The sequence below is a fragment of the Alteromonas sp. G4i35 genome (genome assembly GCF_054960375.1).
The window spans coordinates 1-57,671 of sequence record NZ_JBHNZD010000005.1; the positions used below are offsets into that span (position 1 = coordinate 1).

At 44.3% G+C, this 57,671-nt stretch carries 45 protein-coding genes (1 of these 45 running past the window's edge); 21 read left to right on the forward strand and 24 right to left on the reverse strand.

Annotated elements, in window-relative coordinates; translation table 11 throughout:
• Both ACFI6L_RS03895 and ACFI6L_RS03900 read right to left on the reverse strand, forming a co-directional pair.
• A partial coding sequence (locus ACFI6L_RS03895; RefSeq protein WP_462573447.1) for an acyltransferase family protein occupies nt 1-1,708 on the reverse strand: 1,708 nt, incomplete at its 3' end.
• A 289-nt stretch (nt 1,709-1,997) separates the two neighbouring features.
• Entirely contained in the window at nt 1,998-2,831 is an 834-nt protein-coding gene (locus tag ACFI6L_RS03900; protein WP_014979039.1) for a class I SAM-dependent methyltransferase, read from the reverse strand.
• A 337-nt stretch (nt 2,832-3,168) separates the two neighbouring features.
• Here ACFI6L_RS03900 and pheS point away from each other — a divergent pair, with 337 nt between their 5' ends.
• The 4 genes from pheS (at nt 3,169) to ACFI6L_RS03920 (ending at nt 7,514) form a co-directional block, all read left to right on the forward strand.
• The gene (pheS, locus tag ACFI6L_RS03905) at nt 3,169-4,149 is read left to right on the forward strand and encodes a phenylalanine--tRNA ligase subunit alpha (RefSeq protein ID WP_012518127.1); all 981 of its coding nucleotides are present in this window, start codon (nt 3,169-3,171) and stop codon (nt 4,147-4,149) included.
• 14 nt (nt 4,150-4,163) lie between these two features.
• Nucleotides 4,164-6,551 carry a phenylalanine--tRNA ligase subunit beta gene (gene pheT / locus ACFI6L_RS03910; protein ID WP_462573448.1) on the forward strand — a complete coding sequence of 796 codons (2,388 nt, stop codon included), beginning with the start codon at nt 4,164-4,166 and terminating at the stop codon, nt 6,549-6,551.
• A gap of 3 nt (nt 6,552-6,554) precedes the next feature.
• Nucleotides 6,555-6,854 (forward strand): integration host factor subunit alpha, encoded by a 300-nt coding sequence (gene ihfA / locus ACFI6L_RS03915; RefSeq protein WP_014949129.1) that lies wholly within the window; start codon nt 6,555-6,557, stop codon nt 6,852-6,854.
• Between the two features lie 114 nt (nt 6,855-6,968).
• Entirely contained in the window at nt 6,969-7,514 is a 546-nt protein-coding gene (locus tag ACFI6L_RS03920) for a hypothetical protein (protein WP_462573449.1), read from the forward strand.
• A 28-nt stretch (nt 7,515-7,542) separates the two neighbouring features.
• On the opposite strand, the gene ybaK is transcribed toward ACFI6L_RS03920, so the two are convergent.
• Complete coding sequence (gene ybaK / locus ACFI6L_RS03925; protein WP_075176376.1) at nt 7,543-8,013, reverse strand: Cys-tRNA(Pro) deacylase; 471 nt, start codon at nt 8,011-8,013, stop codon at nt 7,543-7,545.
• On the reverse strand, nt 8,010-10,412 hold the full coding sequence (locus ACFI6L_RS03930; protein ID WP_462573450.1) for a penicillin acylase family protein: 2,403 nt from the start codon (nt 10,410-10,412) through the stop codon (nt 8,010-8,012). The genes ybaK and ACFI6L_RS03930 overlap by 4 nt, the downstream gene beginning before the upstream one ends.
• Nucleotides 10,413-10,510: 98 nt before the next feature.
• Between ACFI6L_RS03930 and nagZ the strand changes: the two genes are divergently transcribed.
• Nucleotides 10,511-11,521 (forward strand): beta-N-acetylhexosaminidase, encoded by a 1,011-nt coding sequence (gene nagZ / locus ACFI6L_RS03935; RefSeq protein ID WP_462573511.1) that lies wholly within the window; start codon nt 10,511-10,513, stop codon nt 11,519-11,521.
• Nucleotides 11,522-11,567: 46 nt separating this feature from the next.
• On the opposite strand, the gene ACFI6L_RS03940 is transcribed toward nagZ, so the two are convergent.
• The 4 genes from ACFI6L_RS03940 to ACFI6L_RS03955 form a co-directional block, all read right to left on the reverse strand.
• The gene (locus ACFI6L_RS03940) at nt 11,568-12,083 is read right to left on the reverse strand and encodes a cob(I)yrinic acid a,c-diamide adenosyltransferase (RefSeq protein WP_069944124.1); all 516 of its coding nucleotides are present in this window, start codon (nt 12,081-12,083) and stop codon (nt 11,568-11,570) included.
• Between the two features lie 81 nt (nt 12,084-12,164).
• The gene (locus ACFI6L_RS03945; RefSeq protein WP_462573451.1) at nt 12,165-13,913 is read right to left on the reverse strand and encodes a CsiV family protein; all 1,749 of its coding nucleotides are present in this window, start codon (nt 13,911-13,913) and stop codon (nt 12,165-12,167) included.
• A 1-nt stretch (nt 13,914) separates the two neighbouring features.
• The gene (gene mfd / locus ACFI6L_RS03950) at nt 13,915-17,412 is read right to left on the reverse strand and encodes a transcription-repair coupling factor (protein WP_462573452.1); all 3,498 of its coding nucleotides are present in this window, start codon (nt 17,410-17,412) and stop codon (nt 13,915-13,917) included.
• 51 nt (nt 17,413-17,463) lie between these two features.
• Nucleotides 17,464-18,072, reverse strand: coding sequence for a PilZ domain-containing protein (locus ACFI6L_RS03955; protein WP_462573453.1), 609 nt, complete (start codon nt 18,070-18,072; stop codon nt 17,464-17,466).
• Nucleotides 18,073-18,264: 192 nt separating this feature from the next.
• On the opposite strand from ACFI6L_RS03955, the gene ACFI6L_RS03960 reads away from it, so the two are divergent.
• Together ACFI6L_RS03960 and ACFI6L_RS03965 are read left to right on the forward strand one after the other, a co-directional pair.
• Entirely contained in the window at nt 18,265-19,575 is a 1,311-nt protein-coding gene (locus tag ACFI6L_RS03960; protein WP_462573454.1) for a lipoprotein-releasing ABC transporter permease subunit, read from the forward strand.
• Nucleotides 19,576-19,652: 77 nt separating this feature from the next.
• Nucleotides 19,653-20,216, forward strand: a complete 564-nt coding sequence (locus ACFI6L_RS03965) for a phosphoribosyltransferase (protein WP_014949139.1) — start codon at nt 19,653-19,655, stop codon at nt 20,214-20,216.
• Between the two features lie 24 nt (nt 20,217-20,240).
• On the opposite strand, the gene ACFI6L_RS03970 is transcribed toward ACFI6L_RS03965, so the two are convergent.
• The 5 genes from ACFI6L_RS03970 to ACFI6L_RS03990 form a co-directional block, all read right to left on the reverse strand.
• Nucleotides 20,241-21,683 (reverse strand): GAF domain-containing sensor histidine kinase, encoded by a 1,443-nt coding sequence (locus ACFI6L_RS03970; RefSeq protein ID WP_462573455.1) that lies wholly within the window; start codon nt 21,681-21,683, stop codon nt 20,241-20,243.
• On the reverse strand, nt 21,680-22,855 hold the full coding sequence (locus tag ACFI6L_RS03975; RefSeq protein WP_462573512.1) for an FIST signal transduction protein: 1,176 nt from the start codon (nt 22,853-22,855) through the stop codon (nt 21,680-21,682). The genes ACFI6L_RS03970 and ACFI6L_RS03975 overlap by 4 nt, the downstream gene beginning before the upstream one ends.
• 111 nt (nt 22,856-22,966) lie before the next feature.
• Nucleotides 22,967-23,608, reverse strand: coding sequence for an energy-coupling factor ABC transporter permease (locus ACFI6L_RS03980; protein WP_014998080.1), 642 nt, complete (start codon nt 23,606-23,608; stop codon nt 22,967-22,969).
• A 44-nt stretch (nt 23,609-23,652) separates the two neighbouring features.
• Nucleotides 23,653-24,462 carry an exodeoxyribonuclease III gene (gene xthA / locus ACFI6L_RS03985; protein ID WP_462573456.1) on the reverse strand — a complete coding sequence of 270 codons (810 nt, stop codon included), beginning with the start codon at nt 24,460-24,462 and terminating at the stop codon, nt 23,653-23,655.
• A gap of 179 nt (nt 24,463-24,641) precedes the next feature.
• The gene (locus ACFI6L_RS03990; RefSeq protein ID WP_462573457.1) at nt 24,642-25,379 is read right to left on the reverse strand and encodes a heme oxygenase-like domain-containing protein; all 738 of its coding nucleotides are present in this window, start codon (nt 25,377-25,379) and stop codon (nt 24,642-24,644) included.
• A gap of 295 nt (nt 25,380-25,674) precedes the next feature.
• Between ACFI6L_RS03990 and ACFI6L_RS03995 the strand changes: the two genes are divergently transcribed.
• Together ACFI6L_RS03995 and ACFI6L_RS04000 are read left to right on the forward strand one after the other, a co-directional pair.
• On the forward strand, nt 25,675-26,070 hold the full coding sequence (locus ACFI6L_RS03995) for a DUF2750 domain-containing protein (protein WP_462573458.1): 396 nt from the start codon (nt 25,675-25,677) through the stop codon (nt 26,068-26,070).
• A 4-nt stretch (nt 26,071-26,074) separates the two neighbouring features.
• Nucleotides 26,075-26,467 (forward strand): SufE family protein, encoded by a 393-nt coding sequence (locus ACFI6L_RS04000; RefSeq protein WP_462573459.1) that lies wholly within the window; start codon nt 26,075-26,077, stop codon nt 26,465-26,467.
• A 22-nt stretch (nt 26,468-26,489) separates the two neighbouring features.
• Here the strand turns inward: ACFI6L_RS04000 and ACFI6L_RS04005 are convergent, their stop codons facing one another.
• Nucleotides 26,490-27,776, reverse strand: coding sequence for a glycosyltransferase family 4 protein (locus tag ACFI6L_RS04005; protein ID WP_462573460.1), 1,287 nt, complete (start codon nt 27,774-27,776; stop codon nt 26,490-26,492).
• Nucleotides 27,777-28,268: 492 nt separating this feature from the next.
• Between ACFI6L_RS04005 and ACFI6L_RS04010 the strand changes: the two genes are divergently transcribed.
• Nucleotides 28,269-29,114: an HDOD domain-containing protein gene (locus tag ACFI6L_RS04010; protein ID WP_370245233.1), complete on the forward strand. Its 846-nt coding sequence runs from the start codon at nt 28,269-28,271 to the stop codon at nt 29,112-29,114.
• Nucleotides 29,115-29,152: 38 nt separating this feature from the next.
• Here ACFI6L_RS04010 and ACFI6L_RS04015 read toward each other — a convergent pair whose 3' ends face one another.
• Nucleotides 29,153-29,968 (reverse strand): acyl-CoA thioesterase, encoded by an 816-nt coding sequence (locus ACFI6L_RS04015; protein ID WP_462573461.1) that lies wholly within the window; start codon nt 29,966-29,968, stop codon nt 29,153-29,155.
• A gap of 169 nt (nt 29,969-30,137) precedes the next feature.
• Between ACFI6L_RS04015 and ACFI6L_RS04020 the strand changes: the two genes are divergently transcribed.
• On the forward strand, nt 30,138-31,460 hold the full coding sequence (locus tag ACFI6L_RS04020; RefSeq protein ID WP_462573462.1) for a spinster family MFS transporter: 1,323 nt from the start codon (nt 30,138-30,140) through the stop codon (nt 31,458-31,460).
• A gap of 71 nt (nt 31,461-31,531) precedes the next feature.
• Nucleotides 31,532-32,344, forward strand: a complete 813-nt coding sequence (locus ACFI6L_RS04025) for an alpha/beta fold hydrolase (RefSeq protein WP_421713092.1) — start codon at nt 31,532-31,534, stop codon at nt 32,342-32,344.
• A 169-nt stretch (nt 32,345-32,513) separates the two neighbouring features.
• Here the strand turns inward: ACFI6L_RS04025 and glgC are convergent, their stop codons facing one another.
• A complete protein-coding gene (gene glgC, locus ACFI6L_RS04030) occupies nt 32,514-33,800 on the reverse strand; it encodes a glucose-1-phosphate adenylyltransferase (protein WP_014998090.1) in 1,287 nt (428 codons plus the stop codon).
• Nucleotides 33,801-34,521: 721 nt separating this feature from the next.
• Here glgC and ACFI6L_RS04035 point away from each other — a divergent pair.
• Both ACFI6L_RS04035 and ACFI6L_RS04040 read left to right on the forward strand, forming a co-directional pair.
• Nucleotides 34,522-35,055 carry an SRPBCC family protein gene (locus ACFI6L_RS04035; RefSeq protein ID WP_462573463.1) on the forward strand — a complete coding sequence of 178 codons (534 nt, stop codon included), beginning with the start codon at nt 34,522-34,524 and terminating at the stop codon, nt 35,053-35,055.
• Nucleotides 35,056-35,129: 74 nt separating this feature from the next.
• Nucleotides 35,130-36,284, forward strand: a complete 1,155-nt coding sequence (locus tag ACFI6L_RS04040; RefSeq protein WP_462573464.1) for an MFS transporter — start codon at nt 35,130-35,132, stop codon at nt 36,282-36,284.
• A 116-nt stretch (nt 36,285-36,400) separates the two neighbouring features.
• Here the strand turns inward: ACFI6L_RS04040 and ACFI6L_RS04045 are convergent, their stop codons facing one another.
• The 6 genes from ACFI6L_RS04045 to ACFI6L_RS04070 all read right to left on the reverse strand — a co-directional run bounded on the left by ACFI6L_RS04045 (nt 36,401) and on the right by ACFI6L_RS04070 (nt 43,538).
• Nucleotides 36,401-37,297, reverse strand: coding sequence for a hydroxymethylglutaryl-CoA lyase (locus ACFI6L_RS04045; RefSeq protein WP_462573465.1), 897 nt, complete (start codon nt 37,295-37,297; stop codon nt 36,401-36,403).
• 4 nt (nt 37,298-37,301) lie between these two features.
• Nucleotides 37,302-39,314: an acetyl/propionyl/methylcrotonyl-CoA carboxylase subunit alpha gene (locus ACFI6L_RS04050; RefSeq protein WP_462573466.1), complete on the reverse strand. Its 2,013-nt coding sequence runs from the start codon at nt 39,312-39,314 to the stop codon at nt 37,302-37,304.
• A complete protein-coding gene (locus tag ACFI6L_RS04055; protein WP_462573467.1) occupies nt 39,304-40,104 on the reverse strand; it encodes an enoyl-CoA hydratase/isomerase family protein in 801 nt (266 codons plus the stop codon). The genes ACFI6L_RS04050 and ACFI6L_RS04055 overlap by 11 nt, the downstream gene beginning before the upstream one ends.
• A gap of 11 nt (nt 40,105-40,115) precedes the next feature.
• Nucleotides 40,116-41,723: a carboxyl transferase domain-containing protein gene (locus ACFI6L_RS04060; RefSeq protein WP_462573468.1), complete on the reverse strand. Its 1,608-nt coding sequence runs from the start codon at nt 41,721-41,723 to the stop codon at nt 40,116-40,118.
• A 241-nt stretch (nt 41,724-41,964) separates the two neighbouring features.
• Entirely contained in the window at nt 41,965-43,134 is a 1,170-nt protein-coding gene (locus ACFI6L_RS04065) for an isovaleryl-CoA dehydrogenase (RefSeq protein ID WP_014998097.1), read from the reverse strand.
• The gene (locus ACFI6L_RS04070; RefSeq protein WP_014949161.1) at nt 43,131-43,538 is read right to left on the reverse strand and encodes a MerR family transcriptional regulator; all 408 of its coding nucleotides are present in this window, start codon (nt 43,536-43,538) and stop codon (nt 43,131-43,133) included. Before ACFI6L_RS04070 ends, ACFI6L_RS04065 begins: the two co-directional genes overlap by 4 nt.
• Nucleotides 43,539-43,890: 352 nt before the next feature.
• Between ACFI6L_RS04070 and ACFI6L_RS04075 the strand changes: the two genes are divergently transcribed.
• From ACFI6L_RS04075 to ACFI6L_RS04090, 4 genes are all read left to right on the forward strand, one after another.
• Nucleotides 43,891-45,066, forward strand: coding sequence for a thiolase family protein (locus tag ACFI6L_RS04075; RefSeq protein WP_462573469.1), 1,176 nt, complete (start codon nt 43,891-43,893; stop codon nt 45,064-45,066).
• A 94-nt stretch (nt 45,067-45,160) separates the two neighbouring features.
• Entirely contained in the window at nt 45,161-46,153 is a 993-nt protein-coding gene (locus tag ACFI6L_RS04080; RefSeq protein ID WP_462573470.1) for an alpha/beta hydrolase family protein, read from the forward strand.
• Nucleotides 46,143-47,378, forward strand: coding sequence for a kynureninase (gene kynU, locus ACFI6L_RS04085; RefSeq protein ID WP_462573472.1), 1,236 nt, complete (start codon nt 46,143-46,145; stop codon nt 47,376-47,378). The genes ACFI6L_RS04080 and kynU overlap by 11 nt, the downstream gene beginning before the upstream one ends.
• 132 nt (nt 47,379-47,510) lie before the next feature.
• The gene (locus ACFI6L_RS04090; RefSeq protein WP_462573513.1) at nt 47,511-48,914 is read left to right on the forward strand and encodes a diguanylate cyclase; all 1,404 of its coding nucleotides are present in this window, start codon (nt 47,511-47,513) and stop codon (nt 48,912-48,914) included.
• Nucleotides 48,915-48,933: 19 nt separating this feature from the next.
• On the opposite strand, the gene ACFI6L_RS04095 is transcribed toward ACFI6L_RS04090, so the two are convergent.
• Together ACFI6L_RS04095 and sbcB are read right to left on the reverse strand one after the other, a co-directional pair.
• The gene (locus ACFI6L_RS04095) at nt 48,934-50,589 is read right to left on the reverse strand and encodes a FapA family protein (RefSeq protein ID WP_462573473.1); all 1,656 of its coding nucleotides are present in this window, start codon (nt 50,587-50,589) and stop codon (nt 48,934-48,936) included.
• Between the two features lie 127 nt (nt 50,590-50,716).
• On the reverse strand, nt 50,717-52,147 hold the full coding sequence (gene sbcB / locus ACFI6L_RS04100; RefSeq protein ID WP_462573474.1) for an exodeoxyribonuclease I: 1,431 nt from the start codon (nt 52,145-52,147) through the stop codon (nt 50,717-50,719).
• 240 nt (nt 52,148-52,387) lie between these two features.
• Here sbcB and ACFI6L_RS04105 point away from each other — a divergent pair, with 240 nt between their 5' ends.
• From ACFI6L_RS04105 to ACFI6L_RS04115, 3 genes are all read left to right on the forward strand, one after another.
• Complete coding sequence (locus ACFI6L_RS04105; protein WP_462573475.1) at nt 52,388-56,107, forward strand: ATP-binding protein; 3,720 nt, start codon at nt 52,388-52,390, stop codon at nt 56,105-56,107.
• Nucleotides 56,108-56,240: 133 nt separating this feature from the next.
• Nucleotides 56,241-57,305: an isoaspartyl peptidase/L-asparaginase family protein gene (locus tag ACFI6L_RS04110; RefSeq protein WP_462573476.1), complete on the forward strand. Its 1,065-nt coding sequence runs from the start codon at nt 56,241-56,243 to the stop codon at nt 57,303-57,305.
• A gap of 179 nt (nt 57,306-57,484) precedes the next feature.
• Nucleotides 57,485-57,671: the 5' end (the start) of a CBS domain-containing protein gene (locus ACFI6L_RS04115; RefSeq protein WP_014998106.1), read on the forward strand. Its footprint extends 233 nt past the window's final position; only the first 187 of its 420 coding nucleotides appear in the window; it begins with the start codon at nt 57,485-57,487; the stop codon falls past the right edge of the window.

Consider the following 57,671-nt stretch of genomic DNA (forward strand, 5'->3'; position numbering starts at 1 on the left):
CTTCGTTGCGCTTTTCGAACCAACTTCTCTCGGTTCCTTCAATGCTTACAAGATCTCCATTTACCGATAACTCGCTGTCGATAAGCTTTGTAACGTGGGAAGGTAATTCAGGTATAGGATATAGAACATAAACACGTCGTTTTGAGCTGGCTAGTTTGTGTATTGCCCTATCAATATTTTGCAATAACTCAATAGATTTATTATCAAACTTTAAATTACCTAAGTGAGGATAAGTTTTGTTACTGCCGCCCACAAGTTGATAGGAATACCTATGAACAAAAACAACATTCTGAATCATTGGTTCATTTGCAATAAACTCTATAGATGAGTTATACCATTTAGCGCACTTAGAATAATCGTCATTCTTTCCATAAGAGGGCCTGCACCCTGAAAAGCTGAAGTGCCTTAGACCTTCATCAGTTGCCTTTAATTTTTGACTTAACGCGTATGCAAGCTCAACAGAATGGCTATCTCCGAAAGTTGCCCATGTTGTATTTCCCTTTACAAAATATTCGCACGCCTCGCTAGGATCCCTATATTTGTTTGTATGACACTTGTTTCTGAAGGGGCTTGCTTCTACATCTTCAACTAAATTCTGGTATGCGACTGGGGCTCGTTGGATAAACCCATTGGTAAAAAACGAAAGGCTGCCAATTAGCACTATTAAGACTGCACATACGAGAGGTTTATTTGTCAAAAGCGCCTTGTGTGATTGTATTTTACTATTGAAGTTAATTGTTTCTATAAACCTGTAACTTAAATAACCCAAAGCAATAGACAGACTAAAGCCTACCAAAGCATAGGCTTCGTCTAAGTCATTCTTGTGAATAAAAACTACAAGCGGCCAATGCCATAAGTAAATAGAGTAGGACCAGGTTCCCAAGGGTTGTAGTAGCTTATTGTTGAGCAAGGCGTTACTACTTTGATTAGCAATGATGATTAAATACGCTCCTGCCACAGGTACCAAAGCCGAAAAACCAGGCCAATTTGTCTTCTCTGAAAAGATAAAGCAGGAGACAGATATAAGCAGTACACCTAATAAAGCGAGGATTTTGCTTAGCGGCTGAAGTTTTTTTATGGGGTATAAGAATGCTAACCCTCCGACCAGCATTTCCCATGCACGCGTCGGAAGGATATAGTAAGACAAACTTGGGTTCTTCTGCGTAAGCCAACCACTTAAAAGCATGCTTAAAAGAGTGGTTACGACTATAACCACTTTAAGTTTATGGCGAGTTAGAATTTTATTTAAAGCTGCTAAAACAATAGGGTAGATTAAATAAAATTGCCATTCAACTGAAAGTGACCATGTATGCAGTAGCCAGTTTTCTAAAGAACTTTCAGAGAAATATCCTGACTCCATGTAGTATATTACATTCGATATAAATAAGGCGGATGAAGCCGCTTGTTTACTTAACTTCGAGTACTCGACGGGGGATAATGTGAAAAAACCTATTAAGAGCAAACTAGCACACAAAAAAGCGAGAGCAGGAATGATCCTGTTTGCTCTAGCTAGGTAAAACTCCATCAGACTAAAGCGAGATTTATCAAATTTGCTTATGATGATACTTGTCATTAAGTATCCAGATATGACAAAAAACACATCGACGCCGATAAACCCCCCAGGGAGTTTTTCCTCTACGAAGTGAAATATGACGACCGAAAGAACCGCAATAGCCCTCAGTCCATTAATATCATATCTAAACTGCACTAATTAGCCTTGTATACTAGAATTTTTAACGCTCAATTCTAAGCATAATTTGTACCGCTTATTTTTTCGAAGTTATCTAGCGTGTTTTATGTCGTAAGAATGATTCATATGGGGCGAGGATTTGGTTTAAATAGTCTAATAGGACTGCTTCAAATTTAACGCTCAATATGGAAAGTCATTATCGAATTGTGCTACACCATATTCTCCAGCAACCATACTACGTAAAACAATGCACGTGAACAGTTAGCTGTACAATGAGATGCAGCCAATTACGCTTTGAAAAAGTAGTTTACTTTGCCAGGACACACGTTACAGACGGTAAAAACAGCTGAACAATATTACGCATTTTATATGAGTTAATGTTGCTTAAAAGCGACTCTAGCGCCATAAAATAAAGGCGGGGCATTCTCACGTGGATGTTCTTTGCGCTCCAATAGTACTTAACACGTGTAAATCCTATTCGCTCAATGGCCTTAACATCTTTAAATTTCCACTCTTTCAAATGAAAACACTCTGGGGAATCTGAAAAATACTGAGAAACATCGTGTGGGCCGCAAAATGCGTGAGGTGTTCTGAATGCGTATGCTCCCCCTTTTTTTAAAATTCGCTTGATTGTCTCAAAGTGAAGTTCAACATCCTCCTCATGAAGATGCTCTATCAGCTGGTCGCTAAATATAAAATCAACGCTATCGTTGGAAATAGAAGATAGATCGTATCCATCGTAAACAATTACATCAACGTTATCAGGAAAGTGCTCGTTACTGTCTCGTTGATCAGATATATCTACGCCAATAGCTTGCCCACAATGCTGAGCGGCTTCTTTGAGCAGTCTGCCGTCACCTGATGCGAATTCAACGAATACTTCATCTTTTTTAAGAAAGCGTTTTATAAAAGCTAATCTATGACCCACCTTTTTTCGGCTTTCTGCTTCATCGTTTCGCTTTGTTAATCGAGGGTGATCTGGAACCTTAGAAAAGAGTTCGTCATACATAGTGCTGTATATTTCTGTGCGAGCTCTTCTATCAGCTTGTTTTAACTTGGAGGCAAGTCTTTTTTCAACTTGGTAATGATTAAATACTTGATCATATGACCGATTAGAAGGAAGGGGTTTCCTTAACTGCATTTTACTAATCCCTGTAAGTATCGAATTGTGATAGGCAATTTTATTTCCATTTCTTCAATCATTTATGATTGAAACCAAAGGTTCAAGTGTTTTCTACTCTTACACGGGGCGTTTGTAGAAAAAGTGCGCTAACCACTTGGTTAATCAGCACTCCACCTGAAGAGCTCTCTCAAATTTGTCGTTTGCATGCCAAATTTTCGCCATTATCAGCTATATAGGGTAGCGGTAATGTCAGTCACTCGTGTAAACTACCGCTTTTATTTCAGGCAAGCCTTAGCGCACAGAATAATTCTTCCTATGCTTTGGCCATGCAGTCATCATGTAAATTGAGGAAAACATGGAGCTTGACGCTATTATCAATCAGGCACAAAGCCAGATTGACGCTGCACAAGATGCAGCCACATTAGACCAAGTTAGGGTCGAATTCATGGGTAAGAAAGGTAAACTTACCGACTTACTTAAAGGGCTTGGAAAGTTATCTAACGAAGAACGTCCTGCCGCAGGCCAAAAGATTAACCAAGCTAAGCAGGTTATTCAGCAAGCTATTTCTGCAAAAGGTGAGTTTTTACGCACTGAAGAGCTTAACAAGAAGCTAGCAGAAGAAGCCGTAGATGTAACTTTGCCTGGTCGCACAGAAAAGCCAGGAAACTTACACCCGGTTAGCCGCACGATTGCACGCATTGAGTCTTTCTTTGGTGAGCTAGGCTTTTCAGTTAAGACTGGCCCTGAAATTGAAGACGGTTTTCACAACTTCGACGCGCTGAACATTCCTGCGAATCACCCAGCGCGTGCCGACCACGATACGTTTTACTTCAACCCAGACATGATGCTTCGTACGCAAACCTCTGGTGTTCAAATTCGTACTATGGAAGCGGAAAAGCCGCCATTGCGTATTATCTCGCCAGGCCGCGTGTATCGTAACGACTACGACCAAACACACACGCCGATGTTCCACCAAGTGGAAGGTTTGATGGTTGATAAGAATGTCAGCTTTACCGACCTTAAAGGTATTTTGCATGACTTCTTACATCACTTCTTTGAAGAGTCACTAGAAATTCGCTTCCGTCCGTCTTATTTCCCGTTTACTGAGCCGTCAGCTGAAGTAGACGTAATGGGTAAAAACGGTCAGTGGCTTGAAGTATTGGGCTGCGGCATGGTGCACCCAAATGTACTTAAAGCTGTGGGTATTGACCCAGAAGAGTACACAGGTTTTGCCTTTGGTATGGGCGTAGAGCGCTTAACTATGCTTCGTTACGGTGTTAACGACTTGCGCGCGTTCTTTGAAAACGATCTTCGTTTCCTTAAGCAGTTCAACTAAGGCAGAGAGTACACATGAAATTCAGTGAAAAATGGTTAAGAGAGTGGGTTAACCCGTCGCTGTCGGCACATGAGCTGTCCGAACAGTTGAGCATGGCTGGCCTCGAAGTAGACGGTGTTGAGCCAGTAGCAGGCGATTTTAAAGGCGTGCTAGTAGGTGAAGTAGTTGAGTGCGGTCAGCATCCTAACGCCGACAAACTGCGCGTAACTAAAATAAACGTGGGTGGCGATGAGCTACTTGATATCGTTTGTGGTGCGCCTAACTGCCGTCAGGGCATTAAAGTAGCAGTTGCTGTTGTTGGCGCTGTATTGCCTGGCGACTTTAAAATTAAGAAAGCAAAGCTTCGCGGCGAGCCGTCATTCGGTATGCTATGTAGCTTCTCTGAGCTAGGTATTAGTGACGACCACGATGGTATTATCGAGCTTCCAGCTGATGCACCTATTGGCACAGACATTCGCGATTATCTTGGTCTTGATGACAACGCAATCGAAGTAGACCTGACACCAAACCGTGCAGACTGCTTGGGTATTCGCGGCATTGCCCGTGAAGTTGGCGTATTAAATAATCTTGACGTTTGCGAACCTGAAGTAGCAGCGGTAGAGGCAACTATTGATGATAAATTATCAATTACGCTAAGCGCTGATGACGCATGCCCGCGTTATTTAGGTCGTGTGGTTAAGGGCGTTAACGTTAAAGCTGCATCGCCACTATGGTTAGTTGAAAAGCTGCGTCGCTGCGGTATTCGCAGTATCGACCCTATTGTTGACGTGACTAACTTTGTATTGCTAGAGCTTGGCCAGCCAATGCACGCGTTTAACCTTGCCAGCATTGAAGGCAATATTAACGTGCGTATGGCAAACGACGGCGAAACGCTCACACTACTTGACGAAACCGAAGCGAAGCTACAAAGCAACACCTTGGTGATTGCTGATGACAATAAAGCGCTCGCTATGGCGGGTATCTTCGGCGGTCTTCACTCAGGTGTAACTACTGAAACTCAAGACATTTTGCTTGAAAGTGCTTTCTTTAGTCGTGATGCGATTATGGGCCGTGCCCGTCAGTACGGTTTACACACCGATGCGTCGCATCGCTATGAGCGAGGTGTAGACCCCCAGCTTCAGCGTAAAGCGATGGAGCGTGCTACAGCACTAGTACTTGAAATTTGTGGTGGTGAAGCGGGCCCTGTGGTTGAAGCGGTAGCAGAAGACAAGTTACCTAAGCAGGCAACGGTTACACTTCGTCGCGAACGTTTGTCTCGCGTGCTTGGTATTAGCATTGACGATGCGAAAGTAACGGAAATGCTTAATCGCCTTGGTTTAGAAGTAACGCAAACCGAAGCAGGCTGGGAAGCAGTTGCGCCAAGCTATCGTTTCGACATTTCAATTGAAGAAGATTTGATTGAAGAAATTGCGCGTGTATACGGCTACAACAACATTCCAAACGTTGCGCCAAAAGCAACGTTGGCAATGTTACCCTCGCAAGAAGCTAAGTTGCCTTTGAACACAATGAAGTCATTGCTTCTAAGCCGTGGTTACAATGAAGCCATTACCTATTCATTCGTTGACCCTAAAATCCAAAACGCCTTGTTCCCAGACGTAAAGGGCATGGTTTTACCACACCCAATTTCATCTGATATGTCGGTAATGCGTGTAAGTTTATGGCCGGGATTAGTTGGTGCAAGTGCTTATAATCAGAAGCGTCAACAACAACGTGTTCGCATGTTTGAAACCGGATTACGCTTTATTCCTCAACAAGATGCGCCAAATGGTGTATTGCAACAGCAAGTAATTGGTGGTGTAGTAGCAGGGCGTCGTAACGAAGAGCATTGGGACTTGGGCGACAGCCCGGTTGATTTCTTCGATGCAAAAGCAGACGTAGAAGCGTTATTGGCACTTACTGGTAAATCAGGCGAGTTTCAATTCGTAACAGGGCAGCACAGTGCGCTACACCCTGGCATGACTGCAAAAATTTTGCTTAATGATGAAGAAGTTGGCTATATTGGTGCTATACATCCGCAATTTACAAAATTGCTCGGTGTAAACGGGCGTGTATTTGTGTTTGAGCTAGTGGTAGATGCCATTACAGACCGCAAATTACCGTCAGCAGTACCGGTATCGCGCTTCCCATCGAACCGCCGTGATATTGCTATTACGGTTAAAGATGAAGTGCGTGTAGGAAATGTACTTTCTTACATAGAAAAAATTGGCGTAAATCAACTAGTTGCTCTAAACTTGTTCGATGAATACAAAGGCAAGGGAATTGAGCCTGGCTATAAGAGCCTTGCTTTGTCACTTCATTTACAAGATCCGGATAAAACCTTGGAAGAAGCTGAAATTCAGCAAGCTGTGGATACTGTGGTTAAAGGTCTGGAATCTGAGTTTGGGGCCGCGTTAAGAGAGTAAACTATGGCATTGACCAAAGCCGAGATGGCTGAACACCTATTCGAGAAACTAGGCATTAACAAGCGTGATGCGAAGGATCTGGTAGAGCTTTTTTTCGAAGAGATTAAAGGCGCTCTGGAATCTGGTGAGCAAGTAAAACTGTCAGGTTTTGGCAACTTTGACCTGCGTGATAAAAATGAACGTCCTGGCCGCAATCCAAAAACCGGTGAAGACATTCCAATTAAAGCACGTCGTGTGGTTACATTCCGCCCGGGTCAAAAATTGAAAAGCCGAGTTGAAAACTCTGCACCTGTCGACCAATAATCTTTAGGTCGTTACAATACTGAAAAAGAGCGGGGTCTCTCGCTCTTTTTGTATTGCTTCTTTTATACAGTGCCGTCGCACTGGTTTTCATATGCAATTTCTTTGGAGGAAAGTGTGAAGAAAGCACTTGTCGTTCTTGCTATTATTATTGCTGCTACGTTTTCATGGTTTGCTTATCTGTCGCTGGATGCAGACAAACGAGACCAAGACGCAGCGCAAGTTCCGCTAATCACAGTCATGGAAATTCTTCACGCAAGCGATTTGCAGGAAGGGGTTAAGCAGGCCGTGAAAGATGAAAATCTCGAAGTCGTAGATTCTTGGATGGCACAAGCCCGTGAGGTAGGGCAAGCTGCTAACCTGTCATCTGAAGATATGGATTATCTTAATTCCGAAACTGCGAAGGATTACGTTGTATTCAATGCTAAACGCCAGCTGTACAACGAAGCGTTTGAAGCGCGCTATTATGCGTTGGAAGAGGTAGAAACGCTTAAAGAGCAATATCCGGAAGCCAAAGACTTGTTTCCCCGCACTGATGCACTGATTGAAAAGCGTGATACGATCATTCAACAAATTGCTGTAGCTATTTCAGGAAGCGAGCAGCCTGATGAAGCCGCGCTAAAAGAAGCGCGTGAGCAATGGTTAGCCCAGGCTAGTAAGTAGCCAAGTAACGCACTATCTCAATCTTTGTTCAATCTACTGAAATATCTGCAAACTTAGCATTTGTTAGCGTAGCTAGATCAGATGGGGCGAGGGCCACTTCTAAACCTCGTTTTCCGGCGCTTACATGAATAGTTTGCAGATTTTCAGCGCTTTTATGAATAACGCTCGCTAAGCGCTTTTTCTGCCCTAATGGGCTTACACCACCAAGTACGTAGCCTGTTGCAACCATTACTGCATTTGCTTGCGCCATTTCTACCTTTTTGACACCTAACGCTTTGGCCATTTTCTTTTCGCTAAGTTTGGTGTTTACAGGGACCACGGCCACGGCGAGCTTGTTGTTATCTGTACTCACTACCAAAGTTTTAAAGACGGTATCCGCGTCAAGGTTTAGCTTCTCAACCGCTTCTAGCCCGTAAGATGCCGCATTTGCGTCGTGGTCATACTTTAAAACCGTGTGCGCGATACGTTTTTTGGTAAGTAGTGTGATTGCAGGTGTCATTCAACCTCTTTTCTATAAAATGTTCGGCTGTATATGGGCTCATTGGGGAGTAACGGTGTAGCAGCGTGCGTTGCGTAGTCGTTAAATCCAGACGCGTAAAATTCTGAAAGCGGGTGTCCAGATTGTCCGCCAGGTAGCGTTAAAATGGCATCTTCTAAATGGCCAGGGCTGACAAAAAATCGCTCAGAGGCGCCGAAGCTAGGTGCCTGTACGGCGGGCATGTATGTATCGCCAAACCCCTCCACTTGCTGCATGTTTAACATGTTACCAACTAGCGGAATTTGATCGGCAAATGGATGTTTGACAGACAGTGCGTTCACTTTGCCCCAAGCTAATGTTTCCATATTAGCTTCTACTGGTGAATACTTGTCTAATAACTTGTGTTTGGCGCGCCTGTAGGCGTCTACAAGTAGCTCGTCAAAGCTTTCAATATCGGTAGGCAGCCAAGATTCAGGCTGACTATGAATAAGTTGCCACACTGCTGGTTCAATGCCACGTAACAGTGTACGACTGTTTACACCTTGTTGGTCTAATGTTGAAAGCACGCCTCCAAAAAGGGTTTGTACTACTTCTTGCCTAAAATATTTTACCAGGGTGTAGCCAACCGAATCTTCACATGCGCATTCGTCCCAAGTATTTAGATATGCAAGGTCTGGCTTAAATTCGATATCTTGCATGTTGAGCAGCCCATATAAAAGGTGCTGCCAAGGAATAAGAAAGCGGGCGTGATTATCTAACTGAATGGCGTAAAAATCAGTCTCAGTAAAGGTGTCCTTTTCAAATAAGCGGTCTCTTATTTGTTGCCCGCGAGCACCTAGCGCATAACCACCGTCGCCCCAGATTTTGAAGTCATCAGCTGAAATTACTCTGGCATTCGCAGTCCATATTCTTCCCATATCGGGGTTGAAAACCATGGGAAGCTTTAGTGCACGCTTTGGTGTTATGTTCACTGCTTCTTGCTCTGGTATAGCGGTGAATGAAGCCTGTTGCCTTTCCATCACCGCGCCACCAGGAAGCCATACAGCGTTGCCGCCTTCATCCACAATTACCAGGTTTTGCGTGGGGATAGCAATGCGTTGGCCTATCTTTATTGCTGTTTGAATATTTTTGGCGGTGCCGAAATTTGTAATGTTCAAATTGGCGGCAAACGGATGATGCGCTACCCAATTTAGTGCATAGCGCTTGCCATTAAGTTCTTTTACTGGCCCATACGAACTTACTTCAAACTCAAATGTATGTTCACCGTCAGGTAAAGGGATACGCTCCGTTACCGTGCTTGTGGGCGTTGTTTCGTCTAACTCAATCCAATCTACATTGTCTAAATTTGCATTGGTAAAACCCCAAGCGATATGGCCGTTGGTGCCTACAACTATGCCAGGAATGCCTGGCAGGGAAACCCCGGTTACTTGCACATCGCTGCCTGATTCTTGATAGTTTAGCTGGGCGCGATACCAGATGATGGGAACCCGCAATCCTAAATGCATGTCGTTCGCTAAAAGGCCTGCGCCTGACGTGGTGTGACTCCCGGTTACCGCCCAGTTGTTGCTACCGATATCAGGAAGCTCAGTACCGTTATATTGTGCACGGGCGATGGCCGTATTGTCGTTATCGTTTAAGTTCTGGGCTGATTCGTCCTCTGGATCACGCTCAAGGCTCTCGTCGTCACTATCTTCTGGTGAATGAGTAATTGGGTCTAGCGATGCAGGGTAGTCAGGAATAGGAGACTCAAGCAGTGGTATCTCGCTGGCATCTAATGCTGCCTGATAATTACTCGGCTGAGTAATGAAGCTGTATAAATCGTCCCCAAATGTTGAAAGCAGTGCCTCTCTTGCTAAATCAAGTTCTACTTGGCTACCCTGCAAATCCAAATACATACTGTAAATAACAAGAATACTGTCAGTGGGGCGCCATTGTTTTATATCAACGCCTGCAGCTAGGTATTCAAAAGGTGGCAACGTATACTCAGACAATGCGTCATTTACGCCATGGGCGTAGCGTACGAGTAGTTCTTGTTGTTTTGAGGGGAGGTTATCGAATACGACTTTTGCTCGTTTCTCAAATTGATGAAAGCGGGCTTTTTTATCAACATCTAGGGCAATGTCCCCCACCCATTGTGACAAACTGCCCGATGCGGCACGGCGTTGTAAATCCATTTGAAAGAAACGATCTTGAGCATGCGCAAAACCCAGTGCATAGGCTGCGTCGAAAATATCGTTAGCATTGATAATAGCATGGCCTAGTTCGTCACGGCTTAGCTCAGTAGGTGCATTCACGTGATAAGTGGCACTGTTTCCGTCAAGTGCAGGTAAACTAAGACGAAGCGATGTATACAAGCCTAATGCTGTTAACAAAAGTAATGTTAAAACACTTAAAACCAACCACTTGAACCAATTTATCACGTGTAAAACTCCCTATTTTTCTCTATCCTAACTACAGAAATTGCAAATTTGAAGTGATGTTTTATGACACATACTAAGGCGGTGCTGTGGGACCACTAATGTTGGACTGTCAGGCTGAAGAACTTTTGCCTGAAGAAAAGGAAAAATTAGCACACCCTGTGGTGGGAGGCGTAATCTTATTTAGCCGTAACTATCACGACAAGCGTCAGCTTTCGGCGCTGGTTCAAGATATAAGACGCTTTGCGAAGCAGCCGGTGTTGATTGCCGTTGATCATGAAGGAGGCCGCGTTCAGCGTTTTCGTGAAGGCTTTACTGCCATACCAGCAATGGGCGATATTTTAAGGCAGTCAGAGCATCAAGATGAAAGTGCTGCTTACGCAAAAGCGTGTGGATTAGTATTGGCTTATGAACTTAAAACTTTAGATATCGATTTTAGCTTTGCCCCGGTGCTTGATATAAATGGTGTATCGCAAGTTATTGGTGACAGGGCATTCTCAGACAATGCTGACGACGTTATTCGCCTTGCCGCTCATCTAATCCAAGGTTTAAAGGCTGTAAATATGCCGGCTATTGGAAAGCACTTTCCTGGGCATGGCAGTGTAGCGCCAGACTCTCATATAGCGTTACCAGTCGATGAACGCGAATTTGATGAAATACGCAGTACCGATATGGTGGTATTTGAACGCTTAATCGAGCGTGCGCTGCTTGATGGCGTTATGCCTGCCCATGTTATTTATAATCAGGTGTGCGATAAGCCTGCGGGTTTTTCAACTAAATGGCTGCAGGATATACTTAAACAGGAGCTAGGCTTTGGCGGTGCAGTATTTTCTGATGATTTGTCCATGCACGGCGCAAGTGTCGCAGGAAGTTACGTTGAGCGTGCTGAGGCAGCACTAGAAGCAGGTTGCGACATGGTACTTGCCTGCAACAATCCGCAAGGGGCTGATACTATCCTTGATGGATTGGAAACGCGCTTTGCTAACCTGTCTAACAACGATTTACAAAAGCAAGAACGCGTTATGGCGCTTTATGACCGTGTTATGCCTGCAGGGCTAAAAGATAAATACGACAGTGGGGTTGAGCTGGTGAAGCGCTTAAGCGAACGGTAGTTTTTAAAACTACCGTTTTTCGTCTTCTGATTTTAATGCCGGCCGCTTAAACTGGTACTTCGTCTACGCCAGCTTCTATATTTATAAATCGTGCAAAAGTGAAGAGAAAATCGCTTAAGCGATTTAAATAAGCATGTACCACTTCTGGCACGTCATAATGTTTAGATAGGCTAATGACAGCACGTTCAGCTCGCCGGCACACAGCACGACAAACATGAGCTTGCGCAGCAGCCTTACTTCCGCCAGGAAGTACAAACGACGTATTAGGCGGCATTTGACGGGTAATATTGTCTATAAGGCTTTCTAGGTTCTCAATATCAGTTTGCGTCAGCGTTGAGCTTGCTGAAATAGCAAAGCCAGCTTGAAACAGGTTGCGCTGAATGTCTTGGAGCATTGGCTTATGTTTGTCAGTAACATGCGCTGCTAGTAGTCCGATATGGCTATTGAGTTCGTCCATATCACCGTAGCTTTGTACTACTAAATCATCCTTATCTACACGTACGGCTTTGTCAGCGTAAATTTGTGTGCTGCCCTTATCACCAGTGCGAGTGTAAATCTTCATAAAACCTAAATCTCTCTATCAATCGCAAATATTATTTTTTGTTTTTAAAACCAAAGTGCTTACAGCAAGCGTTTACTCAAATCACTCGCTAACGTCAGGGCGGTTGTAGCGACGAATTTGTACTACAAAACCAAACAGCGGGTGGTCGAAATAATGCAGTTGCGTACTGATTACACGTCTTTGTTCAGCTAACGGAACCGAAACCAGCTTGTATTCTGTTGATGGTGCCAAACGGGGCTTAGCGGCATTGCCAGAGCTATCATCTTCACTGCTGAAGTAGCTTAGTGGCACCGGCTGGCGATAAAACATCTCACTATCAACATGAAGGTAGGGTACGCGGTTGATATATTTAAGAAATACTTTGATAGTGCCGTCAATTTCCCAAATAGGTGTTCTTAACGAAGCATCTATAGCGTCATCTTCACCTTGCTCTACAATCATCGGCGTATCAAGCGCTTTAAATGCGCCATACTCTATAGCCTGTGGGTTTGACAAACGGCGGTTCAAATCGGCAAAAATATCTGAAACAGCAATAAATTGATCAGTGTCTTGCGCTGCAATTTTATCAGCTTCAAAAGCAGTACCTACATCACTTAGGCTGTTTTCATATGTGCCCGAGGTATAATTGCTATTGTAATCAGAAAGAGCGGTGGTGGAGTCATAACCAAATTCTGTAGCAGAATTGTACGGCTCATTATCTGAGCTATTAGCTAGTTTTTGCTCTCGCATATCACCGTTCATGTCAAACTGCTGCGCGTAGTTTTGCCCACCATAAAGGCGCACATTGAAAGCTTTGTTCTTACCAAACATAACCGGCTGACGCCAGGTAGCGTGTAACAAACGTTCTAGCTCGCGATTAGAACGTATTTGGCGAGAAATTGAAGACAGTGCTTGCTGATTACTGGTAAGCAGATGCGCTTTTGAAGCAGCCGGCCAGTCGTGACCTTCAATGATAATAGGCAAACTTGCTGGAGCGGGTAGCCTATTATCAGGCTGATTCACCTTCCATACGATTACAGGTTGAAGCGCGCTGCTTCTAGATTTGTTCTCGCTTATCGAAACGCCTGAGTTTAGTTCGTCGTCGCTTGGAACAACAACGTTTAGTGCAGTGGTTACCTCAGCGCTAAGCCAAGGCTTGGACTCTTCACAGTACTTAATTGCAGGCACCGTGACAGGCGAAGTATCTTTTACGCCAAAGAATGACGTCCAATAGCTGGCGATGGTTGCAGCATCAGGAGCGGGTGTAGCGTCGTCAGTGATGACCTCTTCATTTGAGTAGTCAAGGCTATCGCTATAGTCGGAGTCTGTTGAAGAATAAGTAGCGCCATACTCATCGCCATTAATGGTTTCGCTTTGTGCCTGACTCGCTTCGTCTGGTGTAAGAGATGGCTCATTGGCTGTTAAGCCGGATGTTTCATTGTATCCATAGCCCGCTTCTTCAGAGTAAGAGTTAGGAGACATGTCACCGTACTGTGAACTGTTATCTTCAGGCAGCGACAAGAAATCTACATCTTTTGCTGGTACGCTCAATAGTCCGTTGCTAGGCCACTTAACCGATGTATCAGCGCCGCAAACGGCTAACCCTTGTTTTAGATAGCTTATATCAGGCGAAATGATATCGCTGATGATGTCTGCCTGAGCGCGAGGGGCTGACAAGTTGTCAGCCAAAGAAAACTGCTCTTCTAACTCAGTTAGTGCCACGTTGCGCTTAAACGCAATAACTTCCACATCGAACCACCAGTTGTCATTGGCGTTAGCTGCAGTTGAAATTGTCGTTAAGAAAACGGCGCTTATTGATGCAACTAACGGGCACCAGCGAGATAACTTCATGTTACCGCGACTCCTTTGCAAAATCGGCAATAATATCGCTAATAAACGCGATGCGCTCTTTAGCTGTTTCGGTCTTTTTCACCAAACGCAGTTTTTGGCTTCCTTCAAACTTAAAGGTGTTTGGTTTGGTTTGCACCAAACTAATAATATAGCCTGGGTTAACCTTAGTGGTTTCTTTAAACTCTATGGTACCGCCTTGGGCCGACAAGTCTACTTTTAGAATGCCTAACGCCTGGGCTTTTAGTTTAATTTCAGCCACTTCTATCAAGTTTTTAGCTGGCTCTGGTAATAGGCCAAAGCGGTCAATACATTCTACCTGGAATTCATCAATGTCGTCTTGGGACGTACAGCTTGCCAGACGTTTATATAGCGATAGGCGGGTGTTAACGTCGGCAATATAGTCTTCAGGCAATAGGGCTGGAATACGCAGTTCAACTTCGGTATGGCCCGAGGTCGCGTCGTCTAATGAAGGCTCTCGACCTTCTTTAAGCGCGTTAACGGCTTTATCGAGCATATCCATGTACAAACTGAAACCAATACTCGCTATTTGCCCCGATTGGTCGTCGCCTAACAGCTCACCGGCACCACGAATTTCTAAATCGTGGGTAGCAAGCGCAAAACCTGCACCTAAATCTTCAAGCTGTGATATTGCTTCTAAACGTTTCACTGCATCTTTGGTCATGCGCTTTGGATGTGGCGTTAATAAGTAGGCGTACGCTTGATGATGCGAACGACCTACACGGCCTCGAAGCTGGTGAAGCTGCGCTAAACCTAAATGATCGGCTCTATCCATAATAATGGTATTCGCACTTGGTACGTCGATACCTGTTTCAATGATGGTAGTACACACAAGTACGTTGTAGCGCTGGTGATAGAAGTCGCTCATTACGCCTTCAAGTTCACGCTCGCGCATTTGGCCGTGCCCCACTGCAATACGGGCTTCGGGAACAATTTCTGCGATTTCTTCAGCCGTTCGCGCAATGCTATCTACTTCGTTGTGAAGGAAGTAAACCTGACCACCACGCAATATCTCACGCATAATGGCTTCGCGAATAACGGCTTTATTACGCTGCTGAACAAAAGTTTTAATTGATAATCGACGGGCTGGTGCTGTGGCAATAATCGATAAATCGCGCATGCCTGATAACGCCATGTTAAGCGTCCGAGGAATAGGCGTAGCGGTTAACGTTAAGATATCTACATCGGCACGTAAGGACTTAAGTTTCTCTTTTTGACGCACGCCAAAGCGATGTTCTTCGTCGATGATCACCAGCCCCAAATCTTTGTATTTAATATCGCTAGACAGCAGTTTATGTGTGCCTACTACGATATCTACCTTTCCTTCGCCGATGCGCTCAACCACAGATTTTTGCGCTTTACCGCTTACAAAGCGGCTCATCACTTCAATTTCAAACGGCCACGCAGCAAAGCGGTCTTTAAAGTTCTCGTAATGTTGCTGAGCCAGTAGGGTAGTGGGCACCAAAATAGCCACCTGTTTACCAGCATTAGCTGCAAGGAATGCCGCGCGCATGGCAACTTCGGTTTTACCGAAACCTACGTCACCGCAAACGAGGCGATCCATAGCCGATGGACTGCCCATGTCGTGCATAACCGCAGCAATGGCTTGGGCTTGGTCAGGCGTTTCTTCAAAGGGGAAACTGTCTGAGAACGCTTGGTAGTCGTCCCAGTTAATTTTATACGCAAAACCTGGCTTAGCTGCGCGGCGGGCATACACATCTAATAGTTCAGCGGCTACGTCACGTACTTTTTCGGCGGCTTTTTGCTTGGCTTTTGTCCATGCGTCAGAGCCAAGGGCGCTAACTGGCGCGCTGTCGGCATCACCACCAGTGTAGCGTGAAATTAAGTGAAGCGATGCCACAGGCACGTAAAGCTTAGATTGCTTGGCATACTCAATGCACAAATATTCGGTTGCTACGCCGCCCGCGTCCAATGTTTGAAGGCCTAAATAACGGCCAACACCGTGGTCGAGATGCACCACAGGCTGACCAATAGAAAGTTCCGCCAGGTTGCGGATAATGGCGCTTTCGTCGGTGGCGGTGCGTTTATCGCGAAGGCGGCGCTGGCTTACCTTTTGCCCTAATAGTTCGGTTTCGGTAATGAATAACAGCTCGCCTTCCTGAGTTTGCCAGCGGAAACTGTTATCAACCATACCCACGGTAATGCCAATGGCGTCGTGGCTTGCGATAAAATCGCTAAAGCTATCAACAATCTTTGGCTTTATGCCCGCTTTGGCAAGTACCGTAAGCAAGCCCTCTCGGCGACCTTGGGTTTCAGCACAAAACAGTACTTTAGCCCCGTTGTCAGTGGCTTGATTTACCGTTTTAATGAGTCGCTCAGCAGGTACTTTTTTCTGCGAGTTAATCGCGATGTCGTCAAGCTTTTCGCATTGAAGGTTGCTAGTACCTGATTTTTCTTCAAGTACCTTGCTGGAAAGAGATGCACGAGGCCACTGCTTTATGGCACCAAATAGCTCATTTATAGGTAAAAATAGCTCGTCTGGTGCAAGCAGTGGACGGGCTAAGTTATAACGATACTGCTCGTAGCGTTCTTGTACGTCGGCCCAGAAAAACTCGCTGGCGTCTTGCACATCACCGTGAAGTAAAAGCAGGCTTTTAGGGTGGAGATAGTCAAAAAGCGTAGCGGTTTTCTCAAAGAAGAGGGGAAGATAATATTCCACACCGCTCGGCATGGTGCCCTTGCTTACCTGAGAAAATACGCTTTCAGATGCATTGTTTGCGTCGAACTTTTGTAAAAACTGCTGGCGGAAAAGCGTGATTGCTTCTTTGTCTGTAGGAAACTCTCGTGCTGGTAGCAAGCGAATTTCGTTTACTGCCTCGCCAGAGCGCTGGGTTTCAGTATCGAAATAGCGAATGGAGTCGATTTCGTCATCAAACAAGTCTATTCGAAATGGCTTGTCGCTTCCCATCGGAAAAAGGTCGATGATGCTACCGCGCACCGAGAATTCGCTGTGGCTCATTACCTGACTAACATGCAGGTAGCCGGCTTGTTCGAGGTTACGTCTAAACTGATCTCTATCTAAGGTGTCGCCCTTATTTAGCATAAGCAGGTACTTTGCTAAATAATCGGTAGGAGCTAAACGCTGCATTAACGTATTAACAGGCACTATGAATATGCCTTCACCTTGCTGTGTAAAGCGGAACAGGGTTTCTAATCGCTGAGAAACAATGTCTTGATGAGGCGAAAACGAATCGTAGGGCAGTGTTTCCCAATCTGGAAACAGGGTAATAGGTGTCTGCTTTGTATTATCGCTTAAGAAAAAAGCTATTTCTTTTTCGAGCTTCATTGCCGATGGAGTATCGGCGGTAATCAGTACAATAGGGCCTTTGTATTGGCTGAGTGCTTGGCTAATGCACAGCGCGGCACTACTGCCTTGGAGTTGGCCCCAGTGTTTGTGATCTTGTGAAGAGGCTTCTTTTTTAGGCGCAGGTAATGGAAGCGATAATAAAGTGGCTGTCATGACGTCCTGTTTTTTAAGTGCAAGATGAGTTTTACGGCTTATATACTGATGTTAGGGTCTATTCAGATCCCGCTTTTTTTCTTTCGCCCGCTTTCTTAACTGTTGTGTTTGAATATGCAAGCTAGCGCGAACCAAAAGCTCCTGATCTTGCTCTCGAATGGTGTTAAAGATAAAGGCAATATGGTAACTATCTTCAACTTGCTCGCAAGTAATTACTTCGCCATAACAAAAAATTGCTGCTGCTTCGGCATCCAAGAAAAGTTTAAGTTCCGCCTTAGCACCCACGTCCAACGCTTCTTTTGACTCGATGACTACACCGCCACCACCGAGCTTTACGGTTTTGAAGCGAAACTCTGGCTCGTCTTGCTGGTGCAAAACGAATGACATCATCAAATCGATTTTTCGTGCCTGATGGTTTAAGTAGTCAGCCAGCGACTCAGCGTGGTCACTTAGATTACGAAGCGGACGAATTGCCTGTGCTTCTATAGCGGCCATTTCGCTGGCAATGCGAAATGCATAGGGCATCGACTCTTCCAAGTTCTCTTCATCAGGTACTATTTCGTCCGCGCCTAACGGGCGCACATTGGCGTTTATGCGATGTGCGATAGAAAAATACTCATCTAATTGGGCTTTTTTTTGTTCTAGGCTAAGTTCGCTCACATCATTCCTCTGCCACTAATTCTTGTGCAGTTAGTAACTTATAAGTAGTATACCGTTCACACGTAGTATACCCACTTTACTATTTTGGGGTTAACCCGTCATCTCGTCTTTGGGCTACTTATCTGAATTATTCATTCATTAAGCATAGCTAAATGTAAGGCAGATTACCGTATTACTGAAAAGCAAGGCGCTATGTTTTATCCTCTTTCTGCATTCATTGCTTATCGTTATGCCAAGTCTAACAAAGCAAGCCAAACCAGTTTTGTTTCATTTATTAATCGATTTTCAGTGGCGGGCATCGCACTGGGCTTAATGGCGCTTATAATCGTTGTATCGGTGATGAATGGCCTGGAAGGGCAGCTAAAACAGCGCATCTTAGGCATTGTCCCCCATATCGAAATTACAAAGACACCCATCATAAGCGAGAGTCCTAATGGGGCATCCAACGAACGAGAAGTGACAGAGATACCTCCGCAAACGACAGAAAAAAACCAAGCTCTTACTATAAAGAAAATTTCAGAGACACCTATTGAAGGCGTTGTTGCCACTATGGCTTACAGGGAGGCTGAAGCAGTAGTGCAGTCTCGCTCGGACTTGCGTGGCGTTCAAGTTCACGGTGTTCAACCTGACGTAATGATTGAGCACACATTGGTTGCAAACCATATGGAGCAGGGGCGATTTAGCGATCTAACCAAAGGAAGTTTTGCAGCGATCATTGGGCGCTCGCTTGCCATAAAACTTGAAGCACGAGTAGGAGATAGATTGCGTGTCATGGTGGCTGGTGCAAGTGTGTATACACCGTTTGGAAGAATGCCAAGTCAACGGCTTGTAACCGTGGTGGGTGTATTCGATATGGGTTCACAGATGGACGACAAGGTGATGTATATGAACCTTGAAGACGTTAACCGTTTAATGCGAGACCCTAAAGGCAGCGAACAATCCCTTCGGCTATTTTTAGATGACGCTTTTAATTACCAAGCGGTTGTAAGTGTATTAACAGATAAGATGAGTGTCTCTATAAACAATATCAGAACGTGGCGAGAGCGTCAGGGGCCGCTATTCGATGCGGTTAAAATGGAAAAGAACATGATGACACTTATGCTACTGCTTATTATCGCGGTGGCGGCATTCAATATCGTTTCTGCACTGGTAATGGTGGTAACGGAAAAACAAGGCGATATCGCAGTACTTCAAACCCAAGGTATGTTACCCAGTTCAGTAATGTGGATTTTTGTGTTAAATGGCTTATTCAATGGCATTAAAGGTGCGGGTGTTGGACTAATTTTAGGCGTGGTAATTACCCTACAACTCAACAATATTTTAGATCTCGTTGGCTCGCCTTTAGCCTTAGCGGCAGACGGAAAAGGGTTGCCTATTGAAATGGATGTTGTGCAAATCGCAGGCATTACTTTGTTGTCTTTGCTATTGTGTGTTTTGGCCAGCGTATACCCAGCGCGCAAAGCGATGAAAATTGCACCTTCTCAAGCGCTTCAAAACGAATAAATCGCTGAATTTACCGTGCAAATTAGTGCAAAATTCACTATACTCGCGTTCTTTTAAATTTTGCCCAGTGAGACGTCATGAATAAGAATTTTATCACCTCGCAATCGCTTCTACAGGATTCCTTTCGCCTAGCGGCAAAGGTGTATGAAGACGGCTTTCGCCCTGACTTTATTATTGGTATCTGGCGTGGTGGTGCTCCCATTGGTATCGCGGTTCAAGAATTCTTTGAATTTAAAAATACGTCAACCGACCATATCGCAGTACGTACATCGTCTTACTATGGAATAAACAAGCAGTCGAAAGAGATTCGCGTACACGGATTACACTACTTGGTCGAAAACGCGAATGCGGATGACAAATTGTTGATTGTTGATGATGTTTTTGATTCAGGCCGCAGTGTTGATGCCCTTATTAAGCAAATCAATAAATTGATGCGCTTGAACATGCCAAAGGACATTCGTATCGCATGCCCATGGTACAAGCCTCAAAACAACACGACAGATATCGTGCCGGATTACTACGTGAACGAAAGTGACGAGTGGTTAGTTTTCCCTCATGAAATAGCAGGGTTGTCGGAAGAAGAAATTCGCGAAGGCAAAGGCGAACTAGCCGACGTTATGGACATACTGTTTAAAAAGTAATTGCTAAGTGGCTAAGAAAAGCGACTAAGAATTACTGTCAAATGTATCTAAACCGCACGTTTGTGCGGTTTTTTTGTCGGCTAATTTTATCGGAAATGTCAACGTAAACTCGGTGCCTACATTTACCTCACTTTCAACGCTGATTGTTCCTCCCATCGCTTCGACAATTGAAAAGGAAATATAAAGTCCTAGTCCAGTGCCTTTGCCGGTCGGCTTAGTGGTATAAAAGGGCTCAAAGAGCTTTTGAAGAGCGTGTTTCTCTATTCCGCAGCCCGTATCCTTCACTGAAACAATCGTATTGTTTCCGTCCTCAAATGAAGAAATGGTTAGTTTGTCGCCGTCTTCCATTGCTTGGGCAGCATTCACAAACAGGTTCACCAAAACTTGGTTTAACTTTCCGGTTTTTCCTTTTATTAAGGGTACGTCAGATAGGTGCTGTTGTATTTTTATTCGGTGCTTCAACTCACTGTTCACTAGTCGCAAGGCATGAGCAATACAGTCGTTGACATTGATGGTTTCATCATCAGCAATATCCGCATCATGAGAAAACGAACGAAGACTGGTGATAATGTCGGTAACTCTATTTAGACCTTCCTCAGACTCGCTACAGATATCAGCAATTTCGTCGCTTAACGAGTCGATTCTATTCTGAGCCTGCCACTGCTTTGCGGCCTCCGCTATTTCTAACCTTTCATCGTCGCTTGTACTAGCAGCCAATTGCAAAACGATGTCCTGCATCTGCGATAGCGCCGGTAGTACGTTTCTTAAAAAGTGAATGTTGCTATTTATAAATGCAACAGGGTTATTAATTTCATGGGCAACACCCGCGGCTAATAACCCAAGTGATGCCATTTTTTCTGAATCTATAAGGCTCTTTTCAACTTGTGCTTTTTCTTCTTTTAACCGCACGGTTTCAAGCGCCATAAGCTTTGCTTGCATCCCCATGGCCATTTGCGCAGTGAAGGTACGGTATCTATTGGCCATATCGACGTATTCTTGCGTGTAGTAACCCAATGATTGATGACAGAATACGATAACGGCGTGCTGGTTATGAACCTTAAATGGGCAATAGAGAACAGAAGTTACAGGTCTATCAAATAAACACAAATGTTGCTGCCATGTTGGCTGCTGTTGTATGTTGAAAAGCGCTACCGGTTCGCTTTTAACCGCGCGTGAGAGTGTGTCATCTATTTTCCACACCGTGTTGAGTAGAGGGGAGTGTGTACTGTTGATACACCTCATCTTACCGGCACTTTCATTTTCTAAAACAAAACAAACTTCATAATTGTATAGGCCTTTAAAAATGCTAAACATTTTGTTGTAAAGGCCTTGCTCATCTTCCGCAGTAAGCAGTGCTCGAGTACCTTCAAGTAAGGCGTCACTTTCTTTTTTGTGAGCTTCTGCCTGCTGTTTAAGTCGGTAAACAAGTGCTAGGTCTTCTAATACATTTTCGTAATCTTTATTCATTGGGAGAACACTACCGCTGATATCATGAGGTTGCCGTGTCTGTTCTTGCCATCTAAAAAGCGCCCCTGCTCGCCAAACGTGAAAGGGCCACAAATAGGTAATGAGGAAAATTTTTCTTGTAATGAGTACAGCATAAAATTGATTTCGTCTCCGACCATTAAGCGGCATCCTGCGCAATAGATCATTAAGACGCCAACGGGCTTTTTGCCCTCTGGTAACAGCATAATTGCATTGTTTATTACCCGCTCAGCGCGAGCGATGAGGCTAGAAATGCTCCCTTCCATTAGAACGAGCTCTTCACCTTCTTTTACTTCTGAAAAAACGTGTAGTGCGCCATTTGTATCTACAGAATCTGGATGACATAAAAGGTAATTAACAGCGCCGTTGTCTAAGGCTACGGGCCTGCCTAGCGGCGCGGAAGATGTCAGACCCAAAATTTGACCGCCATCCAACTGATTAGCGATAAGGTTATTTGTCGCTTCATTGTAAACTGCGCTAGCACGGTAATCGTTGAGTTGGTGAACTTGCCTCCCTTGGGCTTTGGTAGCTTTAAATACGGTCTCGGTGGGTTTGTATCCCGAACTGTAACTTAATCCCAATGGAGTAGACGGGTACATGACAGCAACGGCGACAGTTTGTGAGCCACATGATGTTTTTGTGATAGTGTTCCAATTGCCAGAAACCGTGTTGTCTGCCATTGAACCTCCGAAAATAGGAACTTGAGTTCCCACTACGCTCGCAAAGCCTTCGAGTATTCTTTCTTCGTCTCCAGGCGGTAGCGCACACCATATTAAGGTCGGGCTTTCGTACGGTCTCCCTGCATCATCCAGTGCGTGCTGCAATGCCTTAGCTCCCGCCTCAAATGAGCCACATTGCACTGAATCTGCGCTACCTACGCCAAAAGCTCCACCTTCATCAATCACACAGAACAGCGCTAGATTACACTCGGCATCAACAATGCCTTCGTCACAAAGTAAAGCTCCCCGGCATGAGCTGGATACAAAAAAGGGCGTCGCAAGGTTGTTAAGTGTCTGTCGCAGTTCCTGAAACGGTAAGTCAGCATTGCCGTAACCTATGACCAAGGAAGGTTTATTCTTGCTAAATAATGTATTTATTTCAGATGCAATAGCAGATGCATCGTCACACTTCACCGAGAACGTTTTAATATACATTTGGCCCTTACCACTCAACCATACTCCCTAATAATAGATAGAAATTAGAAAAAGCTTATTAAACATTAGTTGAAGTGTAGTAAGAGAGGAGAGGACAGTGTTAGTAAAGGCCTAGTTGTCGAGATAGAACTTGTCGTGGAAGGTGTACACCCAAGTAGGCTGATAAATAACTAAAAGAGTAATGGCCATGCCGTTGAGTAAAGCTTCAGGAAATACCAAAAGTGGTATAAGCAAGACGTAATTATCAAAGATGATATCCCAAGAATAGGTGCCCTCTATGTAATAGAACGCGCCAAGAGAGAGGGTTTTTAACGCAATAGATAGGGCGGCAGGGAAAAAAGCGCATACAAAAATGTACACGAAAAGCTGTCGAGGGATACGGTGAAAGGAAAGCATATAAAAAAGGTAGGTTATGCTTATGGGAAGAACTGTGCCTAGCAGAGCGTTAACTCCAAAGTTTTCCCACGTCCCATAGCCCACCGCATTTGCACCTAGCAGCGCGAAAAACGACGCTATAATGGCGTTTCTGAAGCCAAGCATTAAGGTCAAAACTGATAGGCCTAGAAAATGAACATCTAAGCCTTCAAAAATTCCAGCCTTAAACAACCAGAGAACGAAAAGCGAAGCAGCAGTTCCAAAAATGAGATGTTGCTGCTGCTTGTTACGGGCGAAGTGAGTGAAGTCAACATGTCTAATTGCGCCAAGTAGAAACGCGCCGTAAATAAACAATGTTAGCAATTGTAGTGAACTCACTTGTACTCCCTAATTAAGGCCAGAACGGTGCTAAAAAGCGCGGTCTAACCTTTATACTCGGCCCATATAGGGGCATGATCAGATGGTTTATCGATGCCTCTAAGTTCATAATCGATTCCAGCGTCATGAAGTTTCGCGTGGAGCGATTTTGTGGCCAAGATCAAATCTATGCGAAGGCCTCGATTGTCGTTGAACCCCTTCGAACGATAATCGAACCACGAAAATCTGTCGTTGGTTTCTGGATTTAGTGTGCGAAAACTGTCTTCAAAGCCCCAGTCAAGGACTCGGTTTAACCATTCGCGCTCTTCCGGTAGAAAGCTGCATTTTCCTGTTTTTAACCAACGCTTGCGGTTTTCTTCACCAATGCCGATGTCCAAATCTGTATGAGAAATGTTCACGTCGCCCATAACAATTACCTTGTCATCTGGCGTGTGGTTCTCATCTAAATAGGTCATTAGGTCTTTATAAAACTTTCGCTTAGCTGGATATTTGGTTTCGTGTTTTTCATTTTCGCCTTGAGGGAAGTAACCATTTAATATAGTCACTGGATCGCCTGCATCATCCGTGGTTTTCAATATGATCATGCGACGTTGTGCGTCTTCCTCATCAGTGGGAAAACCCATAGATACTGAAAGCGGCTCTTTTTTTGCCAGAAATGCAACGCCGTAGTGGCTTTTTTGGCCGTGAAAATAGACGTGATAACCCATGGCCTCAGCAGCTTCCACTGGAAACTGCTCGTTGTGAACCTTTATTTCCTGTAAGCCAATAATATCTGGCTGGTGGGCGTCGATAACTGCCTGAAGTTGGTGCAAGCGGGCGCGAATGCCGTTTATATTAAATGAGATTACTTTCATGCTTTTTTTGTAGTTGTTTCAAATTTGAATTGAGTTTACCAGAAACCTGACGACCGCTTAACGACGTTTTGCCATTATTGTAATGCATTCAGCCGATTGGCTAGATTAAGTTTATTTATAGCTAAGAGGGAGCTAGTGCGGTGCCACGGTTACTTTCGAGAGCGTAAAACTATTCACATCTATAGTTCACGCTCGGTTTCACGGCGCACAAGTGTTGGGTTAGTCGAGGTGTTACTTCCAAGTGATATTAAAAACTCAAACCACGTATTAGCATCTTTCACTGTGTCTGAGATAAAGCGTTCATTATCTAAACCAAGCTCGGTCAAAAGTGATTCGACCTCTTGTTTAAAGGACACCCATGATTTAGCACACCCTGACATTGCCTGATAATACTCGGTAGGAATATTTAACGCCGACGCTTCTAACCTTCTAACTATAATATTCGCGCCCATTGACGAACCTAGCCACACATAAATGGCGGCAATGGCTTGGCTGGTGGCGGTGTTAAAGTTGAAGCACGAATCCTTAGTGTTAAAGTTGAGCGTTGCAACTTCTTCATTATTACTACTACCCACAGGAGAAAGGGGGTTATACGCGTTTGGGTGGGGGGCTTTGCTAAATGCACTTGTAGGTAGTGTCGAGGATGACAACGCGCGGGTGTCATTGCTAAGTGCTAATAGAACTTCTTCTCTGTTGATCATTGATGCGACGCGGCCAATCGCTGGGTTTTGTAATACAGCCTGTTCTACTGCTTCCACGGTTGTTTGGTGAAAAACCCTCATAATCCTAAGAATGGCAAGGTAATCTTCATCATTAAACACGCTGTCTTTATGGTACATCGAAAAGGGAAACGTGTTTTCCAAAATGGCGTGGTTTGCATGGGTGTCTTGCTTAAGGGCTGTAAATAGATTGCGCATGAGTTAAAGATCTTTGCGTTGCAGTTTTTTAGCGTTTGATAGTGTGTTTTAACTTTATCACGGGTGCCTTTGTAACGGGAATTAAATCGTAAATACATTGCACACTTCATATATAGGACGGTTAACGTGGGTGTTGCTGCTAGGTTGTCTGTAGGGGGATGAGCAATAAGCATGGCGGTCTTATTATGTATTCTTTCTTTTGGTTGAAAGCAAACGCGAGTTTTTTCGCGCATTGCATTGCACCCGTAACTGGTGAGGGTATACTTGCCGCAAAATTTGAGATAGGTGAAATTACGTGTTTCCAGATACAATTGCAGACAAGTTAAGCGATGTGGTCATTGAACAGGCGATGAAGCTTAATGCAGAAGACCGACAGGAGCTTGTTGTAAGCTACATTGCAAAAGCAAACGAAATTTGGATGATTCAAGGCAGCGAAGGTTTCGTTATGTTCGAAGGTGGTGAAAGCGTTCAACTCCCTGTATTCCCGCATCGAGATTTGGCTCAGAAGTTCGTAGATATTAATGAAATTGAAGGTCAGTGTGTAAATGTAGCACTTGATGAGTTTACGCAAACTTGGTTACCCGGCCTTACTAAAAACGGCGTTGAGCTCGTTATGTTCCCTACAACAAGTGATGTTGAAAATTTAGTGATGACTGCCGAAGACTTAGCGGCTGAACTCAGCGAAAGCTAAGATTATGAGTTCGGACGAAGCTTTACTTCCTCTGGCTTCATCTTTAGCTGACGCGAAAGGATGGGATGCCTTTACCCGTACGCTTATGCTTGCGGGTAAATCGCTTGAGCCGCTTTCGCTAGACAAACGCACTGAAAAAACGGAAGTGGAAGGGTGCGAAAGCCCAGTGTGGTTAGCGTATTCAGAAGAGCAAGACAGCTTAATGGCTTACTCGCCAAGTAAAGTTATCCGCGGCGTGCTGGCGGTACTGTTGGAAAAAGCTAACGCGTTAACGGCACAACAGCGCAGTGAATTTGACTTTGAACAATACTTGTCTCGCTGTCAGTTGGAACGCTATTTAAGCCAATCTCGCGGAAATGGTATTAAGTCAGTGATATCAAAATTAAAGGGTATCTAGTCGCTAAATGGGCAGCTAGCCTCTATTTATTCTTCGCTTCTATCCACTGACTCATATATTTACTTGCAGTAAGTGTCTGATGCCAAAGTAAGCCTTGCATAAATAATCCACTTCTATGCGTTTGAAGCGTCTGTTTTAATGTAACTACCTTTTCAACTAAGGGCATGTCTGGCTGTTTGCTTTCAAATGCGTTAAGTACAGTTTTCGTCAAGTTGCTTGCCGCTTCCCACTTTGTCTTATCGTTGTAAAGGTCCACAGCTTGAGTTACATACTCTTCAATAGTCTCTGAGGCTGCCGTATCTGTACTGCAGATTGCGCCGGGCCAAATGGCTGATTGGTCAGATTCACTTTCTTTCGTGATATTTCCTAAACTGCTCGTGACTTTCGGTACAATACCTTCTGCGCCTATCCACGTAGTTATGCTTGGGGTAGCGCAGCGCATTGCATCGAGTAGTTTACCTTTGATGCCTGCACCAAATCGCAAAGGGGCAATCAGCACTTTTGCGCTAATCATTACTGATTCCACACTTTCAGCCCAACCTTTTACCAAGAAACCTTGTTTCACATTGTGAAGTTGCGTGGCCTTTTTAGGGGGATAAGCACCATAAATATGTAATTCAGCTTTCGGTAAAGACTTGCGTATTGCAGGCCAAACACTTTGTTTCAACTGCAGCACCGCATCCCAATTAGGCTCATGACGAAAGTTGCCAATGTGAACAAAGTGCTCTCGCTGTTCAAACGGTAATCCAGGCGATATGGGTTTTCCAACGACTAGAGGGTGGTATTGCAGTTGTCGCCTAGGGACTCCGTAGTACTCTGTTAATAAATCGATTTCATTTTCTGAAATTACTAACGTAAGGTCGCTTCGAAGTACCGCAGCAATTTCACGTTGTGCAAGCTCGTTATTTAGTTGAGCAAGGCTAGCGTCTCCACACTGCTTTACCGCTTGATGCCTTGCCTGACGCAGGCTGTGTAAATCTTCAGTATTCAACACGCGAAGTGCGTTAGGACACGCTTCTCGCACACGCCATGAAAATTGCTCTTCAGTCATATAACGATCGAAAATAACCACGTCTGGTTTTATATGTTCTATCAAACTATTAAATGAGCTGCAGTTAAGTGCGACAGGGTGTATCTCCACGCCCATGGCAGCAAGATCAGCTTTATGTTCGCTATCTGTGGCGGCAGTTAAAAAAGACACGTTGAAATTGGCTGATAAGCAGCTTTCGATTATAGAAAGCATATTTTGGCCAGCGGCCGAGGAGTTTGGCTCAGGCCACACGTAGCCAATAACTGCAATATTTAACATGGAATGAAATACAACTTTTGCTTCAAGAATTTAGCCCAAATAGGCACATTAAATATAGAGTAGATGCTACCATAAAACTTATTGAGTCATTACCAAAAGCTATCGTTCCTTAGAAATTCTAATTCTTATAGGTAATTACCCTAAGTTTTTCTGTGTATTAGAATTATTAGTATGTAAAAAAAGGTGAAACGCTATAATACGCACCTCTAAAAGACATGATGAAAACAGAGCGGCGCGTTGTCTCAGCGACGTAGCTTGAAAGTTTTGCGGTTGGCAAAAATATCAGAGTTTCACATTAACTATTGAATAGCGCGGTATTAAGGTTTTTGTAATTTGGGGTTAACTTTCTGATTAGTAAAGAAATCATACTTTTTTACTAGTTGATATTTATTGACCAACTACATTTTTGTGCCTATACCTTAATGGACAAAAGGCGAATGGAGGTGCCTTGAACGCTACATTGATAAAGGCGGCATTAAAGAGAGTGCACGAATGAATTTAGATGAACTAGTTTCGAAAGCGGAAAGCCTCTTTGTTTTACCGGACTCGGTAACACGACTTAAAGCTTGTATGGACGATGAAGCTTCAAGCATTGACGACATCGGCGATATTATTGCGTTTGACCCGTCACTGGCAACTCAACTGTTAAGAGTAGCTAACTCTGCGCTCTACCGTTTCCCCAACAAGATAGATACAGTAACCAGGGCGATTCAAGTGGTGGGTACCCGCTCCACCTACGATTTGGCGCTGGCCTATGGCGTTAGCCAAGCTTTCAGTGATGTGGATGGACAGCGAATCGATCTCGATAAGTTTTGGGAACAAAGTGTGTCGTGCGGCCTTCTAGCCAAGTATTTCGCTGATATGCGCAATATTCGTGAACCAGAGCGACTTTTTGTTGCTGGCCTATTGCACAATATAGGCGAGCTTGTAACGGTCTCTGTGTTACCAGAATCTGCAACTCGCTGTCAGGCATTCAATACTAGAGTAAGTCCTGCAGAGCTTCAGTTTGGCGTGTTAGGTTTTACGTACGCGGATTTATCAGCAAGGTTGATTGAAAAATGGGGGATCCCAAGCTCTATCTACACACCTATTGCTAATATTCATAAAGGCGAAGAGTCGGCGAGTTCAATAGATGAGAAAATTCTCCAGCTTTCTTACGTGCTGGCGCTCGATAATGTAAACCCTGAAATATACCCCAGCTACCATAACTTGAAACCAGAACTGCATGAGGCGTTGTCGCTTAATCGCGAGGATTTGGAAGACGCGCTAGATATAACCAACCTGCAGTGTATTTCGGTTATTTCCCTGTTTAACCCTAACGCGTTTATGTTGTACTAGTTTAAAGACTGTAATGCCTGTCCTTAAAGCCGTAGCGATTAATCAAAAATCGCTACGGTTTGCCTGCTAATGGCAATCACTTCGTTGTCTTTGTCCCAAATGGTTGCTTCAGTATGTCCGTAACCGTCAGCCGCTTGTCTGGTGTGTGCTTTGTAAGCGAACCAATCTGTTGGGCTCACCGGCTTATGTGGATGGATAAATTCTAAGTTCCAGCTTACCGTGCTGGCTGGTGCGGGCAACTTCATCATTTGTAAAAGCGTGGGCGGCCAAGCATCAATCATGGTAATGATATGCGCATCAGTAATCGCTTCAGGAGCTTGTTTAAAACGCATAAACCCATGGTAATGGCTGATTTTTCTGCGCGTAAAAGGAATGCCGCCATCTTCAATTGCTAAATCAAAGTAGCGTAAAAATTTGGGCGTAACTTTAGGAATTTGCGGGATAAACTTTGCCTTATTAGGCTGCGGCATGTCGTGCTTTTCTGTATTTTCAACACAGATACCTGAGTCTCGAGCAATGCCAAAACACGCTTGTGAAAAAACACAGCTCTTGCCGTCTTGAGTTGCATGAGCAGTGAATTGAGAAACATTCTTACCCGTTCTAAGTAGGGTTACTTCAATAGAAAAAGGTGCTTCAAGAGATAGGGGACCAACAAAGTTGGTAGTAAAGGAGCGCAGCACGCGGTTATCAGTGACTTGCTGCTTTACTGCGGTATAAAGCATGCCTGCAGAAATTCCCCCGAACGCAGTTCGTCCTTGGCCCCACGTCTTAGGAATGACTAGCCCATCAACTTTCCATGTGTTCTCTGAAGTTTGAACTAATTGAGGAATATTGAGCAATTCATCTACTGTCATATTTGTTTATCTGGTCTGATGAGTTAAGTGTCTGTCATCGTACCTTAAGCGCTATAGAACGAAAAGCCTCAGTTAGAAATTTTCGTTATGTTAACAAATAAGTAACAATTAGTTGTTTATTTTTTTGCCTAGTGCTTAGACTGAGCTATTGTCACTCGAAAGGACTGTTATGGCCCATACTCATGTTGAAGGTATTCCCACTGCAGAAGCGGGAACATCTAGAAGTTACCGGAACTATGTTCTATTTATATTAACCTTGGTGTATGCCTTTAATTTTATAGACAGACAAATTATTGGGATCTTATCTCCTTTTATTAAAGCCGACTTGGGTTTAGATGACGCCCAACTTGGCTGGCTTAAAGGCATATATTTTGCGCTACTTTACACGGTTATGGGGATTCCAATTGCGTGGCTTGCCGACAGGTACAGCCGCGTCAATATCATCGCCATTTCGTTAACACTGTGGAGTGGTTTTACCGCTGCATCGGGGTTGGCCGCCAATTACATGCAATTGGCTATCGCACGCATTGGTGTGGGGATAGGTGAGGCGGGTGGTAGCCCTCCTTCTCACAGTATCATTTCCGACCTTTTCCCTAAAGAAAAGCGCGCTGGCGCATTAGCTATATACTCATTGGGCATTCCTTTTGGCGTAATGCTAGCGTTTTTTGCTTCTGCGTTCTTTTTACAAGGCGGTTCTGCTGACTGGCGTACTGTAATGTATAGCGTGGGTATTCCAGGGGTGTTACTCGCTATTTTACTTAAGCTTACGGTTAAGGAGCCCGCGAGAACGGTCTCGTTACCAAGTGCAGATGACGCAAATAAGCCAAGTGTAAAGTCGTCGCTCAAGATGCTTCTGAAAATTCCAACGTGGTGGGGAATGGCACTGGGTATTTCCTTTGGCTCTTTTGGTAACTATGCCATATCAACCTGGGTCATTGACTATTATGTACGCGCATTCGCGGGCTTAGACATTACACATTTGCTAATTGTCTTTGGAATTATCAACGGCACCGCTTATGCACTAGGCGTCTGGCTGGGAGGTTATATTGCTGACAGGTGGGGCAAGCACAACAAAAAAGCTTACGCGCTGTTACCTGCCATTGCTCTGATAATTGGTGTTCCAGCATTTTATGCGTCTTTGCAAGTGCAAGATTTGTGGACGTCAGTTGCACTCATGGCGCTGTTGCTTTTTACTAGTGGCTCTTACTTAGGCCCAAGTTTCGCGATGGCACAGACGCTTGCTCCTATAAACGTTAGAGCAATGTCAACTGCGCTATTCTTCTTTGTTTTGAACATCATTGCTCTGGGCGGTGGTCCTACACTTACTGGTATTATTAGCCAAGCACTAGTACCTTCTTTAGGCGAAACAGAGGCATTAAGACAAGCACTCATCTACCTTGTTGTTCCTTACGCGCTTTCAATCGCCGTATTTTTATGGACAAGCACCAAGATTGTAAAAGACTGGGAAATGGCAGAAGCCAGAGGCTTATAGTATTATCAATCTTCCATGCTAAGGGGCTGATTTAAAGCCCCTTTGTTGTTTCAGTGTAAAGGAGTGTATCGGTGTCGCCTTCAGAGTTGAGTTTTCATTTTGCCCATGCAAACGGATTTCCTGCCGGTAGTTATAACGCGATGTTTTCGGCATTACCGAGCCATTTTAATCGCCTGCATGTAGAACGCTTCGGACACGACCCTCAGCTTCCCGTAAACGGTAACTGGCGCAATCAAGTTCAAGAGCTCATCAAGCACATAAAAAAAGAGAATAAGGACCCACGAGGCGTGTTTGGCATTGGGCATTCGTTTGGTGCAGTCATCACCTATATGGCGGCATGCGAAGCGCCAGAGCTTTTCAGAGGCATTATTTTATTTGATCCTCCGCTCGTAGTTGGCCCTTTGAGTTACTTTTTTAAATTTGCGAAACATACGCCTTTAATTAATAAGTTAACACCAGCTAAACTGGCCCAAACGCGCAATACCAGTTGGCCGAGCAATACAGATATGGTGGCGTACTTTCACGGCAAAGCATTGTTTAGAGATATGGATAAACGATGCGTGCGCGATTATGTAAAGTCTGTCACAGCGCTAAATGGAGACAACATTTCACTGACATTTCGAGCTGATGTAGAAGCTGATTTATTTCGCAACGTTCCCCATAATTTGGCTAAGTATAAAGGGAAGCTCAAATGCCCGGCTGTATTGGCCACAGGGAGCAAGAGTAAGGTATGTAAGCCAGAAATGTACTCACGCCTTATGAAGCATAATGCTATTGAACACTGTGTGCTCGACGGTGGGCACATGTTTCCGCTAGAGCATCCTGAACAGGTTGCAAGCTTTATTGAGCGTACGTTAACGCAGTGGAATAATGAGGCAAATTAGGGCTTGTTGATTGATGGTGTGATTATTTTGGTCTAAACGTAAGCCTTTGAATTGCGAAACAATCCTTTGAGCATAGTAGGCTAAGTTAAAGGGCTAATTTAAAGAGCTGAGATTGATTTAAACGTTTTTACGCTAAAATCAATCTCGCCATTACGATACGAATAATGAGTTAGTCGTGTTTACCCGGCTTACTTAGTCCGCCAACGGGCTGACCTAACATTTCTCGCGTAACCAGCACCACGCCTTTTTCTGACACGCGGAATCCTCGGGCTTTGTCTTGCTCGTGATCGTAACCAATTGTGGTACCTTCAGGAATGACACACCCACGGTCGATAATCACCTTTTTCAACTTACAATGGCGTTTAATTTCTACATCGGGAAGAATAACAGCGTCTTCAATAAGTCCGTAGGAATGTACGCGTACATTGGAAAAACAAATAGACGAGCGAAGCGTAGAGCCTGAAATAATACAGCCTCCAGAAACCACTGAGTTAATCGCTTCACCACGTCTGTCGTGGTCTTCCCAAACAAATTTTGCTGGTGGAAGTTGTTCTTGGTATGTCCATATGGGCCATTTTCTATCGTATAGGTTCAACTGAGGTACAGGAGCAACCATTTCCATATTGGCTTCCCAAAATGAATCGATAGTACCAACATCGCGCCAATAGGCGTTATCTCCGCCGCTTTTCTCAAATGGATAGGCATATACAGGGTGATCAGCGATGATTGATGGGATAATGTCTTTACCAAAGTCGCGCTGCGAGCCCATGTTTTCGGCATCAACACGTAATTGCTCGAAAAGAAATTCAGTATCAAACACATAGTTGCCCATAGACGCTAGACAACGAGTTGGGTCGTTAGGCAGTGGAGTAGGGTTAGCGGGCTTTTCTTCAAACCCGTTAATACGGTAGTTTTCATCGACTGACATTACACCAAACGCACCCGCAGCTTCTTGTAGTGGCACAGACATGCATGACACTGTCATTTTTGCACCAGACTCTTTGTGCTTAGCCAACATATCACCGTAGTCCATACGATAGATATGATCGCCTGAAAGGATCATGACATATTTTGGTAGCTCATCACGAATGATATCAATGTTTTGGAAAACCGCGTCAGCCGTCCCTTCGTACCAACTGTCAGAAAAACGCTGAGAAGCGGGGAGGATTTCAACAGATTCGCCGAGTTCTTTTTTAAAATGACCCCAACCTCTGACGAGATGACGAATGAGTGAATGGGACTTATATTGAGTAACCACGCCTATTCGTCGAATGCCTGAATTAACACAATTTGAAAGCGGAAAATCAATTATTCTAAATTTACCGCCGAAATAAAGTGCCGGTTTGGCTCGCCAATTTGTGAGCTCGTGTAGTCTAGAACCTTTACCACCCGCGAGAATTAGCGCATACGTATCGCGAGTAAGGTTACTGATGTAACGAGAACTTTGATCTGCCATTTCCTATAAACTCCTGTAAAAAAGCGACTACTGTGTATCGAAAGAAATATAAAAAGAAAACGAAGTGTTGCGATTGACTGCGCTATGCATGATAGACCCGTTGAACAGGTTTTCTTGATGACCTAAACCCATATTACACAAGATAATTTATAATAACAGCGGGATTTCATCGCTTTGTGATGAATTGGTAAATTATTTTAAATTTATGTGAGATTGCAATGATTTACTGCTAGAGAGGCATCGGCTTTACGCTTCAGCTATTCTCTATAAGAAAGACATGCTCTCAAGCTTTACTCAGGGGTTTTTAAGTACGAAAGAGACGCTTGAGTAAACCCCTTAGCAAGGTGCCCAATGCACTTATGAAAGTTTCACTAAACAGACATTTTTCAAAAACACTTTTTGATAGCATTCTGGAAAGTTGCTTTACTACTTATTGAGTTTGCGTTGTGCATAAGCTGGTCAGGTAACTTACAAAATGTGCCCGTTGCCTACGGCTAGTTGATAAAAGCCTTCAGCAAAGCAAGCTAAGCCAATGTGCAGTGCCATAACGCTAGTGCCATAACGCTAAAGTGTCTTGCTAAAAATGTTATCAATTTCCGTGAACATGATGGGATGGTTGGCTATCTAACGTCAATGCTACGATCGAAAGCGAAAGAACTTTAAGTGACAAATGTTAATTAAATGTTATATTTGAGTGGTCAATTTGATTATGGAGTCGCAGATGGGAGCATTGAAAAAACTTTTAATGGTTGTTGGTGTCGTTATTGTACTATTTATAGTGGCAAGCTTTTTTATTCCAAAAGACTACAGCGTTGAAAGAACAATTACTATTGATGCACAGCCATCAGAAATATATCCCTTCATCGTCGATTTAAAAGAGTGGAAAAAATGGGGAGTATGGTTTAAGCGCGACCCCAACATGAAACTTGACTACTCAGGACCTGATAGAGCAATCGGTATGCGTTCTGAATGGTTAAGTGAGACCGAGGGAAATGGCGAAATGGAGATCACGCAATTAGAGCACAATAAACGAGTTGCTTATCGTTTATATTTTCCCGATTTCGATATGGGCTCGTCGGGTGTTGTAGAAATAGAATCCACAACAAACGGGTCTGTTGTAACTTGGCGAGATGAAGGGGCGGTAGACAATAACCCCATTAACAAATATTTTGCTTTGATGATGGACAGCATGATCGGTCCTGATTTTGAGATGGGACTAGAAAACCTTAAAACGCTTGTTGAAAATGGTGGATAGCGCACAAACTTTTCCGATCTGATCAAATGAAAGCACCGTAAAAAGCTCAATAAATTGCGGTGCTTCAATCGTCTATGAAACAAAAAAAACTACTTATTGCAGGCTTGTCGCTAAATAAGCTTGCTGACCTTTTAATCTCAGCAAAAACAACGTTAACAGCACTTCTCGTAAGTGTAGGTGCTCCGGTTTGGATGATAGGTTGGTTAGTACCTATAAGAGAGTCGGGCGCACTTCTTCCTCAAGTACTTATTAGTATTTATTTAAGAAAGCATGCACAGCGGCACATCGTTTGGCGCATCGGCATGATCACACAAGTTTTTTCAGTGGTTGGCATGCTACTTTCGGTCATTTTATTTTCTGGCTTCATAGCGGGAATACTAGTTCTTGCCTCGCTGGTTTTATTGAGCCTTGGACGCTCTGCTTGTTCGTTAACAGTAAAAGATATGGAGGCCGATGTAGCCAAAAAAGGGGAGCGAGGTAACTTAATCGGAGTCGCCTCTACGGTTTCCGGTGTGGTTACACTTGTCATCGCTATACCACTTGTAATTTATGACGGTGCTCTCACTTCTAATATCCTGTTAGTTGTACTGTGCGCGAGTATGCTGGCGTTTATTTTAACCTTGATATGCGTATGGCCAATCAAGACAAGGGTGGAAGTAGAAAGTAGTTCAGAGAATACGTTTAGCATAAATTTCGACACCACTATATACAAATTCATTTTTGTTAGAGGGTTATTTGTACACTCTGCATTGGTAGCCCCTTATTTTATGATTGAAAGAAATGGAGACGTAAAAGAGCTATTACCTATTTATATTGGCGCAGAGGCGACTGCTGCACTACTTTCATCAATTATTTGGGGCAAGATCGCTGATAAAAGCGCAAAGCTAACGCTTCGATTGTCGGGCTTGTTAGCACTAGGCGCTTGTGTTGGCCTATTGTTTTGGCAAACACCCTCAATCGTTACCTCAGCGCTTTTATTTTTCGTATTATCTGTGGCCCACGCTGGTGTGAGAACGGGCAGAAAAACTTACAGCTTAGATGTTAAAGAGGGGCATGACAGAACCGAACTTGTAGGCTTTTCTAATACGGCTATCGGGATAATTTTATTAGCATTTGGAGCGCTTTATGCTCCTTTGGCGCCTGCTTTATCGTTTTCGGTTGTATATATTATGGCGGGTATGCTTCTGCTGGCCGTAGCGACTACCGTTATTTTGCCTGACGAAAAGTGACCGGGGTAATCTCCAAATAAACCAAGGCTGGCGTTTTCTTAGCTATTCGCGTTCTATTGGTGCACTGTTCAATAAAAGAGGGTAGATGCGTTCACATCTACCCATTCCGTCAATTATTATTTGGCCAGTAGGGCGTTCGCAGCCTTTGATACTGGAGGGCGCCCTAAAACGTCAGAGATGTACGCAGAGGCCACTAGTAATTTCTCCATGTTGATACCTGTGGTAATCCCCATGCCGTCTAACATATATAGCACATCTTCCGTAGCAACATTGCCACTTGCTCCTTTGGCATACGGGCAGCCTCCAAGTCCAGCAACAGCCGAATCAATGGTTGAAATGCCATATCCAAGGGCAGTGTATAAGTTCACCAGCGCTTGTCCATAAGTGTCATGGAAATGGGCGGCAACTTTGCTGACATCAATTTCTTTTAAGACGTCATCTAATAGCAGTTTTGTAGACATTGGTGTGCCTACGCCGATAGTATCGCCCAAGGATACTTCGTAACACCCCATGTCCAACAGCTCTTTACTTACTCGGGTTACGGCTTCAGGTGCGATATCACCTTCATAGGGGCAACCCATCACGCAAGACACATAGCCTCTAACTTTGATATTGCTTTTATTGGCCATGTCAAACACAGCTTCAAAGCGCTTCAAGCTTTCACTTATAGAGCAATTGATGTTCTTTTGTGAAAAAGATTCAGAGGCTGCGCCAAATACTGCAACCTCCTTCACACCCGCTTCTATAGCTGCTTCCAAACCCTTAAGGTTAGGGGTCAACGCAGAATAGTGTATGTTTTTATTTGGGTTGAGCGCCTTAAAAACCTCATCAGAGTTCGCCATTTGTGGCACCCACTTGGGTGACACAAAGCTACCGGCTTCTATTCGCTGAACCCCAGTATTTGAAAGGAGGTTAATCAGCTCGATTTTCTGCGCAGCACTTAACGCCTGTTTTTCATTTTGAAGACCGTCTCGCGGACCAACTTCAACGATACTTACTTCTTGTGGAAACATTACATTAGACCTCTGAAGTCTCTTTCGCTGAAAATGCTAAAAGTATGGCGCCACCGTCAACTAATTCACCGGGATTGAAAAAGAACTCTTCCACTGAACCATCGTGCGGTGCAATGATACTGTGCTCCATTTTCATCGCTTCCATAACCAATATGGGCTCGCCTTTTTTGACCTGTACTCCTTTCTCGACCAAATGCGCCACTATGGTTCCGTTCATCGGAGCACTGAAATTAGCGTCGCCACTATCATCGTTATCATCACCAAGAGACGCTGAGATTACGCTGAACTTAGCATGGGTATCTTTGTTGAAGAGTGTGAACACACCATCATTGTCTGAAAACGAAAATGTCGACTTATACCCATCAATTGTTGCTTGCAAAGTGCTATCAACAAGGTTGCCGTCTACTTTATAAGTTTTTTCGCCTATAGTTAGTTCCCAGGCATGTTCCGCTGAGAGGTGCTTAACCTCAACATGCACTTCGTCTTGGTTGGAAAGCAATGTAAGAGTTTCTGTATGATTTGCGTTAGCGCGCCATGCACCTGCAGTTGACCACACAGATGGGGTCTTATTACTTGTGGAAACTTTTCTATTTAAAAGAGAAAGTAATGCCATCGCAGGAAGGCTAGCTTGGATTTCATCGCTAGCTGTATCCTCACTTATCGCGCTAAACAACGAATCATGGTGTTTCTCTACAAATGTAGTTGTTAGCTCAGCAGTAACAAATGCTGGGTGGGTAGCGACACGCTTTAAGAAGTCGATATTTGTGCTTACACCGTCAATATAGTAGTCACCCAATGCACTAATTAGGCGCTTGAGCGCTATCTCACGGTTCTCTCCCCAAACCACAAGCTTGGCAATCATAGGGTCGTAAAAAACGCTTACCTCATCACCTTCAACAACGCCTGTATCAACGCGAACTACGTCGTTTTCTTTTGGCGTGCGTAAAAGGCACAGTGTGCCGGTAGAAGGTAGAAACTCGTTGTTTGGATCTTCGGCATAAATGCGCGCTTCGAATGCGTGGCCTGTTAAGGTGAGTTCATTTTGTTGTTTAGGAAGGGGCTTTCCTTCGGCAATAGTTAATTGCCAGTGAACCAAGTCCTCACGGGTGATCATTTCCGTCACAGGATGTTCTACTTGCAAGCGTGTATTCATTTCCATGAAGTAAAACGAATCGTCTTCATCAAGTAAAAACTCAACCGTTCCCGCACCTACATAGTTAATGGCTTTCGCCGCGAGTATAGCCGCTTCACCCATTTTTTCTCTCACTGACTGAGACATATTGGGGGCAGGGGCTTCTTCAATAATCTTTTGGTGTCGGCGTTGAACCGAACAGTCACGTTCAAAAAGGTATACGCCGTTACCATGGGTGTCACAGAAAACTTGAATTTCAACGTGACGAGGACGCGTCAGGTACTTTTCAACCAGCATGTGGTCGTCACCAAAGCTCGCCATAGATTCACGTTTGGCTGCGTTTAATGCTTGAGAAAACTCTTTTTCACTCCACACTTGGCGCATGCCCTTACCGCCACCGCCAGCAGCGGCTTTTAATAGCACAGGGTAGCCCATTTCATCGGCAGCACCTTTTAATACCGCTTCACTTTGATCGTCGCCGTGATAGCCCGGGACCAAAGGAACACCTGCTTTTTCCATAATGTGTTTGGCGGCAGACTTAGACCCCATCGCTTCAATTGCAGATGCTGGTGGTCCTACGAAGATAATATTGTTTTTGGCGCATAGATTCGCAAACTCAGCATTTTCTGAGAGAAAGCCATAGCCTGGGTGAATAGCGTCTACACCAAGCTGCTTCGCTTTCTCAATGATCAACTCGCCTCGTAGATAACTTTCCTTCGATGGAGATGGCCCCAGATAAACAGCTTCATCAGCCATTTGTACATGAAGGGCATTTTTGTCGGCGTCAGAGTAGACGGCGACCGTCTTTATACCTTGAGCGTTGGCTGTCTTTATAACGCGGCATGCTATTTCACCACGGTTTGCAATTAGTAATTTATTTATCATTCTTAACCTCCGCCCATGAAGCACTGCGCTTTTCTAAAAAGGCTGACAGACCTTCTTGACCTTCTTCAGATGTCCTAACTTGTGCGATAAGTTTGCTCGTCTTTGTGAGAAGGGCATCGTTAATTTCTTGCGTAGACACCCATTGCACTAAGTCTTTTGCTTTCGCCACTGCTTGGGGGCCGTTTTTCAGTATGTTAGATAAAATGGCGTCAATAGTGCTATCGAGTTCGTCTTCTGTTACTGATTCGCTTAAAAGTCCAAGTCGTCTTGCTCTACGCGCAGAAAATACTTCAGCGGTCTGGAAGTAGCGTCGGCATACTCGTGCGCCCATTGCTTCTACCACATAAGGGCTGATAGTTGCTGGAATAAGGCCAATTTTAACTTCACTTAAGCAAAATTTACTGAGCTTGCTTCCAATAGCAATATCGCAGCATGCAATTAAACCAACAGCACCGCCAAAAGCTGCGCCTTGTACTCTTGCTATTGTGGGCTTCGGCATTTTATAAAGCGTCTGCAGCATGGTTGCTAATGCAAGTGCATCACTTTCATTTTGCGCTTCGGTATAACTGGCCATTTTCTTCATCCAGTTAAGATCGGCCCCTGCACTGAAACTTTTGCCTTCCGCTCGTAAAATTAGCGCGCGAACGTTTGCGTCTTCCCCCGCTTTTTTAAAAACGCGAGTAAGCTCGTTTATCATTTCGTCGTCAAAGGCATTATGTTTTTCAGCTCTGTTTAAAGTAACAGTGGCAATGTTTCTTTCATCTACGCTGTAAATAACTGATTGTTCCATTACCTGCACTCCTACATTCTAAATATGCCAAATTGGGTGTCTTCGATAGGCTTGTTAAGTGTCGCTGAAAGCGATAGGCCAAGCACTAATCGAGTATCTGCAGGGTCAATAACACCATCATCCCAAAGCCTTGCAGACGCATAGTATGGATGCCCTTGTTTTTCGTAAGTGTCGATGACAGGTTGTTTAAATGCTTTTTCTTCTTCTTGCGACCATGACTCGCCTGAGCGCTCTTTTTGGTCGCGCTTAACCTGAGCGAGAACGCCAGCAGCTTGTTCACCACCCATTACAGAGATTCGAGCGTTTGGCCACATGAAAAGGAAGCGTGGGTCATAGGCTCTGCCGCACATGCCGTAGTTACCTGCACCGAAACTGCCGCCGATAAGGACTGTGAGCTTTGGTACATTCGCACATGCTACAGCGGTTACCATTTTTGCACCGTGTTTTGCGATACCGCCGTGCTCGTATTGCTTACCGACCATAAAGCCTGTGATGTTTTGCAAAAATACGAGAGGGATTTTTCGCATGGCGCATAGTTCGACAAAATGCGCACCTTTGAGCGCGCTTTCACCGAAAAGTATGCCGTTGTTAGCCACAATGCCTACAGGGAAACCGAAAATGCGCGCAAAACCACAAACCAAGGTTGTGCCGTAAAGCGGTTTGAATTCATCAAAATCTGAATCATCCACAATACGCGCAATGATTTCTCTTACATCGTATGTCTGACGACTATCAGCAGGCACAATGCCGTATATTTCTTTGGTGTCGTAGCGTGGAGGTTTTACCTCGGCCACTTCCAGGCATTCTGGCTTCTTTCTGTTTAGTCTGGAGACAGCATTACGCGCTAGTGAGAGGGCGTGGTGGTCGTTGTTAGCGAGATGGTCGGCAACACCCGAAATTCGAGTATGAACGTCACCACCGCCAAGCTCTTCTGCGGTAACTACTTCACCTGTTGCAGCTTTAACAAGCGGTGGGCCGCCTAGAAAAATAGTCGCTTGTTCTTTAACGATAATGCTTTCATCAGCCATGGCGGGAACATAAGCACCACCGGCTGTACAGGAACCCATTACTACCGCAATTTGAGGGATATTCTTAGCAGACATATTCGCTTGATTAAAAAAGATGCGACCAAAGTGCTCTCTGTCTGGGAATACGTCATCTTGACGGGGCAAGTTAGCGCCACCTGAATCTACTAAGTAAATACAAGGTAGGTTATTTTGCTCTGCGATGGTCTGAGCGCGAAGGTGCTTTTTCACAGTAAGAGGGTAGTACGTCCCACCTTTCACAGTGGCGTCATTAGCTACAATCATACACTCGATGCCAGCAACAATACCTATACCGGCAACTACCCCAGCACAAGGTACATAGTCTTCATACACTTCCCACGCGGCCAGTTGGCCTATTTCCAGAAAGGGAGTGTCTGGGTCAATCAGTGCGTTGATTCGATCGCGAGGTAGAAGTTTTCCTCGAGATACGTGGCGCTCAGCTGCTTTTTCACCGCCACCTTGGCAAATTTGTTCGATTTTTTCGAGGAGATCATTTACCTGAGCCTGCATGTGTTCGGCATTTGCGATAAATGTTTCAGATTTCGTATTTATATTTGAGCGAAGAACGGGCATAACCCCTCCTTGTGTTGGGCATAGGCGACGGCTGTCGCGTTAACCACTAGTTAGCAAGACACCCATGCTGAGCGGGTTCGCTGAGATGGGTGTCTTTGTAATTCATTAGCCTGTTACTAGTTCAGCTTTCGTAAATCTACGTAATACGGTCTAGGGTGGAGGTCTTGCATAGTTCTGTAAAAACACGAGCTTCTGATTTTTCGTGTCTTAAAAGACGCTGCTTTCCACCCTCAAACCCACATTATTTAGATTCGTTAAATAGCTCGCGGCCTATAAGCATGCGGCGAATTTCAGACGTTCCCGCGCCAATTTCATAAAGCTTGGCATCACGTAATAAGCGTCCCGTCGGGTATTCGTTAATGTAGCCATTACCGCCAAGCAGCTGAATAGCATCCAGCGCCATTTTGGTTGCTAGTTCCGCTGAATAAAGGATAGCGCCAGCCGCATCTTTTCGCGTTGTTTCACCGCGATCGCATGATTGTGCAACAGTGTATACATACGCCCGTGCAGCATTCATTTGGGTATACATGTCAGCTACTTTGCCTTGTACTAGCTGAAATTGACCAATTGATTGGCCAAACTGCTGACGGTCGTGAATGTAAGGTACTACGATATCCATGCACGATTGCATAATGCCTAGCGGGCCACCTGACAAAACAAGGCGCTCATAATCTAGGCCGCTCATAAGTACGCGAACGCCTTCGCCTTCTTTGCCAAGAATGTTCTCAGCTGGTACTTCGCAATCTTCGAATACTAATTCACAGGTATTAGAAGAGCGCATACCAAGTTTGTCGAGTTTCTGTGCGCGGCTAAAGCCAGGGAAGTCGCGTTCTACGATAAACGCTGTGATCCCTCGTGGACCCGCGTTAGGGTCGGTCTTCGCGTAGATAACAAAGGTATGTGCATCAGGACCGTTTGTGATCCACATCTTATTGCCGTTTAGGATGTATTTGTCGCCGCGTTTTTCAGCTTTCAACTTCATACTAACAACGTCCGAACCTGCATTGGGCTCGCTCATTGCCAGTGCACCAATGTGTTCACCGCTTACTAACTTAGGCAGGTACTTTTCACGCTGGGCATCGTTACCGTTTTTGAAGATCTGGTTAACACAAAGATTCGAATGTGCGCCATAGCTCAAACCGATACCACCTGATGCACGGCTAACTTCTTCCATCGCGATAGTATGCGCAAGGTAGCCCATATCAGAGCCACCGTATTGCTCTGAAACAGTAACGCCTAATAGGCCCATATCGCCAAGTTTTTTCCACAATTGGTTCGGGAATTGGTTATCTGCGTCTGCTTGTTCAGCTAGAGGAGCAATCTCATTTTGTGCAAATTGATAGACCTGATCACGTAACATCTCGATGTCTTCGCCAAGTCCAAAATTTAAAGTAGGGTAGGAGGTGTTCATGCGATATTTCCTCGTTTGAGTTCTGCGAGTTCTTCACGGCAACGTGCTTCAACATCATCCAGTTCAGTCATTAACATCTGGATATCTTCTAGCTGCTGTTTAAGCACCGCTCTTTTTTGTTCAGTCATTTCAAGCATGGCTTCTAACTGAATAGCCGAATTGGGGTTAGTGTCGTACATGTCGAACAGTGTTTTGACTTCAGCAAGGGAAAATCCAAGTCGTTTTCCTCGCAAGATTAGCTTTAAGCGCACTCTATCTTTGTTCAGATAAACGCGATTCTGTCCCGTTCTTGACGGTGACATTAGGCCTTGTTCTTCGTAAAAACGAATTGAACGAGGAGTAATGTCAAACTCTCGAGCGAGTTCGCCTATTGCATATGTTGTTTCGTCGTCGTACTTGCTCATTACACGTACCTTGTATTTCAGCGCTGTTTAACACCCTAGTTTTAACGTGGGTGTCTTTGTAATTAAATTCTCAGTAGTAGGTTGTGTGTTATTGCAATAGCACTATCGTTTTAAGGTAGATGGTTTTATATACCGCTATATTAAAACGTAGTGTTTGGTTGACACATACTTAGTACAGGTTTACGTTAACGTTAATTACATTTTACGTTAAGGTAAAGTAACATTTTGCTAACGTCAATTTTTCATGGTGAAGGCAAGACGTTGTAGCTGTTAGGGGTGTTTACTTTTGTATACATCTACGTAGCTTTCTTCACTTAACTCTATAATTTAAATAAATTTTAAGGGCACGGTTATGAGTAACGAATCAGTAGTTATTGTCGCGGCTAAGCGCACACCAATGGGCGGTTTCAACGGTAATTTGTCTTCGCTTGCTGCGACCAAACTTGGAGAAGTTGCGATTAAAGCAGCCTGTGAAGAGATGGATGTCTCTGTCATAGACGAAGTCATTATGGGGTGTGTGTTACCTGCAGGGCTTGGTCAATCACCCGCGCGTCAGGCGTCGCTGGGTGCTGGGCTTCCGCTAAGTGCGGGGGTGACTACTATCAACAAAGTATGTGGCTCGGGCTTAAAAGCGGTAATGATGGCCCACGATTTAATTAAAGCAGGCAGTGCGACAGCAGTAGTGGCAGGCGGAATGGAAAGCATGAGTAATGCGCCATATATGTTGCCTAAAGCTAGAACGGGATATCGTATGGGCCATGGTCAAGTACTTGATCATATGATGCTAGACGGTCTGGAAAATGCCTATGACGGCAAAGCGATGGGCTGTTTTGCGCAGGATACTGCTGACGAAGAGAACATATCTCGCGGTGAAATGGATGAGTTTGCATTGAGCTCGTTATCAAAAGCACACGAAGCGATTAACAGTGGCACATTTAATGATGAAATTGTACCTGTTACAGTTTCTTCTCGTAAGGGCGATACTGTTGTTGATACTGATGAAGGCCCGAGTTCCGCTCGCCCTGAAAAAATTCCTACATTAAGACCGGCTTTCAAAAAAGACGGTACGGTCACGGCTGCGAATTCAAGTTCAATCTCTGACGGTGCAGCGGCATTGGTTGTAATGAGTGAAACGAAAGCAAAAGAGCTTGGACTAGCACCGTTGGCAAGGGTTGTCGCTCATGCCACAAACTCTATCGAGCCTGAAAACTTCACCGTTGCGCCTGTAGGTGCAATGGAGAAAGTGTTGGAAAAAGCAGGTTGGACGAAAGAAGAAGTCGACCTCTTTGAAATCAACGAAGCGTTCGCTATGGTTACTATGCTGGCAATCAAAAAGCTTGGACTTGATGAAAGTAAGGTGAATGTAAAGGGTGGCGCTTGTGCATTGGGTCACCCAATTGGTGCATCGGGTGCGCGTATATTAGTAACTCTACTTCATGCGCTTAAGCAACGCGGGGGGCGCAAAGGTATTGCATCTCTATGTATCGGCGGCGGTGAAGGTGTGGCACTAGCTGTTGAAATGCTTTAAGCCACGATGGTGGCTAACATGTAAAATATTTAATCACGGAGCGTAATCACATTGGTTGCGCTCTGTGGTTCAATATGCACAAAAATACTAAAGCATGAAGACCGTTATTTACCTTATCTACACCACAACACTAGTGTTAGCGTTATTCACACTACCGCTTGTTGCTAAGGCTCAAGCTGGCTCATCGTTGTTAGTAAACACCTTTAACGATGACACCCACACTCTCACCCATACCAACACCAACACCAACACCAACACCAACACCAACACTGAGCAACCCATAAATAACCGACGGACGAAAAGTCAGGTGCCTTACTCTGCGCTGGGAGACTTGCCAACCAGCGAAGCAGATGAGCAATTTATTTACGGTAATGACGCACTACAAACGGTTTATACCTGGCATGGACGTTCGTCTGACAACGAAATGTATGCAGATAAGGCGATAATTTTTATACATGGCGGATGTTGGCTTAATGCCTACGGCTACGAACATGCGAAAGGGATGTATCAGGCGTTGGCTGAGCTAGGAATGGGGGTCTATGTACCTGAGTACCGGCGCGTAGGCGATGAAGGTGGTGGTTGGCCTGGTAGTTTGGACGACATAACACAGGCAATTAATACAGCCCTAAAACGAATTGAGAAAGAAGGGCGGTATATAAGTATTTTCATTGTAGGCCATTCTGCTGGCGGCCATTTAGCGCTTCTGGCAGCACAGCGCTTATCATCGTCTTCATTGAATCTAACGCGCACTAATCTTAAACGCGTCATTGGAATAGGGGCAATTACCGATATTCAAACCTACGCGCGGGGTCATAATAGTTGTCAGTCGGCTACTGCAAGATTTATGAATGGCACGCCAGAAGAACTTCCCGCTAAGTACCAAAGCGCTACGCCAAACCCTGAACTCAGTACAATGCCGGTTACGCTTCTCCAAGGCGATGCAGATAATATAGTACCAGCGCGTCATGCTGAGTTAATCGGTGCCAGTAAAAAAATAATAATAAACGGTGGCCATTTTGACTGGCTCCACCCGGAATCAACATCGTTTGATGCTTTACTTGAGGTTATTAGTGAACATGATGAATAAGGTTTTTTCAGCTCAGCAACTGGATTTGAAAGATCCACTTCGCAACAAGGCACAAGAGTTTTTGCTTCCTGACAACACAGTTTATTTAGACGGCAACTCTTTAGGACCTTTACCTAAGCAAGCTAAGCAGCGTGCAGACGAAGTGGTAAATAATCAGTGGGGGCAGGGGCTCATCACAAGCTGGAATAAACATCAGTGGATCCACCTTCCTCAAATAGTGGGCGATAAAATTGGCGGTCTGATCGGCGCTAAAAGTGGCCAGGTTATTTGCTGTGATTCCATTTCTATTAATTTATTTAAAGTATTAAGTGCGGCGTTAAAAATGCACCCCAGTCGAAAGGTGATAGCGACTACCCGCGATAATTTTCCTACCGACATATATATGGTGCAAGGCTTGCTTGACTTACTTGGTAGTGATTACAGTATTCGCTATGTTGATGAGGCATGTATTGGGTCACAGCTAACTGATGATATTGCCGTGTTGATGCTAACACAGGTAAATTTCAGAAGCGGTAACAAGCTCGATATGCAAACCGTTACCGAGCAGGCCCATCAAAAGGGCATTTTAACTTTATGGGACTTAGCGCACAGCGCAGGGGCATTTCCCGTCAGTCTCGATGCATGCAATGTGGATTTTGCGGTTGGTTGTACGTACAAGTATTTAAATGGTGGTCCAGGCGCGCCAGCGTTTATCTACGTTGCCAAAAGGCATCAAGCACAATATCAACAACCTTTATCGGGGTGGATGGGGCATAGTTCGCCTTTTTCGTTTTCGCCAGACTACGCTGGTGATAACTCAGTGAAGCAAAATTTGTGCGGTACACCAGGAATCATCGGTATGAGTATACTAGATGCGGCACTGGATGTTTTTGAAGATGTGTCACTTAAAGCGATTGATGAAAAATCTAAAAAACTACAAGCGTTTTTTGTTGCAGAAGCCAAACGCGCAGGCCTTCTTGAAAAGTTTTCCATAGTCAGCCCTAACATCGACAATCGAGGCAGTCAGGTGGCTTTCGCTCATGATGATGCTTATGCCATCTGCCAAGCATGGATTGTTGAAGGTGTCATAGCAGACTTTCGTGCACCTAATATTCTTCGAATAGGGTTTGCCCCGTTGTATTTGAGTTTTGCCGATATCGAAAAAGCGGTCTCAAGTCTGGCGGAAATTATGACTGACAAACGTTATGAAAACGTAGAATTTCAACAAAAGCAGAGTGTTACCTAGAAGAAAAGCAAGATTATCAGCTAAATAATTGCTTTTTCTCTATTTACGCTTAATACTTCGCGGTTGTCATCGATATCTTCACATGTTTTGGGTGTGCAGTTGAAAAAAATAAGAAAATATCTGCTTTGCACAGTGTTGTTTGTAGGAGCGAGTTGTTCTAGCGCGTTCCTACAAGCAGAAGCTGAACATAAAGCAGCATCTGAACAATCTAACGACGTAACATACTGTATAGATCCTAACTGGGCGCCTTACGAGGCAATCAGAAATGGTATTCACGTAGGTATCTCTGCACAGTATATGCAGCTCATTTCTGAAATATCTGAGTTAACGTTTACCCTTGTTCCAACCGAGAGTTGGCAACAAAGCCTGGAGTATGTTCAGCAGGGGAAATGCCAAGTTATCCCAATGCTCAATACTTCCGATTATCGCAAACAGTTTCTCGACTTTAGCGTGCCTTATTTTGAAGCGCCCAACGTGTTAGTGGCCAAGGCAGGAATGCCAATGCTTCAAGGTTATTCAGGTGTGGGTAACCGGACTGTAGGTATTGTTCAAGGTTATCGCCAGGTTGAATATATTTCCCGTCATTACCCCGGGTTGCGTCTGAAGCTCATTCCTTCTGAAGAAGAAGGGCTTAAACAATTGGCGAATGATGAGTTTGATGTGATGGTGGGCTCACTTATGAGCGTCAACATGCACATCAATAATTTAAAGTTAAAAGACTTAAATATTGTTGGCTATGCTGAGCCCTTCGACTCTCTAGCCTTTGGTGTGAATAAGTCTTACGGTCACTTAGTCGATAAGCTTAATTTCGCGATTGAGCGTATTCCAGAAACGCGTAAGGTTGAAATTTATAAGCAGTGGAATAACGTTCAGGTTCGCTATAGCCGTAATTATTCGGTTATGATTTTAAGCACAATCATCGTAATTTTAATCTTCCTACTCTTTATACTGAGAAATCGTAATGTGGGTGGCTATAAGCGTATAATTAATCAGAAAAATGATGAAATAGGTGCGCTTCAAGCGACGCTGTTAGAAAAAAACAAAACCCTCGCCTTTTTATCCGCTCACGATACCGTCACTGGGCTTTATAACCGCAATCATATGATTCAGAGGGCAGAAGAAGAAATCTCTCGTTTCCATCGATTCCATACTACGGCTTCATTAATCGTAATCGAATTGATTCCAGTGAGCGAAGATAGAGATGCAATTGAGCCGGCAGCCAGGGAAGAGGCACTAAAAGCTGTGGCAACAAATTGTTTGAATACGGTGAGAGAAGTTGATGTTGTATCTCGTTTTAGCGGCGAACAATTTATTATCTTGTGCCCTCAAACAGAATTAAAGGCAGCTAAAACACTTGCTGACAGGCTCTTAGAATGCACATCTACCCACCACACTATTGTTACCAACTTTAAAACCGCGATGGGCTTGTCTGAGCTGAGGGAGTCCGAAGAATTCACCGAGTGGTTTGAACGTACGATGAAAGCGCTGTACCAGTCAAAACGCCAAGGGTATGGCAATGTCTCGGTGGCACAGTAATTTCACAAGGTCAGCTAAGCTAAATCAGCGGGTCGTAGTGCCACTGGTGTGAATCGTAACGAATCTGCGCTCTGTCATACTCTCGTTCAGAGCGCCAGTTCCGATTGTTGAGCTTAGCCGATACACCAGGGTAAAGGCGCTTATTTGCTATAAGTTTAATGTCAGACTGATAGTTTTCTTTCGCTGCTTTAACGTCGTTAGCTTTATTTTCAAGCCACTCTAGCAAAGCACTTTCGTTATTGAAAAGCTCTAATGCCTCGGCTACTTTACGCTGCAATTCCTTGGGCACTTTTTTACTCTGAATAAGGTTTATCTTTTCTTTGTGCTTCAGGTTATTTTCACGAATTTGCTTCAAAAGTTCATCTAAAGAGTCTTTGCGCTCTAATAGTTGATTAAAACCAGGGCTAAAATCGACTTTTAATGTGCTACCTGAAACCGCACCTAATGTGCCCGCTTCAACACGATCCTGGCTGATAATGTCGCACGCAAAAAGATTCCCCATGGGTTTATCAATTTGCCCCACAATCACCGCACCGCCGCAACGTAAACGACTATAAGCCAATTGGCGACCAACCGTAATATTGCCGCTACATTGAATATCTATGCCTTGACCGTGCTGCACATGAATGCTGCCAGCTGCGACTAATTTACATTGAAACTCACCATGGGTGTCGTTAACTTTACCCATTGCACCTTCAGTGATAATAATGTCACCGCCTGACTCTATGTAAGCCGACTCGACAAAACCGTTAATAGTTACATCACCGGCTGCTTTGATCTGCATCTTTTCTGTAACGTCGCCGTTAACGAGTACTGCGCCTTCGTAGTTTACGTGCCCAGAGCCAACGTTAACGCCGCTACAGATGAAGGTGTCGTCAATATTCATTATCTGGTCGCGATATTTGGGCATTCCAGAAATTGCTGACATTAACAAGTTGGCATCGCTGTCTGATACAACGGTACCGCTTCCCATTTTGAAATTTACCCACTCCCCAGCTACAGCGGGTATTTTATTTCCTTTGATGTCAAAGCCAGAACGCCCTTTTGTTGGCTCAGTTCTTCTCAATACTGGTGTATTTACTTTGACGCATATAACTTCGCCTAGGTTACGCATGTCAACACGCTCACCATCACCGGTTTGAGGTTTCAACACTCTTTCAAGCGCGTTTGGAACAAGAGGAACAAATTTAGAATTTTTGCCATTTCTCGCTGGCAAGCCTTTAGCGACAATTCGCTCAAGCACCGCACCAGGGGGGGATTGTCTCGCTTGATTAAGCATAGATTCAATGACTTTGGTACTTAATCCGCGAACGATTCTGTTTTTTACCGCAAGAGATTTGATGGTGCCAAGCGTGGGGAGTTTACCGCCATAAGGCGTAGTTAGAATTAGACTTGCCTGCATCCCATCTTCAGGGATACGGAATTCAATTTCAGCGTTTTTGCGCTCGCCAATACGCTCTTGAACAACGGTACTATCACTGGTTTTAAAGTAATGATTCGCTGTATCACAGGCCGACTTAAGGGCTTTTTCAGAAACATAGAGACGCTTAGTTTCACCGCTTTCTAATTGCTTTCTTATTTCCCTACTATCAACTTCTGAAGTAAATTCAGAAGGATTTAGCTGTAAGTTGATATAGGTTCTTGATTTATCGAAGCTTATTGTTACGCCATTCATAACATCTTTATTCCCTTGCGCACGTGTATTCTTTTTATCGGCGGCATCTATCGATTACTTGACGTTGACTTTTATCGGCCTGTCTATTTTTTTACAGCTATTAATTTAAGGCGTTCTAAAACGCTCGTCAAAGGTTTTCGGCATATTGGTAAAGAGCACGTAATATGGCCTGTTTCTCAGGGTTGTCGCTATGCTCGTGAGCCAGTGATTCTAACCTCATCATATAGGTTTCCAGAGTAATCGAGCCATGAAAGGCAGGGTCGGTCAGGCGAGCCTGGCGATGATATTGCCATCTTGTCATTTCATCTGCTGTTAGCGTGTTGGGGAAATTTCTAGCTCGGTAACGGAACAATTGCTTTTTAAGTCCTTCGTGCTGAGTTTTATCACCCAATGTCGCTAACTCATCTGGCTGAGCGTTTATTACGCTCTCACACCACCTTCTGTCCTCGTCATTAAGAAACCCGCCACTGTATAAGGCGTGATCAATATCTTGTTCGCTACTTTGGATCTCTTCATCAAAAACACTGACTAGTTTGCTAGCGAGTTCGGGCAGTGAAGCAAGCGCTTTGTAATTGTCTAAACAGCGCTCGCGATTCAGGCCTAACCGTTCGGCGTTCTCTTCAGTCATGGCTTTAGCAGTGGTGATAAAGGGCGAGCGGTTTACATGAATGAGTTTAAGCCCTGGTCTCTCTGCTGCATCGTCAAATGTATCTGACGGGGCGTAGAGCGCAGTTCTTATCTCTTCTGGCGTGTCATTCACTAAACTGTCGATGTTATGCGACAAATCAACAGCGATAAAGGCGTTGTTATTAGTTGGGTGTTTTGCCACAGGCATTACCCAAGTACAGCATCCTTGGGAAGCGGGTAACTTAGACGAGATATGAAGCAACACAGAAGGTTTGCTGGTATCGATTTGCTGCATAACGGTGTGCTTGCTGCGTAATGACAATGCATAATCGAATAGGCGCGGCTGCTTTTCTTTTATCAGTTTAGCAAGCGCGATAGTGGCGTACACATCACTTAACGCATCGTGAGCGTTATCATGACCAATATTATTAGCTGCCGTTAGCGCTTCAAGTTTAAAACTTGGCGCACCATCTTCTCGGCGCGGCCAATTGATACCTTCAGGTCTCAGTGCGTAGCAAGCACGCGCCAAATCAATAATATCCCAGCGACTATTGCCATTTCTCCACTCGCGTGAATAGGGGTCATAAAAGTTGCGGTAAAATAGATAACGCGAAACCTCATCGTCAAATCGGATACTATTAAAGCCCACGCTACATGTGTTCGGCGTCGACATTTCTTGATAGATCCGCGCTGCAAAGTCTGCTTCGTTTGAACCGTCCCTAATGGTTTGCTGAGGCGTAATTCCTGTGACTAAACAGGCTTCAGGGTGTGGCAAATAATCATTAGCAATGGCGCTCATAATATTGATCGGTTTGCCAACCACATTTAAGTCCATATCTGTTCTTACTGCGGCGAATTGGCAAGGAAGATCTTTTTGTGGACTGGTGCCAAATGTTTCAAAATCGTGCCACAAAAATGTAGGTGCGTGCATAACCACTATTGCGTTGTTAGAGAAATATTGAGGGCAGTGTACACCGCGAGAAATTGAATACCAAATGCTGGTGTTATTATGAGCAGCGAATAGGGATGTCGACTTAATGAAAGCAGAACGATATCAGTAATTATCATCTAAGCTTTCTTATGTCTGCGAATAATACAAAGCCTGAAACTTGCACATTTTTTGAATGGTGACTAGCTTTAAGTTATCAAAATTTATACGGATATTAGCTGCTTGTCGCTCTTCAAACCTTGCTCTTCCATCAATGAAGCTAAAAACACTTTAGGGTTAGCCTTAGTGCTTGCAACTGTGCTCGTTGTGCTGGTGGTGGGGCTTTTTGAAAGTAACATTAAGGCTACGGCAGAAGCACAAACTTTTGCGGCACTCGAAGAAAGTGCGGTCAGTGCAGAAAACGCAGCAGGCACCCAAGTGCGAACTTATATAAATGCGCTTAATTTTTTACACCAAACTCCTCCAATAAGCGGCATCGTTCGTGCAACTGAAAATGATAATGTCGACCCTAAAGACGGCACGACATTGTTACAGTGGAAACAGCGTTTACAAACCATTTTTGTGGCGTTTATAGAGAATAATGAAGAGGTTGAGCAGCTGCGGGTAATAAAAGCTAATGAACAGGGGAATGAGTTTATTCGAGTGGAAAGGGATGGAGGGAGCGTTTCTATAGTAGATGATATCGACTTGCAACCAAAGTCGGCGAGAAACTACTTTAAAGAAAGTATAAAGCGCAACAAAGGCGAGTTTTACATTTCTGATATCAACCTAAATCGTGAGTATGGGCAACTCGAGTTTCCCTATAAAAGTGTCATTCGCCTGTCTCTTCCTATTTTTAATGACTCAGGCGACCGTTATGGTTTTATCATAATGAATGTAAACGCACAGTTTCTTTTGTCTCAAATGGAACAGGCGTTAATTGGAAAGCAGATACTCTTTATTACTGATAGCGAAGGGTTCTTTGTGATCCATCCAGACAGTAATAAATCATTTTCAAGAGACTTAAACCCTTCAGTAAACTGGGCAAGCGAATTTAACCGCCCCGTAAAAGCAGGACAAGCCAAAATAAGCCTGGCAGCAGAGTCTAATGAAGCGTTGTACACTGTCACACGGGCTTTTACCATAAATGGGAATCATAAAACTTCGCCATTTTTTCTTCATACTTCGTTGTCTCAATCTGAAGTCAATGCACTTATTAATGAGAAGAGAATTAGCGTTTATAGCGTAATAGGCATTGTGTCGTTAATCTTTGTCAGTGTTTTACTGTTCTTTCACCGAAGTAATAGTAAAAACATCGAGCTGGCTAAGGTGCGTGGTGAGTCCGTTGCCATTATTGCCATATCTAAAGACGCCATTTTTAGCGTTGACTCTACAGGTGTAGTAAAAAGCTGGAATATGGCGGCGGAGGCGCTTTTCGGGATTCCAAGCCAACTTATTATTAATCACCATTATTCATCATTTGAACAGCTCTCATTATTAGGATTAGAAACCGTACTGAATAAAGGTGGAAAGCAAGTTACCTTTACAACCCCTTACTTAAGTGAGGACAACGAAGAGCACACGTTACTTATCACTGCATCTACCATTTGGGGGGAGCAGTCACAGTTCTCCGGCGTTGCGGTTGTTATTCGCGATGTAACCGATGAGCGAAAAGCCAAAGATGCCATTGAAAGGGTAAACCTTAAACTTGAAGAGAAAGTGGTAAGCAGAACCAAAGAGCTGGTCGAGGCAACGCAAGAGGCGCGCAAAGCAAGTCGCGTGAAAAGTTCGTTTATTTCCAACATTAGCCACGAAATGCGAACACCATTAAATGGAGTAATGGGGTCGTTGGCGCTACTTAAACGTCAGCCACTTAATGAAAAGGCCGAACAGCTTGTTTCTATGATGGAAATTAGCTGTAACAACCTGAGTGTTTTGATTAATGATGTCCTTGATTTGTCTAAGATTGAAGCCGGTAAACTCGAGATAAATAACCAGTACTTCGACCCTTTAGCGCTCATTGAGTCTATCGCCAAAGTTTTTGCAGTAAAGGCTGCAGCCAAAGGGCTACAGCTACTGGTTGATACAACAGGCCTTCCGCCTGTTGAAATAAATTCAGACCCACATCGAATTAACCAAATCATCAGTAATTTGTTAAATAATGCGATTAAATTCACTGAAAAAGGTCATATAAAGCTGCAAGTGTCGATAGGTGATGTAGATGAGGGCACGCAACAGCTTCATTTCAGCGTTTCAGATACCGGTGTGGGAATAGCAAAAGAGAACCAGCCCAAACTGTTTACTGCATTTACTCAAGCAGATTCTTCGGTAGCAACACAATATGGCGGAACGGGTCTGGGCCTGTCGATTTGCAAGCAGTTGAGCCAGCTTATGGGTGGGGATATTACTTTCAATTCTGAAATCAGTGTTGGCAGTACGTTCTCATTTTTTATCACACTTCCCGTAACCACCTCTGATATCACTTTTGAATATAAAATGGCGATGGAAAACGAAAGTGTGCTTCTTAACGGTGTGAGCATAGGCGTCTCTGCAAATTATCCACCATTAGAAGAAAATATTTGTAGTTTAGCTTTGCATGTTGGCGCTGAGCCTCAAGTGTTAGACGGGCAATCTGGATTTGATGGAATAAACTGGGCACAGTTTAATGCGATAATTGTGGATGAAGCCAGCCCGCTCATTGATAACCTAGACGATATTTGGCAAACGCAAACGGCGAGTAAAAATGCGGGTTCAATGCCCGTGGTTTATATTCTTCAGAAATTAGAAGGCACCCCCTTTAAATTCAATCACGTAGTGCCACTTTATTTGCCTAAACCATTGTTTAGATCGAGCTTTGCCATAGTGCAACAGGGAATAGATGCTGCACTTTCAGGATATACATTAACCCCCTCAGATATCTCATTTGATCAAAGAAAAACAAAGACTGCTTCAGATGAAACAGGTGTCGAAGACGACACAGAACAGCAGTTTTCTATCGAAAACGCCAATCTATTGATAGTCGATGACAATATGATTAACAGAGAGGTAGCGAAAGGCGTTCTTGAAGGCTTACCTGTTAATTTATTTACCTGTAGTGATGGTGAGGAGGTGATAGCCTTTTTGGCCAAATGTGAAAGCAAAGGTCGACGAATTCATAGCATACTTATGGATTGTCAGATGCCCAATATGAACGGGTACGACGCCACCCAAGCTATTCGCGAAGGCAAAGCAGGATTATTACACAAAGACGTTCCTATAATTGCCATGACAGCTAATGCCATGCTCGGTGAAAAAGAGAAATGTCTAGCGGCGGGTATGGATGATTTCGCAACGAAGCCTGTTATGGCTGAAGTGCTTATACCCAAGGTGAAGCAATGGTTAGTGCATCAGGTAACGCGTATAGCTGCTGCAGAGCAAGGCGAACACGAGACTCATAATGACGACGATAAAAAGGCACCACTGGTTGATAGTATGCTAAACGCCATCACAAAAGAAATGGAACGAGGTTGGCCTTCCCCTGTCACTTACTCGCCCTCTACGATAGCTTCCTCAACCGTTTTAAACACAGATAAGGCCAGAGTGAATCAAGAAGGAACAAATAAAGGCGCCGACTCGTTTAGTGCTGAGAGATTAGATGGATGTTGGGAAAAAGATGATGCTATTGCACGAATTATGGGGGATAAAGCACTATTTTCTCGCGTTTGTGAACTGTACTCGAAAAGTGCACCTGACAAGCTCAAACTGTTGCAACATGCCGTAGATAACCGCGACTTCGAGAAAGCTCAGGTACTTTCTTTGAAGCTTAAAGGAATGTCTGCAGACATTGGTGCAGTTCAGTTACAACGGGACTTTGAAAGTTTGTGGGAATTATCAAAAACGAAAAAATGGCAAGAGGCTGATGCACTTTTGCCCTCCATCAAAGAAGACCTTACTACATTTCTAGAACTTCTTGACGTAGCCTAGCATTTCTATTTGTGTCATCTTACGGCTAGCGTCATACAAAAATGCATTCAAATGAGCCGAAAGAACCGTTACTTGTAGCGCAAGATATCGGAAAGATAACGCTCATTTTTTACAGCAATTAGGAGTAAAGTCATTGAAGCCATCTCAATTTTTTCACCCGTCAAAAAAGGTTCGCCACACACTTTGTGCGTTAGGGGCGCTAGCAACTTCCTTAGCCCTTACGAGTAACGCTGCATTAGCGACTGATACCGTTCAAGAGAAACCACGTGTTGCTATTGCTATTCACGGTGGTGCCGGCACCATTTTGAAATCAATGATGACACCAGAGAAAGAAGCAAACTACAAAAGGGTGTTAACCGAAGCGGTGCAACACGGGTATGCCTTATTGAAGGAAGGTGAAAAAGGAGAGGTTGCAGTGGTGGAAACCATTAAAATTTTAGAAAGCTCACCATTGTTTAATGCCGGCATAGGTGCGGTATATACCTTCGACGGTGAACACGAGCTTGATGCGTCCATCATGCACGGCGGCAATAAAAATGCAGGAGCAGTTGCAGGGGTAAAAACAATCAGAAGCCCCATTGAGGCAGCGTTGTTGGTAATGAATGAATCTCCACACGTTATGCTTTCTGGGAAAGGTGCTGAAGAATACGCAAAAGAACATGGTCTTGAGCAAGTGGACAACGCTGTTTTTGATACTGAATTTCGCAAGCAAGCGCTAGATAAAGCGAAAGCACGCATGGAGCAAGCCTCTAACGGCTACGGTTCACAGGAAGGTAACGAACGTTTCGGTACGGTTGGCGCTGTAGTGTTAGACAGTAATGGTAACATTGTTGCGGGAACATCAACCGGCGGTATGACCGCCAAGCGTTATGGACGTATTGGTGATTCGCCTGTGATCGGTGCTGGTACTTATGCCGATAATGAGAGCTGTGCAGTATCAGCTACAGGGCATGGCGAGTACTTTATTCGATACAACGTTGCAGCTGATATTTGCGCACGCATGAAGTATCAGGGGTTAAGCTTAAGCGATGCTGCGAATACAGTAGTGAACGACGTTCTAGTGAAAGCTGGTGGCGATGGCGGCGTGATAGCTATTGACGCAAAGGGTAATGTAGCAATGCCGTTTAATTCTGCGGGTATGTACCGAGCTAGCATCGACATAAATGGTGAAGTGAAAGTGGCAATTTACAAAGACTAACAGCCAAAAAATATTTGTTAGTTTAATGTTAAATATGCTGGCTTGTATTCAACGTAACGTCTAATCTTAAAGTGTGGGGGAATACTGCTTTCACATGTGGTTAAAAATAATTGAAGTGCCGTAACGCCAAATAAATTGCAGTATCGGTCACATTAGGCGCCACGGCTGGAGAATTGAAAATGGAATCGTTGCAAGTCAGTGATTATATGAATACTCACCCAGTGAAGCTTAATGTCGATATGCCCGTTGCGCAGGCCGTCGAAGTGCTGTTAGCCAGTGGGCAGAGTGGCGGTCCGGTACTCGACAGCAAAGGAAGAGTAGTGGGCTTTTTGTCCGAGCAAGATTGTATTGCTCAAATGATTGCGT

Bases quoted from the DNA above. Each gene is read 5' to 3' on its own strand.
- ACFI6L_RS03940 (WP_069944124.1), bottom strand. From the start codon at position 12,083: ATGAAGATTTACACTCGCACTGGTGATAAGGGCAGCACACAAATTTAC.
- ACFI6L_RS03965 (WP_014949139.1), top strand. From the start codon at position 19,653: ATGAATAAGAATTTTATCACCTCGCAATCGCTTCTACAGGATTCCTTT.
- ACFI6L_RS03945 (WP_462573451.1), bottom strand. From the start codon at position 13,913: ATGAAGTTATCTCGCTGGTGCCCGTTAGTTGCATCAATAAGCGCCGTT.
- ACFI6L_RS04080 (WP_462573470.1), top strand. From the start codon at position 45,161: ATGAAGACCGTTATTTACCTTATCTACACCACAACACTAGTGTTAGCG.
- pheT (WP_462573448.1), top strand. From the start codon at position 4,164: ATGAAATTCAGTGAAAAATGGTTAAGAGAGTGGGTTAACCCGTCGCTG.
- ACFI6L_RS03900 (WP_014979039.1), bottom strand. From the start codon at position 2,831: ATGCAGTTAAGGAAACCCCTTCCTTCTAATCGGTCATATGATCAAGTA.
- ACFI6L_RS04020 (WP_462573462.1), top strand. From the start codon at position 30,138: ATGGCCCATACTCATGTTGAAGGTATTCCCACTGCAGAAGCGGGAACA.
- pheS (WP_012518127.1), top strand. From the start codon at position 3,169: ATGGAGCTTGACGCTATTATCAATCAGGCACAAAGCCAGATTGACGCT.
- ACFI6L_RS04050 (WP_462573466.1), bottom strand. From the start codon at position 39,314: ATGATAAATAAATTACTAATTGCAAACCGTGGTGAAATAGCATGCCGC.
- mfd (WP_462573452.1), bottom strand. From the start codon at position 17,412: ATGACAGCCACTTTATTATCGCTTCCATTACCTGCGCCTAAAAAAGAA.
- ACFI6L_RS04045 (WP_462573465.1), bottom strand. From the start codon at position 37,297: ATGTTTCCACAAGAAGTAAGTATCGTTGAAGTTGGTCCGCGAGACGGT.
- sbcB (WP_462573474.1), bottom strand. From the start codon at position 52,147: ATGCACGCACCTACATTTTTGTGGCACGATTTTGAAACATTTGGCACC.
- ACFI6L_RS04005 (WP_462573460.1), bottom strand. From the start codon at position 27,776: ATGTTAAATATTGCAGTTATTGGCTACGTGTGGCCTGAGCCAAACTCC.
- ACFI6L_RS04015 (WP_462573461.1), bottom strand. From the start codon at position 29,968: ATGACAGTAGATGAATTGCTCAATATTCCTCAATTAGTTCAAACTTCA.
- glgC (WP_014998090.1), bottom strand. From the start codon at position 33,800: ATGGCAGATCAAAGTTCTCGTTACATCAGTAACCTTACTCGCGATACG.
- ACFI6L_RS03990 (WP_462573457.1), bottom strand. From the start codon at position 25,379: ATGCGCAATCTATTTACAGCCCTTAAGCAAGACACCCATGCAAACCAC.
- ACFI6L_RS04055 (WP_462573467.1), bottom strand. From the start codon at position 40,104: ATGGAACAATCAGTTATTTACAGCGTAGATGAAAGAAACATTGCCACT.
- ihfA (WP_014949129.1), top strand. From the start codon at position 6,555: ATGGCATTGACCAAAGCCGAGATGGCTGAACACCTATTCGAGAAACTA.
- ACFI6L_RS04060 (WP_462573468.1), bottom strand. From the start codon at position 41,723: ATGCCCGTTCTTCGCTCAAATATAAATACGAAATCTGAAACATTTATC.
- ACFI6L_RS04095 (WP_462573473.1), bottom strand. From the start codon at position 50,589: ATGAATGGCGTAACAATAAGCTTCGATAAATCAAGAACCTATATCAAC.
- nagZ (WP_462573511.1), top strand. From the start codon at position 10,511: ATGTTGGACTGTCAGGCTGAAGAACTTTTGCCTGAAGAAAAGGAAAAA.
- ACFI6L_RS04010 (WP_370245233.1), top strand. From the start codon at position 28,269: ATGAATTTAGATGAACTAGTTTCGAAAGCGGAAAGCCTCTTTGTTTTA.
- ACFI6L_RS04035 (WP_462573463.1), top strand. From the start codon at position 34,522: ATGGGAGCATTGAAAAAACTTTTAATGGTTGTTGGTGTCGTTATTGTA.
- kynU (WP_462573472.1), top strand. From the start codon at position 46,143: ATGATGAATAAGGTTTTTTCAGCTCAGCAACTGGATTTGAAAGATCCA.
- ACFI6L_RS04040 (WP_462573464.1), top strand. From the start codon at position 35,130: ATGAAACAAAAAAAACTACTTATTGCAGGCTTGTCGCTAAATAAGCTT.
- ACFI6L_RS03960 (WP_462573454.1), top strand. From the start codon at position 18,265: ATGTTTTATCCTCTTTCTGCATTCATTGCTTATCGTTATGCCAAGTCT.
- ACFI6L_RS04000 (WP_462573459.1), top strand. From the start codon at position 26,075: ATGAGTTCGGACGAAGCTTTACTTCCTCTGGCTTCATCTTTAGCTGAC.
- ACFI6L_RS03970 (WP_462573455.1), bottom strand. From the start codon at position 21,683: ATGAATAAAGATTACGAAAATGTATTAGAAGACCTAGCACTTGTTTAC.
- ACFI6L_RS04065 (WP_014998097.1), bottom strand. From the start codon at position 43,134: ATGAACACCTCCTACCCTACTTTAAATTTTGGACTTGGCGAAGACATC.
- ACFI6L_RS04075 (WP_462573469.1), top strand. From the start codon at position 43,891: ATGAGTAACGAATCAGTAGTTATTGTCGCGGCTAAGCGCACACCAATG.
- ACFI6L_RS04070 (WP_014949161.1), bottom strand. From the start codon at position 43,538: ATGAGCAAGTACGACGACGAAACAACATATGCAATAGGCGAACTCGCT.
- xthA (WP_462573456.1), bottom strand. From the start codon at position 24,462: ATGAAAGTAATCTCATTTAATATAAACGGCATTCGCGCCCGCTTGCAC.
- ACFI6L_RS03975 (WP_462573512.1), bottom strand. From the start codon at position 22,855: ATGTATATTAAAACGTTCTCGGTGAAGTGTGACGATGCATCTGCTATT.
- ybaK (WP_075176376.1), bottom strand. From the start codon at position 8,013: ATGACACCTGCAATCACACTACTTACCAAAAAACGTATCGCGCACACG.